59 protein-coding genes, 5 tRNA genes and 3 pseudogenes (2 of these 67 cut by a window edge) are annotated in these 56,483 nt (G+C 39.5%); 31 read left to right on the forward strand and 36 right to left on the reverse strand.

From position 1 onward, the window contains the following. Both ACP69Y_RS08065 and ACP69Y_RS08070 read left to right on the forward strand, forming a co-directional pair. Positions 1-964, forward strand: the 3' portion of a protein-coding gene (locus ACP69Y_RS08065; RefSeq protein WP_425917718.1) for a DUF4105 domain-containing protein. It extends 923 nt beyond the left edge of the window; the window shows 964 of its 1,887 coding nt (coding positions 924-1,887); its start codon lies off the left edge, out of view; its stop codon occupies positions 962-964. 139 nt (positions 965-1,103) lie between these two features. Next, on the forward strand, positions 1,104-2,483 hold the full coding sequence (locus ACP69Y_RS08070) for a diguanylate cyclase (RefSeq protein ID WP_425917720.1): 1,380 nt from the start codon (positions 1,104-1,106) through the stop codon (positions 2,481-2,483). A gap of 158 nt (positions 2,484-2,641) precedes the next feature. On the opposite strand, the gene ACP69Y_RS08075 is transcribed toward ACP69Y_RS08070, so the two are convergent. The 6 genes from ACP69Y_RS08075 to ACP69Y_RS08100 all read right to left on the reverse strand — a co-directional run bounded on the left by ACP69Y_RS08075 (position 2,642) and on the right by ACP69Y_RS08100 (position 6,911). Next, a complete protein-coding gene (locus ACP69Y_RS08075; protein WP_425917722.1) occupies positions 2,642-3,001 on the reverse strand; it encodes a cupin domain-containing protein in 360 nt (119 codons plus the stop codon). Between the two features lie 97 nt (positions 3,002-3,098). Beyond that, a complete protein-coding gene (gene folE / locus ACP69Y_RS08080) occupies positions 3,099-3,647 on the reverse strand; it encodes a GTP cyclohydrolase I FolE (protein ID WP_171255180.1) in 549 nt (182 codons plus the stop codon). 94 nt (positions 3,648-3,741) lie between these two features. Then, entirely contained in the window at positions 3,742-4,428 is a 687-nt protein-coding gene (locus tag ACP69Y_RS08085; protein WP_425917724.1) for a Smr/MutS family protein, read from the reverse strand. Between the two features lie 15 nt (positions 4,429-4,443). Then, complete coding sequence (trpC, locus tag ACP69Y_RS08090) at positions 4,444-5,250, reverse strand: indole-3-glycerol phosphate synthase TrpC (RefSeq protein ID WP_425917726.1); 807 nt, start codon at positions 5,248-5,250, stop codon at positions 4,444-4,446. 21 nt (positions 5,251-5,271) lie between these two features. Then, positions 5,272-6,318 carry an anthranilate phosphoribosyltransferase gene (gene trpD / locus ACP69Y_RS08095; protein ID WP_425917728.1) on the reverse strand — a complete coding sequence of 349 codons (1,047 nt, stop codon included), beginning with the start codon at positions 6,316-6,318 and terminating at the stop codon, positions 5,272-5,274. Between the two features lie 8 nt (positions 6,319-6,326). Then, the gene (locus ACP69Y_RS08100; RefSeq protein ID WP_425917730.1) at positions 6,327-6,911 is read right to left on the reverse strand and encodes an aminodeoxychorismate/anthranilate synthase component II; all 585 of its coding nucleotides are present in this window, start codon (positions 6,909-6,911) and stop codon (positions 6,327-6,329) included. 968 nt (positions 6,912-7,879) lie between these two features. Here ACP69Y_RS08100 and glnA point away from each other — a divergent pair. The 5 genes from glnA (at position 7,880) to ACP69Y_RS08125 (ending at position 11,580) form a co-directional block, all read left to right on the forward strand. Next, positions 7,880-9,295: a type I glutamate--ammonia ligase gene (gene glnA, locus ACP69Y_RS08105; RefSeq protein ID WP_171459106.1), complete on the forward strand. Its 1,416-nt coding sequence runs from the start codon at positions 7,880-7,882 to the stop codon at positions 9,293-9,295. A gap of 91 nt (positions 9,296-9,386) precedes the next feature. Beyond that, positions 9,387-9,662, forward strand: a complete 276-nt coding sequence (locus tag ACP69Y_RS08110; RefSeq protein ID WP_425917732.1) for a hypothetical protein — start codon at positions 9,387-9,389, stop codon at positions 9,660-9,662. A gap of 113 nt (positions 9,663-9,775) precedes the next feature. Next, on the forward strand, positions 9,776-10,276 hold the full coding sequence (locus ACP69Y_RS08115; protein ID WP_425917734.1) for a chorismate--pyruvate lyase family protein: 501 nt from the start codon (positions 9,776-9,778) through the stop codon (positions 10,274-10,276). A 32-nt stretch (positions 10,277-10,308) separates the two neighbouring features. Beyond that, a complete protein-coding gene (gene ubiA, locus ACP69Y_RS08120) occupies positions 10,309-11,187 on the forward strand; it encodes a 4-hydroxybenzoate octaprenyltransferase (protein WP_425917736.1) in 879 nt (292 codons plus the stop codon). A gap of 150 nt (positions 11,188-11,337) precedes the next feature. After that, entirely contained in the window at positions 11,338-11,580 is a 243-nt protein-coding gene (locus tag ACP69Y_RS08125; protein ID WP_425917738.1) for a hypothetical protein, read from the forward strand. 54 nt (positions 11,581-11,634) lie between these two features. Here the strand turns inward: ACP69Y_RS08125 and ACP69Y_RS08130 are convergent, their stop codons facing one another. From ACP69Y_RS08130 to ACP69Y_RS08160, 7 genes are all read right to left on the reverse strand, one after another. Next, positions 11,635-12,081, reverse strand: a complete 447-nt coding sequence (locus ACP69Y_RS08130) for a DUF2726 domain-containing protein (protein WP_425917739.1) — start codon at positions 12,079-12,081, stop codon at positions 11,635-11,637. A gap of 54 nt (positions 12,082-12,135) precedes the next feature. Next, a tRNA-Asn gene (locus ACP69Y_RS08135) sits at positions 12,136-12,211 on the reverse strand. A 103-nt stretch (positions 12,212-12,314) separates the two neighbouring features. Beyond that, a complete protein-coding gene (locus tag ACP69Y_RS08140) occupies positions 12,315-12,605 on the reverse strand; it encodes a hypothetical protein (RefSeq protein ID WP_425917741.1) in 291 nt (96 codons plus the stop codon). 211 nt (positions 12,606-12,816) lie between these two features. After that, a tRNA-Asn gene (locus ACP69Y_RS08145) sits at positions 12,817-12,892 on the reverse strand. A 5-nt stretch (positions 12,893-12,897) separates the two neighbouring features. Next, positions 12,898-12,973, reverse strand: a tRNA-Asn gene (locus ACP69Y_RS08150). Between the two features lie 157 nt (positions 12,974-13,130). Next, positions 13,131-13,757, reverse strand: a complete 627-nt coding sequence (locus tag ACP69Y_RS08155; RefSeq protein ID WP_425917743.1) for a superoxide dismutase — start codon at positions 13,755-13,757, stop codon at positions 13,131-13,133. A 462-nt stretch (positions 13,758-14,219) separates the two neighbouring features. Then, positions 14,220-14,978 (reverse strand): Nif3-like dinuclear metal center hexameric protein, encoded by a 759-nt coding sequence (locus tag ACP69Y_RS08160; RefSeq protein ID WP_425917745.1) that lies wholly within the window; start codon positions 14,976-14,978, stop codon positions 14,220-14,222. Positions 14,979-15,149: 171 nt separating this feature from the next. Between ACP69Y_RS08160 and ACP69Y_RS08165 the strand changes: the two genes are divergently transcribed. Then, positions 15,150-16,331, forward strand: coding sequence for a trypsin-like peptidase domain-containing protein (locus ACP69Y_RS08165; protein ID WP_425917747.1), 1,182 nt, complete (start codon positions 15,150-15,152; stop codon positions 16,329-16,331). 596 nt (positions 16,332-16,927) lie between these two features. Here ACP69Y_RS08165 and ACP69Y_RS08170 read toward each other — a convergent pair. Next, positions 16,928-17,003, reverse strand: a tRNA-Asn gene (locus ACP69Y_RS08170). A gap of 238 nt (positions 17,004-17,241) precedes the next feature. Here ACP69Y_RS08170 and ACP69Y_RS08175 point away from each other — a divergent pair. Beyond that, entirely contained in the window at positions 17,242-17,700 is a 459-nt protein-coding gene (locus ACP69Y_RS08175; RefSeq protein ID WP_425917749.1) for a hypothetical protein, read from the forward strand. 74 nt (positions 17,701-17,774) lie between these two features. Here the strand turns inward: ACP69Y_RS08175 and ACP69Y_RS08180 are convergent, their stop codons facing one another. Further along, positions 17,775-18,206, reverse strand: a complete 432-nt coding sequence (locus tag ACP69Y_RS08180) for a PaaI family thioesterase (protein WP_425917751.1) — start codon at positions 18,204-18,206, stop codon at positions 17,775-17,777. Positions 18,207-18,516: 310 nt separating this feature from the next. Between ACP69Y_RS08180 and ACP69Y_RS08185 the strand changes: the two are divergent. Both ACP69Y_RS08185 and ACP69Y_RS08190 read left to right on the forward strand, forming a co-directional pair. Then, a pseudogene (locus ACP69Y_RS08185) lies at positions 18,517-18,939 on the forward strand (GFA family protein). 128 nt (positions 18,940-19,067) lie between these two features. Further along, positions 19,068-19,907: a DMT family transporter gene (locus ACP69Y_RS08190; RefSeq protein WP_425917753.1), complete on the forward strand. Its 840-nt coding sequence runs from the start codon at positions 19,068-19,070 to the stop codon at positions 19,905-19,907. Positions 19,908-20,099: 192 nt separating this feature from the next. On the opposite strand, the gene ACP69Y_RS08195 is transcribed toward ACP69Y_RS08190, so the two are convergent. After that, on the reverse strand, positions 20,100-21,326 hold the full coding sequence (locus ACP69Y_RS08195) for a pyridoxal phosphate-dependent aminotransferase (RefSeq protein ID WP_425917755.1): 1,227 nt from the start codon (positions 21,324-21,326) through the stop codon (positions 20,100-20,102). A 337-nt stretch (positions 21,327-21,663) separates the two neighbouring features. Continuing rightward, on the reverse strand, positions 21,664-22,488 hold the full coding sequence (gene map / locus ACP69Y_RS08200) for a type I methionyl aminopeptidase (protein ID WP_425917757.1): 825 nt from the start codon (positions 22,486-22,488) through the stop codon (positions 21,664-21,666). 207 nt (positions 22,489-22,695) lie between these two features. Here map and rpsB point away from each other — a divergent pair, with 207 nt between their 5' ends. From rpsB to ACP69Y_RS08215, 3 genes and pseudogenes are all read left to right on the forward strand, one after another. Further along, on the forward strand, positions 22,696-23,445 hold the full coding sequence (rpsB, locus tag ACP69Y_RS08205; protein ID WP_131213551.1) for a 30S ribosomal protein S2: 750 nt from the start codon (positions 22,696-22,698) through the stop codon (positions 23,443-23,445). Positions 23,446-23,585: 140 nt separating this feature from the next. Further along, entirely contained in the window at positions 23,586-24,461 is an 876-nt protein-coding gene (gene tsf / locus ACP69Y_RS08210; protein WP_131213548.1) for a translation elongation factor Ts, read from the forward strand. A gap of 103 nt (positions 24,462-24,564) precedes the next feature. Continuing rightward, positions 24,565-25,098: pseudogene (locus ACP69Y_RS08215) on the forward strand (DUF3465 domain-containing protein). A gap of 33 nt (positions 25,099-25,131) precedes the next feature. Here the strand turns inward: ACP69Y_RS08215 and ACP69Y_RS08220 are convergent. The 8 genes from ACP69Y_RS08220 to ACP69Y_RS08255 form a co-directional block, all read right to left on the reverse strand. After that, positions 25,132-25,587: a DUF962 domain-containing protein gene (locus ACP69Y_RS08220; RefSeq protein WP_425917759.1), complete on the reverse strand. Its 456-nt coding sequence runs from the start codon at positions 25,585-25,587 to the stop codon at positions 25,132-25,134. Between the two features lie 157 nt (positions 25,588-25,744). After that, a complete protein-coding gene (locus ACP69Y_RS08225) occupies positions 25,745-27,553 on the reverse strand; it encodes an amidohydrolase (RefSeq protein ID WP_425917761.1) in 1,809 nt (602 codons plus the stop codon). Positions 27,554-27,690: 137 nt separating this feature from the next. After that, positions 27,691-28,299 carry a septal ring lytic transglycosylase RlpA family protein gene (locus tag ACP69Y_RS08230; protein ID WP_425917763.1) on the reverse strand — a complete coding sequence of 203 codons (609 nt, stop codon included), beginning with the start codon at positions 28,297-28,299 and terminating at the stop codon, positions 27,691-27,693. 286 nt (positions 28,300-28,585) lie between these two features. Continuing rightward, positions 28,586-29,587, reverse strand: a complete 1,002-nt coding sequence (gene mltB / locus ACP69Y_RS08235; protein ID WP_425917765.1) for a lytic murein transglycosylase B — start codon at positions 29,585-29,587, stop codon at positions 28,586-28,588. Between the two features lie 711 nt (positions 29,588-30,298). Then, entirely contained in the window at positions 30,299-30,949 is a 651-nt protein-coding gene (locus tag ACP69Y_RS08240) for a hypothetical protein (RefSeq protein ID WP_425917767.1), read from the reverse strand. A gap of 26 nt (positions 30,950-30,975) precedes the next feature. Further along, the gene (gene queF, locus ACP69Y_RS08245) at positions 30,976-31,791 is read right to left on the reverse strand and encodes an NADPH-dependent 7-cyano-7-deazaguanine reductase QueF (protein ID WP_425917769.1); all 816 of its coding nucleotides are present in this window, start codon (positions 31,789-31,791) and stop codon (positions 30,976-30,978) included. Next, positions 31,791-32,564 carry an ABC transporter permease gene (locus ACP69Y_RS08250; protein ID WP_425917771.1) on the reverse strand — a complete coding sequence of 258 codons (774 nt, stop codon included), beginning with the start codon at positions 32,562-32,564 and terminating at the stop codon, positions 31,791-31,793. Before ACP69Y_RS08250 ends, queF begins: the two co-directional genes overlap by 1 nt. Continuing rightward, on the reverse strand, positions 32,561-33,496 hold the full coding sequence (locus ACP69Y_RS08255; RefSeq protein ID WP_425917773.1) for an ABC transporter ATP-binding protein: 936 nt from the start codon (positions 33,494-33,496) through the stop codon (positions 32,561-32,563). The genes ACP69Y_RS08250 and ACP69Y_RS08255 overlap by 4 nt, the downstream gene beginning before the upstream one ends. A 178-nt stretch (positions 33,497-33,674) precedes the next feature. Between ACP69Y_RS08255 and ACP69Y_RS08260 the strand changes: the two genes are divergently transcribed. Next, a tRNA-Arg gene (locus ACP69Y_RS08260) sits at positions 33,675-33,750 on the forward strand. 81 nt (positions 33,751-33,831) lie between these two features. On the opposite strand, the gene ACP69Y_RS08265 is transcribed toward ACP69Y_RS08260, so the two are convergent. Genes ACP69Y_RS08265 through ACP69Y_RS08290 form a run of 6 tightly spaced genes read right to left on the reverse strand, consistent with a single transcriptional unit; the run spans position 33,832 to position 36,182 of the window. Beyond that, positions 33,832-34,098 (reverse strand): hypothetical protein, encoded by a 267-nt coding sequence (locus tag ACP69Y_RS08265; RefSeq protein WP_425917775.1) that lies wholly within the window; start codon positions 34,096-34,098, stop codon positions 33,832-33,834. Continuing rightward, positions 34,098-34,478: a hypothetical protein gene (locus tag ACP69Y_RS08270; protein WP_425917777.1), complete on the reverse strand. Its 381-nt coding sequence runs from the start codon at positions 34,476-34,478 to the stop codon at positions 34,098-34,100. The genes ACP69Y_RS08265 and ACP69Y_RS08270 overlap by 1 nt, the downstream gene beginning before the upstream one ends. Then, entirely contained in the window at positions 34,475-34,681 is a 207-nt protein-coding gene (locus ACP69Y_RS08275; protein ID WP_425917779.1) for a hypothetical protein, read from the reverse strand. Before ACP69Y_RS08275 ends, ACP69Y_RS08270 begins: the two co-directional genes overlap by 4 nt. Continuing rightward, the gene (locus ACP69Y_RS08280) at positions 34,681-35,514 is read right to left on the reverse strand and encodes a DNA adenine methylase (RefSeq protein WP_425917781.1); all 834 of its coding nucleotides are present in this window, start codon (positions 35,512-35,514) and stop codon (positions 34,681-34,683) included. Before ACP69Y_RS08280 ends, ACP69Y_RS08275 begins: the two co-directional genes overlap by 1 nt. Next, positions 35,511-35,798 (reverse strand): hypothetical protein, encoded by a 288-nt coding sequence (locus tag ACP69Y_RS08285; protein ID WP_425917783.1) that lies wholly within the window; start codon positions 35,796-35,798, stop codon positions 35,511-35,513. Before ACP69Y_RS08285 ends, ACP69Y_RS08280 begins: the two co-directional genes overlap by 4 nt. 45 nt (positions 35,799-35,843) lie before the next feature. Next, on the reverse strand, positions 35,844-36,182 hold the full coding sequence (locus ACP69Y_RS08290; RefSeq protein WP_425917785.1) for a hypothetical protein: 339 nt from the start codon (positions 36,180-36,182) through the stop codon (positions 35,844-35,846). Between the two features lie 26 nt (positions 36,183-36,208). On the opposite strand from ACP69Y_RS08290, the gene ACP69Y_RS08295 reads away from it, so the two are divergent. From ACP69Y_RS08295 to ACP69Y_RS08350, 12 genes and pseudogenes are all read left to right on the forward strand, one after another. Then, the gene (locus ACP69Y_RS08295; protein ID WP_425917786.1) at positions 36,209-37,885 is read left to right on the forward strand and encodes a hypothetical protein; all 1,677 of its coding nucleotides are present in this window, start codon (positions 36,209-36,211) and stop codon (positions 37,883-37,885) included. A 126-nt stretch (positions 37,886-38,011) separates the two neighbouring features. Further along, positions 38,012-38,209 (forward strand): annotated as a pseudogene (locus ACP69Y_RS08300) (helix-turn-helix transcriptional regulator); the annotation flags it as partial. 298 nt (positions 38,210-38,507) lie between these two features. Further along, positions 38,508-38,876: a hypothetical protein gene (locus tag ACP69Y_RS08305; protein WP_425917788.1), complete on the forward strand. Its 369-nt coding sequence runs from the start codon at positions 38,508-38,510 to the stop codon at positions 38,874-38,876. Positions 38,877-38,934: 58 nt separating this feature from the next. Next, the gene (locus tag ACP69Y_RS08310) at positions 38,935-41,472 is read left to right on the forward strand and encodes a hypothetical protein (RefSeq protein ID WP_425917790.1); all 2,538 of its coding nucleotides are present in this window, start codon (positions 38,935-38,937) and stop codon (positions 41,470-41,472) included. Beyond that, positions 41,469-41,765, forward strand: coding sequence for a hypothetical protein (locus ACP69Y_RS08315; RefSeq protein WP_425917792.1), 297 nt, complete (start codon positions 41,469-41,471; stop codon positions 41,763-41,765). Before ACP69Y_RS08310 ends, ACP69Y_RS08315 begins: the two co-directional genes overlap by 4 nt. A gap of 64 nt (positions 41,766-41,829) precedes the next feature. Then, positions 41,830-42,168 carry a hypothetical protein gene (locus ACP69Y_RS08320; RefSeq protein WP_425917794.1) on the forward strand — a complete coding sequence of 113 codons (339 nt, stop codon included), beginning with the start codon at positions 41,830-41,832 and terminating at the stop codon, positions 42,166-42,168. Positions 42,169-42,171: 3 nt separating this feature from the next. Continuing rightward, positions 42,172-43,818 (forward strand): phage terminase large subunit, encoded by a 1,647-nt coding sequence (gene terL / locus ACP69Y_RS08325; RefSeq protein WP_425917796.1) that lies wholly within the window; start codon positions 42,172-42,174, stop codon positions 43,816-43,818. A 10-nt stretch (positions 43,819-43,828) separates the two neighbouring features. Next, positions 43,829-45,775, forward strand: a complete 1,947-nt coding sequence (locus ACP69Y_RS08330; protein WP_425917798.1) for a sialate O-acetylesterase — start codon at positions 43,829-43,831, stop codon at positions 45,773-45,775. 1 nt (position 45,776) lies between these two features. Next, a complete protein-coding gene (locus tag ACP69Y_RS08335) occupies positions 45,777-46,385 on the forward strand; it encodes a hypothetical protein (protein ID WP_425917800.1) in 609 nt (202 codons plus the stop codon). A 72-nt stretch (positions 46,386-46,457) separates the two neighbouring features. Further along, on the forward strand, positions 46,458-46,733 hold the full coding sequence (locus ACP69Y_RS08340) for a hypothetical protein (RefSeq protein ID WP_425917802.1): 276 nt from the start codon (positions 46,458-46,460) through the stop codon (positions 46,731-46,733). After that, a complete protein-coding gene (locus tag ACP69Y_RS08345) occupies positions 46,726-47,235 on the forward strand; it encodes a lysozyme (RefSeq protein ID WP_425917804.1) in 510 nt (169 codons plus the stop codon). Before ACP69Y_RS08340 ends, ACP69Y_RS08345 begins: the two co-directional genes overlap by 8 nt. Next, a complete protein-coding gene (locus ACP69Y_RS08350) occupies positions 47,235-47,612 on the forward strand; it encodes a hypothetical protein (protein WP_425917806.1) in 378 nt (125 codons plus the stop codon). The genes ACP69Y_RS08345 and ACP69Y_RS08350 overlap by 1 nt, the downstream gene beginning before the upstream one ends. 237 nt (positions 47,613-47,849) lie before the next feature. On the opposite strand, the gene ACP69Y_RS08355 is transcribed toward ACP69Y_RS08350, so the two are convergent. Both ACP69Y_RS08355 and ACP69Y_RS08360 read right to left on the reverse strand, forming a co-directional pair. Then, positions 47,850-48,836: a site-specific integrase gene (locus tag ACP69Y_RS08355; RefSeq protein WP_425917808.1), complete on the reverse strand. Its 987-nt coding sequence runs from the start codon at positions 48,834-48,836 to the stop codon at positions 47,850-47,852. 226 nt (positions 48,837-49,062) lie between these two features. Continuing rightward, positions 49,063-49,611 (reverse strand): serine O-acetyltransferase, encoded by a 549-nt coding sequence (locus ACP69Y_RS08360; protein ID WP_425917810.1) that lies wholly within the window; start codon positions 49,609-49,611, stop codon positions 49,063-49,065. Between the two features lie 549 nt (positions 49,612-50,160). Here ACP69Y_RS08360 and ACP69Y_RS08365 point away from each other — a divergent pair. Then, the gene (locus tag ACP69Y_RS08365) at positions 50,161-50,379 is read left to right on the forward strand and encodes a hypothetical protein (protein WP_425917812.1); all 219 of its coding nucleotides are present in this window, start codon (positions 50,161-50,163) and stop codon (positions 50,377-50,379) included. A gap of 174 nt (positions 50,380-50,553) precedes the next feature. On the opposite strand, the gene ACP69Y_RS08370 is transcribed toward ACP69Y_RS08365, so the two are convergent. The 3 genes from ACP69Y_RS08370 to ACP69Y_RS08380 all read right to left on the reverse strand — a co-directional run bounded on the left by ACP69Y_RS08370 (position 50,554) and on the right by ACP69Y_RS08380 (position 52,535). After that, complete coding sequence (locus ACP69Y_RS08370; protein ID WP_425917814.1) at positions 50,554-50,904, reverse strand: hypothetical protein; 351 nt, start codon at positions 50,902-50,904, stop codon at positions 50,554-50,556. 211 nt (positions 50,905-51,115) lie between these two features. Next, positions 51,116-51,748 carry a hypothetical protein gene (locus ACP69Y_RS08375; RefSeq protein ID WP_425917816.1) on the reverse strand — a complete coding sequence of 211 codons (633 nt, stop codon included), beginning with the start codon at positions 51,746-51,748 and terminating at the stop codon, positions 51,116-51,118. 88 nt (positions 51,749-51,836) lie between these two features. Next, positions 51,837-52,535 carry a putative quorum-sensing-regulated virulence factor gene (locus ACP69Y_RS08380; protein ID WP_425917818.1) on the reverse strand — a complete coding sequence of 233 codons (699 nt, stop codon included), beginning with the start codon at positions 52,533-52,535 and terminating at the stop codon, positions 51,837-51,839. Positions 52,536-53,279: 744 nt separating this feature from the next. On the opposite strand from ACP69Y_RS08380, the gene ACP69Y_RS08385 reads away from it, so the two are divergent. The 3 genes from ACP69Y_RS08385 to rnk form a co-directional block, all read left to right on the forward strand. Next, entirely contained in the window at positions 53,280-54,536 is a 1,257-nt protein-coding gene (locus ACP69Y_RS08385) for an alpha/beta fold hydrolase (RefSeq protein ID WP_425917820.1), read from the forward strand. A 154-nt stretch (positions 54,537-54,690) separates the two neighbouring features. Beyond that, positions 54,691-55,944 (forward strand): serine hydroxymethyltransferase, encoded by a 1,254-nt coding sequence (gene glyA, locus ACP69Y_RS08390; RefSeq protein WP_425917822.1) that lies wholly within the window; start codon positions 54,691-54,693, stop codon positions 55,942-55,944. Between the two features lie 167 nt (positions 55,945-56,111). Beyond that, on the forward strand, positions 56,112-56,483 hold the 5' portion of the coding sequence (gene rnk / locus ACP69Y_RS08395) for a nucleoside diphosphate kinase regulator (RefSeq protein ID WP_425917824.1). The gene runs 33 nt beyond the window's last position; the window shows 372 of its 405 coding nt (coding positions 1-372); it begins with the start codon at positions 56,112-56,114; its stop codon lies off the right edge, out of view.

Genomic DNA, 56,483 nt, shown 5'->3' on the forward strand with positions numbered 1-56,483 from the left:
ATTATTGGCTCAGACTAGACAGCATGGTAAAACGCTGGCAAAAATGGCGCATCAGCTGGCATATGCAAATACAGATATAATGCCTTTAATGCTACAAAAATTTCCGGTGCAGGATCAGGCTAAAATTCTGGAAATGGCCTATGATCATTTGTATCTGGATTTTCTCAGAAAAAAAATTATTGAGTCTTTTGCCCAGCCTCGTTTCCGTCAATTATTGAGTTTAAGAAGTCAGCTCGATACAGAAAAGCAGCGTAAACCGCCCGAGCGTCCAAAAACGGATCCGACCCAGAGCCATAATGCACGTCTTTTTTCAGTAAATGTGGGTGAGGTGCAGGGTGAAAAATTTATCGAGCTTGGACATCGTCAGGCTTATCATGATTTGATTGATCCACAAGCTGGCCTACGTACCGGTACCCAGCTTTTATTTCTCAATGGGGTAATACAGTACCGTGAAGATGAACTGAAATTGGAGCAACTTGATCTGATGACGGTCAATTCCTATAACCCGATGAATCCATTTAATATACCGTTGTCTTGGGGCTTTAATCTCGGCTGGAAACAGGAAGCTTTGAATACGGATGGTCAATTTAGTGAACGTGAACAGCACGGCGTCGCCAATTTAAAAGTCCAGATGGGCTATAGTTATGCCGATCAAGCACGGGAGCATTTGTGTTATGCACAGTTGCAAAATCATATTCAAGCAGGTAAGGCATTGGATGATGGCTGGCGCGTTGGGATGGGACCAACCATCGGCTGTCAGAATCTTTGGTCAGATAAAGTTAATTCTTTAATTCAAGTGGAATTCCCGTATTGGCAAGACTCACAGCAATGGCAATTGCGGCTAAATACGCATCTACAATATGTATTGAATCCTCAAAATGCAATTCGCTTAGATTGGCAATACCAGCAACAAGACCATAAAGACTGGATGAAAACCACTCTAGGATATGTACGGTTTTTTTAAGGCTCCCTAGGAATAAATTTAATTTTTCTCATTTTTTATAAAAAACACCGAATAGTTCATAAGGTTGTTTTTTTAATAATTTGTTATATTAATAACGTAATTATCTCCCTTATATTTTAAAGCTGCTGGAATAAATTGTATGAATACTGAAAGTATTGCCATGCTTGCTGCGCAATGGAAGTCGGTTTGTCAGGAATTTTCAACAATTGATTTGAATGACACTTTTCAGTTTATTCAAGCGCATTCCCAAACACTGGTTTATGAATTTTATAAAAATATCATGCAGGAAAAGGAAGCCTCATATTTTTTATCGGATGATATTGTTCAGAACCGCTTAAAAACTACGCTTAACCAGTGGTTAATGGATTGTTTTCAGGTGCCGTTCCAGCAGAACTTCGAACAGATTGTGCAAAAGCAATTAATGGTAGGTAAAGTCCATGCACGTATCGGCATTCCATCCTGGCTAATTATGCGGGGTGTCGGTGAGATTGAAAAGAAAGTCTTTTTACTTCAGGCCGAACAGGAGCAAAAAAATAGTTTGCGTATGGCCTCTTATATCGTACAGATATTAGGCTTTGCTTCAGAAATTATGTGCCGCTCCTATGAAGTCAATTTGGAAAAGAATAATGATATAAAACATACTTATCGTTTGTTTTCCGCCATGCAGGATGTGGCTGCGCAAAAGGACAGGCAGCGCAGCTCATTATTAAACTGGGAAAATGAGCTGATGTTTAAGGTATTTTCGCACGAGCCGAAATTTACTCATCAGTTACTGTCAAAATCTGAATTTGGCTTATGGTTTATCCATAAAGCCGCTTATGCATTTACTGGGTCTGAGCAGGTCGCGGCCATTGTTGAGCGTATTTACCAGATTGATCCGCTGATTCAGCAAGTTTTAAATGCTGCCGAAAAAGATAAAGCCATCCAGTTGATTCAGGATATTCGTGAAAAAAATAGAGAGATTCAGCATCTGGTCGATCAACTTTTTCAGGTGGCAGACTATATCGACTCGGGCAGTGATTCCCTCACCCAACTGCTCAACCGACGTTATTTGAGTACCATTGTTACGCGTGAAATTGATTTTTCACGTAAAAATGATGCGCCGTTGTCTTTGCTCGCCATAGATGCAGATCACTTTAAACGGATTAATGACAAATACGGACATGCAGCGGGTGATTTGGCTTTACAGTTTATTGGTGAAGTATTGCTTGATTCCATTAAGGGGAGTGATTATGCATTCCGTGTTGGCGGGGAAGAGTTTTTATTATTGCTGGTCGATAGCGATTTAGTTCGGGCGCAAGAAATTGCAGAACAGATCCGTAGCCGGATTCAGGAAACCCCGATTGGCAGCCGACCAGGGAGCAGCTTTAATTTTACCGTCAGTATCGGCTGCTCACTTTATGATGGCCATCCTGATTATCAGCGTTTTCTGGATGCTGCAGATACTGCACTGTACGCAGCCAAGAATAGTGGCCGAAACCGTGTCTATTTGGCTCAAAACAAAGTTACAGGTGGCTAATACACCAGCGCCTGTGCAGAGCTAACAAAGCGCTAGATATTGGACTGATTAATCCAGTCTTGGATTTTTTTGTTTTTGTGCTAGATATGTAGGGATGAGCTTTGGGTTTTATCCCATATAAAAGCACGAAGAAAAAAGAAAACCTGTATATACAGGTTTTAGGCTTCAACCACGACAAAATATTTTTTAACCGCTTCAACAACTTCAAATTTACCAGTAAAGCCCGGTGGGATAATGCCAGCTTCACCTGCTTTAACTTCGACAAAACTTTGTGTTTTGACATCATGTAAACGTACCAGACCTTCAATCACCTGAAAGAATTCCTGTTTGTTGGCAGCAAATTGAATATTCCATGCTCCCACTTCACAGGTCCAGATGCCACAGTTCATATTGGGATGCTCATATAAACTTTGAGTTATACGTTTAGGGTTGCCTGCAACCAGACGATCAGGACGAGGATAATCAATCGTTGCCTCACTTTGAGTCAAACCGTGACCTGCTAAGCAAATAGATGACATGACTTATCCTTAAAGTTAAAAGTTGCGTAAACGAAAAATATTAAAGCATCAATAAAAAAGCCCCGAACAAGCGGGGACTTTTTGAAGGCTGAAAAGCTTAGAGACTTTCAGGTAAAGCAGTCAAGAATTCACGACGTTCATCTTTATTGGTTTTAAAATCACCGACAAAAGAAACCGTACGGGTGGTTGATTCCTGTTTGCCTACACCACGCATCATCATGCACATATGTGCAGAATCAATCATAACAGCAACACCACGTGCTTTAGTGACTTCAGCTACAGCTTCAGCAATTTGTTGAGTCAGGTTTTCCTGAATTTGCAAACGACGCGCAAACATTTCAGTAATGCGGGCAAATTTAGATAAACCTAAAACGTTACCTTCAGGTAAATAAGCAATATGCACGCGACCATAAAAAGGCAATAAATGATGTTCACATAAAGAATAGAATTCAATGTTTTTCACTAAAACCATTTCACGGTTGTCAGAAGGGAAGACCGCACTATTGGTCACTTCTTCCAAAGTTTTGCTATATCCAGACGTTAAATACGAAAAAGCTTTAGCAGCACGCATTGGCGTATCTTTAAGACCAGGACGATTAAGATCTTCACCAACGGCGGTTAAAATGTTGGCGTAGGATTGCTGCATAGACATAAGACGTGTTCACTTACACTGATATCGAACAAGGACGGCATTGTAGCAGAAAACCGCTATAATGCCCTGTTTTGGGGAAAAATTCCGATTACTGTTTAAATTTAGGGTTTTTTTCGCTGCGTTTTAGCAAGACTAAAACGGCACCCGTGCCACCTTGCTTTTCAGGCGCACTGACAAACGCTAAAACATCACGGTGTTGACGAAGCCAGCCATTCACATAGGTTTTTAAAATGGCTTCAGGGCCTTTACCATGCACAATTTTAATGACATTTTGATTTTCATCTTTTGCCATTTGAATGATCTGTAATACTGCAGCTCGCGCATCTTCAACCGTACAACCATGTAGATCCACTGCCTCAAACCAGCGCAAATTGCCGGCTTTTAAATCTTCAAAAACTTTGTGCTGTAAAGTTGCAATGCGATAACTTAATGTGGCTTGGCTGGCAACAGGATTCAGCATGGCTTGAGTATCAGAAAGCTCTGCATTGTCTATTTGCATTGGGCCAGTGGCTGAAGCACGTTTGGCTAATGTTTGGGCATCCATCTTTTTCTTTTTGTTCTTTTCAACCGGCGCAATATTGCTGGTGTCCATTTTTTTGACACCCTGCATCGACTTTTGGAACAAATCGAAATCATCTTCCGGTTCTTGCTGGGCCTGAGCTTTAGGCTCAGGTTGTTTGGCAATAGCAGTTGAATGCGGATTGGTCATTTGCTTTTTAAAAGATTTCAGCAAGTTGTACTGATCTTTCGAAAGCGAAGAATCATGTTTACTCATAATCTTAATTATTCATCAAACAGGTTCAGGCTGACCAAATAATGCGGTGAATGCATGATCTGGACGAGGCTGTTTCATAAAACTTTCACCCACAAGGAAGGCATGAATATCATGTTCTTGCATCATGTGGACATCATTTGGTGTAGCAATACCACTTTCAGTCACCAGTAAACGTGAAGGCTCAAGCAATTTTTTCAAACGCAGAGATGTATTTAAATCGACATCAAAGGTTTTTAAATTACGGTTATTCACGCCTAGCAAGCAACGTTCTGAAAGTCTCAGTGCACGTTCAAGCTCTTGTTCATCATGCACTTCAACCAGTACATCCAGATTATGTTCAAATGCGGTTTTAGACATTTCTTCCAGTTGCTGGTCGGACAGACACGCCACAATGAGAAGAATACAGTCCGCATGCAGGGCACGTGCTTCAATCACACCATAAGGATCAATCAGAAAATCCTTACGCAAAGCAGGCAGGGCACAATGTGAACGAGCAATCGCAATATTTTCGTCAGCACCTTGGAAGAAGTCCACATCAGTCAATACCGATAAACAGGCTGCGCCCGCTTGCTCATATTGCTGTGCAATTTCAGCAGGATTAAAATTTTCACGAATCACGCCTTTAGACGGTGATGCTTTCTTAATTTCAGCAATCACGCCTGGACGTTTAGATAATAAAGACTGAGCAAAACCACGTACAGGTGTCGCTGCCTGCGCCAGTTCTTCAACATCTTTTAAGCTATGTTGTTTTAAACGTGCAGCAAACTCTACCTGCTTGCGGTCAACAATTTTACCTAAAATCGTATTTGCGATATCTAACATGACAATATTTCCTTTATAGCCTTAAGCTTCGTATTCTTTGAGGGTTTTGGTGAATTCAGACAAAACGCTCATTTTTTCTAAAGCTTGTCCGCCATAAATAATATCATGGGCTAAAGCAACACCCTGTTTATAGTCATTGGTTAGACCAGAAACGTAGATCCCTGCACCTGCATTGAGTGCAATCATATTTGCCGCTTTTTCACCTTTAGCCGATTTTTTCTTGCCCAAAGCATCTTTAATTAAAGCCAGGCTTTCAGCTGAATCTTCCACAATTAAACCGGTTAAAGTCTGTGATTCAATATCGACATCTTCAGGATTAATCATCCATTCCGTGATTTCACCATCTTTGAGTTCAGCGACATAAGTTGAAGATGCAAGGCTGATTTCATCCAAACCATCTTTAGAATGAACCACCATTACATGTTCAGCACCCAATTGTTTCATGACTTCGGCAATCGGGCGGCATAGTTCGTTCGAGAATACACCCAGTACAAAACGTTGTACTCCAGCCGGATTGGTCAGTGGGCCAAGCAAGTTGAAAATACTGCGAATACCCAGTTCTTGACGTGGACCCACCGCATATTTCATGGCTTTGTGATGATTCGGTGCAAATAAGAAACCGACGCCCATTTCACGGATACAGCGTTCAGTTTGCTGCATATTCAGGTTCAGGTTAATACCTGCTTTTTCAAGCAAGTCAGATGAACCGGATTTAGAAGACACACCACGGTTACCATGCTTGGCAATGGTTGCACCGGCAGCAGCAATCACAAAACTGGATGCGGTAGAGACATTAAACAGGTTTTGACCGTCACCGCCAGTACCCACGATATCGACTAAATGTGGAATATCGCTAACATCAATTTTGATCGCAAATTCACGCATCACACGTGCAGCAGCGGTAATTTCATCAATACTTTCGCCTTTCAAGCGTAAGCCCATCATCAGCGCACCGATTTGAGCATCAGTTGCTTCACCGGACATGATGCTGCGCATCACATCTTCCATTTGCGACTGGGTCAGGTGAATCTGTTTGGTAATATTATTTAAAGCTTGTTGAATGTTCATTGTGTTCACTATGCATAAATTTCTAAGAAGTTTTGGAAGATTTGATGACCATGCTGGCTTAAAATTGATTCAGGGTGAAACTGCACGCCTTCGATGGCTAATGTCTTATGTTTAACACCCATGATTTCTTCCATGCGGCCATCGGCTTCATTGGTCCAGCAAGTCACTTCCAAACAATCTGGTACGGTCGCCTGATCAATCACCAGTGAATGATAGCGTGTCGCAGAAAATGGGGAAGGCAGGTTGCTAAAGATGCCTTGGTTGCTGTGATACATATCGGACAAGCGACCGTGCATGACGTTCTTTGCGCGAATAATATCCCCACCAAAAGCCTGGCCAATGGCTTGATGTCCCAAACACACACCAAGCAATGGGATTTTGCCGGCAAAGTGCTGAATGGCTGGAATTGAAATTCCGGCTTCACTTGGTGAACAAGGACCAGGACCAATCACCAGATACTGGGGTTGCCATCGCTCGATATCTTCCAATGTCACGGCATCATTACGGACTACTTTTACGTCTTGATTTAACTCGCCAAAATATTGAACGATGTTATAGGTAAAGGAGTCATAGTTGTCGATCATTAAAAGCATGAGCTAACCTATTGAAATTTACGCACTTATATGTGCTCGAATAGTCCAGGAACACTCACATTGTGTCCAGTTTCAGAGCGTAACCTTATGTCAATAAAGTTTATTGAAACGGATAAAAAACGGAGTACGAATAATCATAGCAAAAAATAAGCATTTTCTGCTGAACTATTTCTATGATAATGATTTTAGAGGAATCGCATGATGAGAATAAGCTGATTTATTTGCATTTTGTCTTAAGTGAAATTCATCATTAATTATTTCAACCATTAAAAGCAACTTTAAATAATATGGAAACTGTATTCAGATTTAAACGTAATAAAATGAATGAAAATCTAAAATTCAATTGAACTAACAGGCTAATTATAAGTAATTCTGATTTGTATTAAGATTTGATTAGTTGAAGCTGTGCTTAATAAAGAAACATGAATGGAAGGAAAGGCTATCTAGCTTTGATCACCAAAATGGCGCACTACTTATCTTCGTTCAATTGTTGAAAAAATCGGCGGGTTGAACAGTGCAAAATATAAAATCTTGAAAAAATAATAAGATAACATTCTTCTAATTTTAAATTTATAGACTGGAATAAAATTAAATGGTTGACATATTAAGTAATCAAATCATTAACATGGATGAAAATTGATTTTTAAGTATTTATTTTAATCTAATGCTGAAAAAATTAAACAAAATAGATGAAAACAAGGCTCATTGATGACTTTTAAAAATAAATCTGCACCATTTTGATACACTAAAAGCGGCTTTTTAAACAAATATAATCTAGAGTGTTTGAATATGGTGCATTTGCATTTGCACACAGTATAATAGCTTCAAACTAAAGTATCTAAATCTTCTATTCTGATAAAGAATTCAATATTTTATCTTTGTTTTTTAAAGTTGGTATGGGAATTGCTTAATAACTGCCAACTACTAACACGCACTTAGCAGGTGCAACAAAAAATCATCGGAGCAAAATGAGCATGGCGAACAAGGTCCTTCAACTCATCCAAGAAAGTGGCGCAAAATGGGTCGATTTTCGCTTTACTGATACTAAGGGTAAAGAGCAACACGTAACTTACCCAGCAGATACGATTGACGAAGATACATTTGAAGACGGTAAAATGTTTGATGGTTCTTCAATTGCAGGTTGGAAAGGCATTGAAGCGTCGGACATGATTTTACGTCCAGATGCTGAAACATGCTTCCTTGACCCATTCTTTGCTGAAGCAACAGTTGTTGTCACTTGTGACGTGATTGAGCCTTCAACTGGTCAAGGTTACGACCGTGACCCACGTTCAATTGCTCGCCGTGCAGAAGAATATTTAAAATCTACAGGTATTGGTGATACTGCATTCTTTGGTCCAGAGCCAGAATTCTTTGTTTTTGACGAAGTGAAATGGGAAATCGATATGTCTGGCGCGCGCCATACATTAATCGCTGAAGAAGCTGCATGGTCAACCAACAAAGACTATGAGGGTGGTAACTCTGGTCACCGTCCACGTGTTAAAGGGGGTTACTTCCCAGTTCCTCCTGTGGATTCTTCACATGATATGCGTGCAGAAATGTGTGCAAAAATCGAAGACATCATGGGTCCTGGTCGTGTAGAAGTACATCACCACGAAGTTGCATCTTGCCAGTTAGAAATTGGTGTGAGCTTCAACACCATGGTTCGTAAAGCGGACGAAGTTCAACAGTTCAAATATGCAGTTTGGAACGTTGCGCATCAATATGCTAAAACTGCAACCTTTATGCCTAAACCAATGGTTGGCGATAACGGTTCTGGTATGCACGTTCACATGTCAATCTCTAAAGATGGCAAGAACTTGTTTGCTGGTGACGAATACGCAGGCTTGTCAGAAATGGCGCTTTACTTCATTGGCGGTGTGATCAAACACGCACGTTCATTGAATGCGATTACTAACCCTTCTACTAACTCGTACAAGCGTTTAGTGCCACATTATGAAGCTCCGATTATGCTTGCTTACTCAGCACGTAACCGTTCTGCTTCTATCCGTATTCCTTACGTTTCTAGCCCGAAAGGCAAGCGTATTGAAGCACGTTTCCCAGATCCAATGATGAACCCGTACTTAGGTTTTGCAGCATTGTTGATGGCTGGTCTTGATGGTATCCAAAACAAGATTCACCCAGGTGAAGCTGCTGACAAAAACTTGTATGATCTTCCTCCTGAAGAAGAAGCGAAAATCCCTACAGTGGCGCATAGCTTAGATATGGCGCTTGAAGCACTTCAGGCGGATCATGACTACCTATTAAAAGGTGGCGTGTTCACTAAAGATATGCTTGATGCGTATATCGAAGTTAAAACTGAAGAAGTACGTCGCTTGAATACGACGACTCACCCAGTTGAATTCGACATGTATTACAGCTTGTAATTCTTTTTAGAATTTAAAGCTTTAAAAACCCGCGCATGTCGCGGGTTTTTTTGTATCATCTGTTTATATCAATGAATATTAGATGACCTAGATGGCACAGCGCAAAAAACACACCAGCTTTTATCCTTGGATTGATCCAAAAGATCATGAGCAAGGTTTTAAAATGAATTTTTCTGCCGTGACCTACCTAGAAGTAGGACGTACCGTGGAAGGTTATAAGCAGGCAGAATTTGTGGCTTTAAAAAATCCAGAGCTGGCGCTGGATTATGCCTATCCGCAAAGTTTTTATTTGAGTGCTGAAGGGATGATTTTAATCAAGACTCCGCAGGGCAAATTTGAAGTGATTGCCAAAACAGATAATTGTTAATCGCATTTGATTGGATATGATGAGGAAAGAGTGGTGGTTGAGTGAACTCGGCTATTGCTAACATGATGTATATATGAGATTAAGATCAATTAACTTAAACGAGCAGTGGGTTTATGCAGAAAAAGCGAGCATATAAAATACAGGATATGCAGATTCCTGCTGAATTACGCACGTGGTTGTATGCATCAGGTTCTTTGACTCAGCAACTTACTGATTTAGCCGCTGGAATTTTTAAGGTAGAACCGATTCAAGAGCATTTTCAGCGCTTGAGTTTTAGTGATGCAAAATGGATGCATATGTCACATCATCATACCTCATGGGTGCGTGAAAGCTATTTATATGGCTGTGAAGACCAGCCTTGGGTCAAAGCGAAAAGTATTTTTCCAATTTTAAGTCTGCAGTCCCGTGCACGTATCTTTCAGCATATTGGTAAAAAACCAATTGGCTGGTTCTTGTTTCAACGCACCAATCCAGATTGTGAGCGCCGTGTGATTTTGCTTGAAGATGGCTGGACGCGGCAAAGTTGCTATACTTGGCATGGTTGTAAATTTATTGTTCAAGAGACTTTTTTGCCTGCGTTTGAACAGTTTATTCAGCAAAATACTTCACAGTAAAACATTTAACAGAGCATTGGTTAAGGACAGTCATGGATACTGCACAACAAATTGCATGGCGTGAGCGTTTAGCAGCGTATTACTATTTATGTCGTTTTGATAAGCCGATTGGTACAGAGTTGGTGTTTTGGCCGACCATGTGGGCATTGTGGATTGCAAACCAAGGCAGGCCAGATTTAAAAGTACTGCTCCTGATGATCTTGGGTATTGTTTTTATGCGTGCAGCAGGCTGTGCCATTAATGATTTCGCTGACCGTAAAGTAGATGGTGCTGTTGCCAGAACCAAGGATCGACCTTTAGCGACAGGCGTGATTAAGCCAATAGAAGCCATTTGGGTATTTTTAATTCTTGTTGCGGCAAGTGCGGCGCTATTGTTCTTTTTGCCAATCGAAACCTTTTACTGGTCATTTGGTGCATTGTTATTAGCGTTTATCTATCCATTTATGAAACGCTATACCAACTTGCCGCAAGTGTTTTTAGGTGCGGCATTTTCGTGGTCTATTCCGATGGCATATACTGCAGTCGGACAGACACCTGATCTGACCTGTTGGCTTTTATACTTTGGTAATTTGGCCTGGACGGTGGCTTATGATACGCAATATGCCATTACTGACCGTGAATATGATTTAAAAATAGGCGTAAAATCAACTGCGATTTTATTTGGAAAATACGACATTGAAATCATCTCGCTATTACAGGCAGCAAGTGTACTGCTGATTAGTGGAGCATTGTACCGAGAGAATTTACTTATTCCTTTTGGATTAACTGCATTGCTGGTGGTGGTGGCTGACTTTATCTATCAGTGGGCAAAAACTAAAGACAGAAATCCGCAACTCTGCTTTTGGGCATTCCGTCATAACCGTTGGGTAGGACTGATTATTTTTGCCGGAATTTTTATTGCATTGCTGTAATCTTAAAGCGATAAGGTCTAAATAAATTAAAAGCATCGATTGACGGTGCTTTTTTTTATGACCTGATGAATAGGATTAAAAATGGTTGTACTTCAGTACTTCAAGTATATTGGACTATATTTTTATTGATGAATCCTGTAGGTGTTGATGATGTCACAGTCCAGCTCGAAGCCAAATACGAAGAAGATGATTATTTGGATGACATTGGGGTTATGCATTCCTATTTTTCTGGTGACTATGGCTTATCTTGCAGTCAGTAGTGATGAGAAAAATCAAGAAAAATATAAACAGCAGCAAGCGCAAATACTGGAACGGATTAAAGCACGTGAAGCAGCTGAACAATCTGCTTCAGAAGCGGTTACTGAATCAGCTGAACAGCAAGAAAATAAATGATCTGGATCGGTGAAATCTAGCCACCGATAAGGTGGCTTTCATTGACAGATTGAACTAATTTAAAATGTCTCTTCTTAAGCGATCGGCACTCGGAATATCGGTATAGCGATAAACCTGATAGCCTGCTTCATTTAGCATGGCATCTCGTTCAGCATCTTCCTGTTCTTTGCCTATATGGCTGGGATCATCCAGCTCGATAATGGCAACCACCTCAAGCTTTTGATTCAGTAAAACGAAGTCGGTTACTTTACGATTGAACTTGTTGCGGATCTTTAAGTTATTGTTGGTGATTAAAGCACTAAAAGCGACTTGAGCCAGAAGATGATGCTGAGGGAAAGTTTCTTTGAGACGAATAAACATCTTGCTTTCGAAATGCGTGATTACACGTTTGGGAAAGAATTTTTGTCGTGGTCTGAACAATTGCTGAAAAACAATAGTCAGCAAAGCAAGACTGGCAATACAACCAATAAGGAAAAAAGTGAATTGACTTGAATCGAACACAGTAAAATCTTGATATAAGAAAAAACCCACTCATTAGAGTGGGTTTTTAGAATTTGGCTCTCCAACCTGGGCTCGAACCAGGGACCTGCGGATTAACAGTCCGTCGCTCTACCGACTGAGCTATTGGAGAATCTGATACGCATTCTATGTATCTAAGCTTAAAGGGTCAAGGGCTTAGGGTTAAAAAAAACCTGAAAATAAATTGAATGTTTTAAAAATAAACTTATTGCTTGTTATTTAATCGATTTTATTAAGTTTATATAATTTTCTTTGCTTTGTAAGGGTTGTGCTTTACGGCACTCCTTGATCAATTCCATCAGCTCGGCCTGAGTCAGTTCAGGTTTGAGTTGTTGTTGAATATGTTTTAAAACATCCGGGTTCTTTTGGGGTAAATTACGGGTGCAATGAAATAAGCGTTCATACATGAGCGCGGAAGCCTGCTTTTTATTTTCAGAATTTTGACTGCATTGAAACACTGCGAACATGACAATAAGTAAAATAATCCAGAAAATTAGAGATTTCATCCAGGTTGTATTCATAAGATTTATTAAAATATTTTTATTAGGATGAACATAACTAAATTTTGATCAGTGAACAATAGATTGGGGAATAATCTATGATTTAAGTAAAGAGTGTGGAATTAAAGAGAACACATTCAACGCATATATTGCATGTGAAATAGACATTTGATTGATAAAAAAAGCCCACTTCATGATGAGTGGGCTTTTTAGAATCTGGCTCTTCCACCTGGGCTCGAACCAGGGACCTGCGGATTAACAGTCCGTCGCTCTACCGACTGAGCTATGGAAGAATAGATGGCTCTCCAACCTGGGCTCGAACCAGGGACCTGCGGATTAACAGTCCGTCGCTCTACCGACTGAGCTATTGGAGAATCTGATGCGCATTTTAGGGATCAAAACCTAAGTCGTCAACACGTAAATATAAAGAAATGAATCATTTGCCTTATAATTATGCAGATATGCCCTAAAAATAAAAAAACCACCTATAGGAGGTGGTTTTTTATGCAAAAATAAAATTTATTTCAAATCTTATTTTTCAACGCCAGCTTCTTGGCCAGCGTATTTAGCATTTGCGTAATCCCAGTTTACCAAGCTTTCCATGAAAGTTTTAATGTAAGCAGGACGTGCATTACGGTAGTCGATGTAGTAAGCATGTTCCCAAACGTCAATTGTCAACACTGCAACTTTACCGTGAGCAAGTGGAGTGTCAGCATTTGAAGTCTTAAGAATAGATAAGTTGCCATTTACTTCGTCAGCAACCAACCAAGCCCAGCCTGAACCGAATTGAGTTGTTGCAGCAGCAGCAAATTCTTCAGCAAATTTTTCGTAAGAACCGAAAGCTTCATCAATTTTAGCAGCTAAAGTACCAGTCGCTTTACCACCACCGTTTTTAGCCATACAGTTCCAGTAGAATGTATGGTTCCAAACTTGAGCAGCATTGTTGAATAGGCCAACTTTAGCAGCATCACCAGCAGATGCTTTAATGATTTCTTCTAAAGTTTTACCCTCAAGTTCAGTACCTTTAATTAGGTTGTTAAGGTTAACAACATAAGTATTATGGTGTTTGTCGTGGTGGTATTCTAAAGTTTCTTTGCTAATGTGTGGAGCAAGATCTTCATAACCGTATGGAAGTGCCGGTAAAGTAATCGTTGTCATGTCTTCAATTCCTTGCATTTTGCTGGGTTTTAACATTAAGTGGCTTTATTGTAATGGATTCTTTGTCTAAATTGCGCATTGCTTATAAATAACAATACAGAATAAAGCCTAAATTTATACGTATAAAGACAATGTCAAACCGTCAAATTAAGATTAGAGTATGTTGACACTTCATCTATGTCTGCGACAAGCATGTTTTTAGCTGATATTAGCCCCGGAGCAGGAGATTTAGTCACTCTAAATGACTGCTTCGTAACGATATAGGGGCAAAAAATATGCTCGTCCGTAGCTGTGCCTTACGCTGCAAACAAAGCAATGCTTGGTTCTTGCTCAGGCTGTGGCTAAAATTATCTCAGATTTCGTTATGAAATTTGAAAATAGGCTCGCTATTATCTTGGTTTCATGCCTTAACTGCTTAATTTTAGCCTACAGCGCAAGCCATTTATGAAATGTTAACAGACCCTAAATCGGATTGTTTAATTCGAAGTAACTATACTCAATATCGAACTGTTCTGAAATAGCTTTTGCCAGACGTTGTACGCCATAACGCTCGGTTGCATGATGTCCACACGCGTAATAATGCACATTCAACTCTTTGGCTTCATAAAAAGTCCGTTCACTGACTTCACCGGAAATATAAGCATCACAATTTTGTTCAGCTGCTTTGCCAATAAAATCTTGTGCGCCACCGGTACAGAAACCGATTTTTTGGATCAATTTTTTATCAGCCGCAAGATGAATGGCATTAAAATCTAAACGCTGAGACACATACAGCTTAAATTCTTCAGCAGACACGGGTTGTTTTAAATAGCCAATATTACCAATCGGATTACGTTCACTTAGATCTAAAGCTTCAATATTTTCTAATGCTAAAATATCTGCAATAGCCGCATTATTACCTAAAGTTGGATGGCTATCTAAAGGTAAGTGATAACCTGCCAGTGAAATATCATGTTGAATTAAACTTTTTATACGTTTACCGCGCATGCCAGTAATCGGGTAGGGTTCGCCTTTCCAGAAATAGCCATGATGGACCAACAGTAAATCCGCACCTTGTGCAATTGCGGCTTCAATTGCATCTTGTGATGCAGTCACCGCACACAAAATTTTATTTACATCCGGTTTACCTTCAATTTGCAGACCATTTGGTGCATAGTCTTTAAATTCGTGTGATTTCAGGGTGTGGTCGCACCACTGAATAATCTCATTGAGCTTTGCCATAAATTTCTCAAAAGCCTAAATATTTAACATCATCAAAACATATTTTGAATTGTAACTAAAGCATGACAAAACTCTTTCATTATTTTTATGTTTCCAGCTGTATTTCATTTTACAATGGCGCATAAATTACTTAGTCATCAACGAATTAAAATATTGTTAGAGGAAATTAACGTGCGTCGCACCTTTACATGGTTACCTTGGGTTTTACTCATTTTGGTCACGCTGGGTTTTCTTGCATGGCAACAATACCAACAGCCTAAAGCACCTGTTGCGGCTGATGGCGTAAAAATGCCGGTAGAAAAAGTAGAGCCTTTGGTCAGTACTACGAGGACAGGCGGCGTTGATTCTTATAACGCTGCGGTTAAAGTTGCTGCTCCAGCAGTAGTGAATATTTTTACCACTCAAAAAGTAAAGCAGGCTGAACATCCTTTGTTAAATGATCCTGCCTTTCGTGAATTTTTTGGTGATCAAATGCCAGATCAATTCGGTCAGGAGCAAAATGAAAATAGCCTAGGTTCTGGTGTTATTGTTCGTTCGGATGGTTATATCTTGACTAATAATCATGTGATCGCACAGGCTGATCAAATTGTGGTCGGATTAAATGATGGGCGTCGCGCTGTAGCAAAAATTATTGGCACAGACCCCGACTCAGATCTTGCCGTGATTAAGATTGAATTAGACAAGCTTTCTGTTTTGCCGTTTAAATTAAGTGGTAATGAAGTGGGAGATGTCGTTCTTGCCATTGGTAATCCGTTTGGTGTGGGACAGACCGTCACTCAAGGGATTATCTCTGCCACCAATCGCTCAGATTTGGGCATTAACACTTATGAAGACTTCATTCAAACCGATGCTGCAATTAATCCAGGTAACTCGGGTGGTGCGCTGATTGATGTTGCTGGTAATTTGATTGGTGTAAATACGGCTATTTTCTCTCAATCAGGTGGTTCATTGGGTATTGGTTTTGCCATTCCTGCGAAGGTCTGTCAGCAAATCCTGAATTCAATTTTGAAAGATGGTCGTGTGGTTCGTGGTTGGTTAGGTATTAGCCTGATGCCCGTGCAACAGGAAAACATTCTTGAACCTAAGCAAACAGGTGTTGTGGTTGCGGATGTGCTTCCTCAGGGACCTGCAGCCAAAGCGGGAATTCAAAAAGGCGACAAGATTATTCAAGTCAATGGAGAACTGATTAATTCTGCTTCTCACTTGATTAATTATGTGGCCTTGCAAGCTCCAAATAGCACCATCAAAGTTGAAGTGGTTCGAGATGACAAACCTTTAACCCTAAATGTGGTGGTGACTGAACGTAAAGCTCAGAATAACAATTCACAATATATTCCTTTACCTCAGCAATAAAACAATCTTTAGATTCATCTATTTTCAGATGGAGGAATAGATAAAAAGCGCATTTCGATGCGCTTTTTCTTTTATTGCTTACTCATTAGATAACTTACGTAAATCAAAAAATATTTAATATTAGATTTTTTAAAATCAGCATTGCCTCATTTAATTGATTCAATTTTTATGCTTTTGCGTAGGTGATATCTCTACTTTTGAAAGGTCAAAATGAGGATCTCAAAATATATTTTGAGTCCGCAAGAAAAACCTTTTGTTTCCCATACACAACATCCTTGTCGTGATGGGAAACATGTGGCATCCATGCCACTCTCATAATTCCAATACCTGCTAAAATTTATTTTTAATTTTGGCTTTATAAACGACTTGTCATAATTGAAAAATGACTTATGAAAGAAGTCTATTATTCAACAATGATTTTTCTATATCTCTAAAAATTTATGGCTATGAATAGTGTAACTTGATATCAGATAGATATTTGCTATTCCATATAAAAAAACAGAAGATTAGGATAATTATTTTTATGATAACTTAAATAGTTCTAGATTATTTAGGCAAAAAAAAACCCGCTTTAATGCTGCGGGCTTTTTCGTATTTGGCTCTCCAACCTGGGCTCGAACCAGGGACCTGCGGATTAACAGTCCGTCGCTCTACCGACTGAGCTATTGGAGAATCTGCATGCGATTATAAGGAGATTTTTTAGGGGGTCAAGCTAAAAGTGTCATGATTCCTTAATTTTTGTGCTGTATGCTTTTTATTTAGACAAATAAATCAAAAATGTTAAAAAAACTTGCACAGCCAAAATCGGCTTGTTAGATTAAATGCATAACAGAGCGTTTGAATGAAAGTTCAAACAGTGTGGATTTAAACCAACTTGCCAGCACTAAAATGGCTAAACAGGAGAAAGCGAATGCGTACGCTGACGATTGCCGAAATCTTTTCAAATTTATCTTTTTATCAAGACAATTATCTTTCAATTATTCAAAATCCAGATCGTTATCAAACTGCTGTTGAAGATGCATATATCCAAGTGTGGCCTGTCGGAACTCAAGCCTTATATCTGGGTGATTTATTGCAGCTTTGGTTTAGCGATAAATGGTTGATTGATTCACCTTGCCAATTGCTTCTAGATAGTTATTCCAATGGTCGTAAGCAACCTTTGCAACGTGATCATGATCTATATTTATATCAATTGAATGGCAGCGCCTTAACTGGACGAAATAACTCTAAAGTCTGGTCAGTATCGGAACAGAAGAAGCTCTCTGTATCGCTCGATAGCGTATTTAAATATTTATGTATTTATAAAGGCACTTCACGTCCAGAAGTCGATTTTCCAGCGCTAACGAAATCATTTAAATCAGCGATCTAACCCTAATTCAACTATAGAGCTTAAGTCGTTAACTTAAGCTCTGTTTTGTTATCTTTTAAAGACGAGATTAAGCCTTAACGGATAATCATACAAGTTGCAGTAGCATGGGCATAGAGTTTACCTTCTTCATCGATAATCTTACCCTCAGATATACCCAAGTTCTTACTCATATTAATGACCGTACCCATGGCATGAAGCTCTTTATTTTTAGGGATAGGACGGCACATTTTTATATTTAAGTCGATAGTGCCGTACCCTACGCCTGCTTCCAGCATACTGTGTACTGCACAACCTGTAACGGAATCCAGAACTGTGGCTGAAAAACCACCGTGTACGCCCCCTAACGGATTTAAATGACGATGATCTGCTTTTACTTTGAAATGAATTGTTCCTTCTGAAACGTCATAAGGTTGCATTGGAATAGTTTCACTAATACTTGCAGCTGGAATTTTTCCTGCGCACATAGCTTGTAGAAATTGTAGTCCTGTCATTTCTTTTGGATTCATTGTCGTTATTTCCTTATTGATTGATTAGTTCCAAAAAGGAACCTAGATTTCAATTAAGCAAAATTTAACCATGTCGTCAATGCTCAGCTTTGAGTTAATTCGTGCAAAATGCATGGCTGTAAAAATCATTTTCCATTAGATTTGAAGCATATGTTCATATATCTAAAATAGTGAATAAGACAACTTGATAAGATAATTGTTTTAAAATTCTTTAATAAAACTTATACAGAGATGAATTTGTCATTTATATATAGAAGAAACAATATTTTAGATATTTTTGATCAGTATTAACGTAATCAAGGAAATAACAATGAATGTATCCTGTTTATGCGGTAAAACTAAGTTCCGAGCAGAATTAAAAAATCATGATGTACACGCCTGCCACTGTTCCATGTGCCGTCAGTAGTCAAGTGGTGTACTGATGAGTGTGGATGTAGAGCCAGACAGTTTAAAGTTTGAAGATCAAGAATATTTAACGCTATTTCAATCTTCTGAATGGGGAGAGCGTGGTTTTTGTAGTCGCTGCGGCACCTTGCTTTTCTGGCGTACGCAGGATGGCAGTTATTGCAACATTAATGTCTTTGCCATGCAGGAACAGCCGAAAGATTTAAAACTGACTACAGAAATTTATATTGATAATAAGCCCGATTTTTACCAGTTTAAATATTCTACAGAGCAGCTCACTGAGGCTGATGTGATTGCATTGTTTTCTAAAGATGAAGCAGAGGAATAATTGATTTAGGCATAAGCATTGAATTTATACATAGATATTTCTTATAAATTGAATCAGTAAATCTATATAGATTTAAACAGCTATATTAGATATATCTGAAGCAGGCTGTTGAAGAGGGATGCTCAACTATGCTGGTTAAGATCACGATTGCCATGCTGGCTTTTGCAGCCAATTCGGTTTTATGTCGTTTGGCGTTGGCAGGTCATCAAATTGACCCAATCAGTTTTAGCCTGATACGTGTATTTAGTGGTGCAGCCGTTTTATTGATGCTCTACATATTTTCTGTACAAAAAGCCAAAATCGAATGGAATATTAAGAACGGTTTTTGGCTTGCGCTCTATATGGTGGCTTTTTCACTGGCCTATGTGCATATAGATGCAGGTGTAGGAGCATTGCTTTTATTCGGTACAGTACAGTTGAGTATGGTCGGCTATGGTTTGTGTCATGGTGAAAAAATCAATATTCAGCGTGGCGCAGGATTGGGCATCGCGATTCTCGGTATTTTCATTCTCTTGTTGCCGGGCGCAGCAGCCCCTAACTTAGTTTATGCGGCTATTATGGTGCTTTCGGGAATAGGCTGGGCAATGTACAGTATTGCGGGTAAGAACATGCGAAACCCGTTAGCTAGTACGTTGGCAAATTTTCTGATGGCGATTCCTTTCGGATTGCTGGCTTATGCTGCGTTTTATACACAAAGCTTTGCTCAGCCTCAAGGGGTGCTTTTAGCAGTATTGTCAGGCGGTTTAGCATCTAGCGGTGCTTATGTGCTTTGGTATGCCATTGTGAAGCGTATTGACCGTGTGACAGCGAGCAGTGTGCAGCTATCTGTGCCATGTTTAGCCATTTTAGGCGGTGCGTTGTTTATAGGTGAGGAACTTAGCTGGCGGATTATCATTTCCGCGGTGATTGTTTTGGCTGGAATTGCATTGGTGATTTGGGCTTCGGCAGAGAAGAAAGCTTTAAAATAATCTGAGTGATGAGAAGATCGCTGTTCCTTTTTATGCTCTTCCAAAAAATCATTGATCAAGCTTTAAAAATTCATTCATTTGAAGGCTTTTTCTATACTTTAAATACAGAAGTGTATTGGGTCTGTATGAAATTTAATCCATAAAAAACCCGCTTCAAGAGCGGGTTTTTTAATCTTACTTTAAAAAAGCAGATTATTTTTCAGCAGCAATTGAAGCAATCGCAGCGTCTACGCCTTCGATTGAGTCAGCCGCTTTCTTGATACGCGCTAACGCATCTACAAGTACTTCGTCAGCCGTTGCATAAGAAATACGCATGTAACCGCCTAGACCGAATGCATCACCCGGCACAACGGCAACACCAGTTTCTTCCAATAACCATGCAGAGAATTCTGTACAAGATTTTAAACCTTTGGCACGAATCAATGGTTTGATATTTGCGTATGCATAGAATGCACCATCAGCAGGTAAGCAAGTAATACCGTTGATATCGTTCAAGCCTTTCACAACCAAGTCATGACGGCGTTTGAATGCTTCAATCATTGGCTCAAGTACGTCTTGAGGACCATTCAATGCAGCTTCAGCAGCAACTTGCGAAATAGAAGTCGGGTTTGAAGTTGATTGAGACTGAATTTTTTTCATTGCGCCAATCAATTTAGCAGGACCCGCTGCATAGCCAATACGCCAGCCAGTCATTGCATAAGCTTTAGACACACCATTAAGTACGATTACGCGGTCATAAAGGTCTGGAGCAACAGTGGCGATGTTGTAGAACTCGTTATCCCAGCGGATTGGTTCGTACATGTCATCTGAAGCAACAAATACTTCTGGATATTTGCGAAGAACGTCAGCCAAAGCTTCTAACTCAGCTTTGGTATAGATCATGCCAGTCGGGTTAGATGGGCTGTTAAGCACCACTAAACGCGTTTTGTCAGTGATCGCAGCTTCTAATTGAGCAGGTGTGATTTTGAAACGTTGTTCTTCACCACATTTAACAACAACTGGAACACCTTCAGCAATGATCACCATATCTGGATAGCTTACCCAGTAAGGCGCAGGGATGATGACTTCATCACCTTTGTTTAACAAGGCAAGTGCCAAGTTAAAGAATGATTGTTTGCCACCGCAAGAAACCAGGATCTGGTTTGCTGCATAATCAAGATTATTGTCGCGTTTAAATTTCGCGATAATCGCTTTTTTAAGACCTGGAGTACCGTCAACAGCGGTATATTTGGTAAAACCGTTGTTAATCGCAGTAATTGCTGCATCTTTGATGTGTTGTGGGGTGTCAAAATCTGGTTCACCTGCGCCCAAACCAATTACGTTTTTACCAGCAGCCTTAAGTTCAGCAGCTTTATTGGTAACAGCAAGTGTAGGGGACGGTTTGATGGCATTCACACGATCAGAGAGACGTACGTCCACGGCAGTATTCCTTCTTATAGGGATTAAAAAATAAAAAAGCACACTATCTTAGCCTAAAAAACCGGAGAAAGGGGTACAAGAAATATACGATATGAAAAAAATACTTTTTTGAATTGATTGTGTTGGTTGTTTCAGCCTTGATTAATCCGATTTTATATTTTTATAAGAATAGAAAATAACTCAATAAATTAACGTTTAAGAAGAGTTTTGAAATTGATGATGCGGTGGGCTGAAGCATAAAAAAGCTTAAATATAAAAATGGCTACATTGAAGTAGCCATATTTAAGATGTAATTTAAATATAGTAATTATATGAAAAGTAGTTATATGAAAAATAATTACATGAAACGAGATAAGTCTTCTTCAGGGCGCGCAGTCAGTACTTCAACACCTGTTTTGGTGACTAAAAGAGTGTGTTCATATTGTGCAGATAACTTATGATCTTTCGTTACTACGGTCCATTTGTCACCTAATAATTTGGTTTGCCAAACCCCAGCGTTCACCATGGGTTCGATGGTAAAGGTCATGCCTTCCTCCAGAACCATACCGGTATTTGGTTGACCGTAATGAAGCACTTGAGGTTCGTCATGGAACACCGTGCCAATACCATGACCACAATATTCACGTACTACACTAAAACGTTCAGATTCAACGTACTTTTGAATGGCGTTACCGATGTCACCAATGGTTGAACCGGGTTTAACCGTTTCCATACCACGGTACATGGCTTCTTGAGCAACTTTACACAGGCGGTCAGCCAAAATGGAGGTTTCACCACCGACGATGTACATCATGTTGGTATCACCGTGGTAGCCGTCTTTAATGACAGTCACGTCGATATTTAAAATATCACCTTTCTTTAGCACTTTAGCATCAGATGGAATGCCGTGGCACACCACATGGTTCACAGATGTACAGATCACATGCTGGAATGCAGGACGACCGGGTGCTGCACCGTAACCTAAACATGCTGGAATGGCATCTTGTTTATTGACAATATAGTCATGGCAAATCGTATCAAGCTCAAGGGTCGTCACACCCGGAACAATATGCGGTTTGATCATATCCAAGACTTCTGCTGCTAGTCGCCCCGCCACACGCATTTTTTCAATTTCGTCAGTGGTTTTAATGAGTCGACGTGGAGCTTCGTAAGTACTGTTCATGATCTCTAAAAACTTTTGGAAATTTGTATGTGACTATGGTATAAATAGCCGCCCATTTTATCAAATGCTTTTTCGTGAATAAATTTCACGGGCTTTGTTGGATGGGGCAACAAAATCCGCACATATATCGACACATTTCTCTGGGTGCCTTTCGAGGTGGAGAATGCGGATATATGGAGGCCTAACCCAAACTTTAAGGTAAAGAAAATGGCAGATTACAACGTAAGCATGCGCGACCTTCTTCAAGCTGGCGCGCACTTTGGTCACCAAACTCGTTTCTGGAATCCAAAGATGCGTGAATACATCTTTGGTGCGCGTAACAAAATTCACATCATCAACCTTGAACATACTGTTCCTGCGTTAAATGATGCTTTGAACTTTGTTAACAATCTTGCTAGCAAAAAGAACAAAGTATTGTTCGTTGGTACTAAACGCGCTGCATCTAACATCATCCGTGAACAAGCGCAACGCGCTGGTCAACCATATGTTGATCACCGTTGGTTAGGTGGTATGTTGACGAACTGGAAAACTCTTCGTCAATCAATCAACCGTTTAAAAGACCTTCAAACTCAATCTCAAGACGGTACTTTCCTTAAGCTTACTAAACGTGAAGCTTTAGAGCGTACTCGTGAGATGGAAAAACTTGAACGTGCTTTAGGCGGCGTTAAAAACATGGGTGGTTTACCTGACGCATTATTCGTAATTGACGTTGACCACGAATCAATCGCGATTAAAGAAGCTAAAAACCTTGGTATTCCTGTAATCGGTATCGTTGATACAAACTCTAACCCAGATAACGTAGATTACGTTATTCCTGGTAACGACGATGCGATCCGTGCAGTTACTTTGTATGCTTCTGCTATGGCTGATGCGATTCTTGCTGGTAAAGAATATGCTCAATCACAAGCAAATGCTCAAGCAAAAGGCGAAGAAGCTAAAGAAGCTCCTGAGGCTTAATGCGTTTGACGCAAGCTTGTCATTTTTGCGACATGTGATGGTGGCAATGTAAGCGTCATGTATGCAGACGGCCCATGGGAGACCTATGGGCCGTTTCTGTTAAAAAAGAATTCATTTTCTACCGAATCTAGGAGATTGACATGACTGCAGTTACAGCAAGCATGGTTAAAGAATTGCGCGACCGTACTGGTTTGGCAATGATGGAATGTAAAAAAGCATTAACAGAATCGAATGGTGATGTTGAATTAGCGATTGATAACCTTCGCAAATCTGGTCAGGCAAAAGCAGCTAAAAAAGCGGGTAACATTGCTGCTGATGGCGCGATCACGATTGCTCAAGAAGGCAATAAAGCGCTTCTTTTAGAAGTAAACTGCCAAACTGACTTCGTTGCTAAAGACGAAAACTTTGCTGGTTTCTCTGCTAAAGTTGCTGCTGCTGCGCTTGCTGCTGGCGAGACTGATGCTGCTAAAATTGCTGAATTGAAACTTGAAGATGGCCAAACTGTTGAAGAAGCGCGTATTGCTCTTGTTCAAAAAATCGGTGAAAACATCCAAGTACGTCGTGCGAAAATTGTTGAAGGCGAAAACCTTGCAGTTTACAAACACGGTTTAAAAATCGGTGTTGTTGTGTCTTACACAGGTGATGCTGCGACTGGTAAAGGTATTGCAATGCACGTTGCTGCGTTCAATCCGGTTGCTGTAAATGCTGAAGGCGTATCTGCTGATCTTATCGCTAAAGAAAAAGAAATTGCTGAAGCGAAAGCAGTAGAATCTGGTAAACCAGCGAATATCGTTGAAAAAATGGTGACTGGTTCAGTTGAGAAATACTTAAACGAAGTTGTACTTGAGCGTCAAATGTACGTAATCGACAACGACAAGAAAGTTGCTGACGTTCTTAAATCAACTGCTACTACAGTTGCTCAATTCGTTCGCTTTGAAGTAGGTGAAGGTATTGAGAAGAAAGCAGAAATGAGCTTCGCTGAAGAAGTTGCTGCTGCTCAAGCTGCTGCAAAATAATTTTTGCCTTTAAGTAAAGATGTTTTGTGAAAAAAGCCCCATTTGGGGCTTTTTTTATGAAGATGGTTTTTGTGAAGATCATTAAACTTTGAGGAACAACATGATGGCAAATAAAACCAATCTGGGGATTGGCGCAGTTGTTATTGTCTTAATAGCCGCATATTTTGGAATTGATTTACAAGAGCAGCAGAACTCTTTTAATCAATCGCTCAGCAATTCAAAACCACCCACTGAAATTTTCTCGAAAACCGAATCTCAGAAAGCCCCTTTAGAATCGAAATCATTCAATTTGCTCACTCAAAATGATGATGAAAAAATTCAACAGGCATTTCGAGAACAAAAAAGTGATATTTAAGTCCAGTCCAGTGGGCAAGTGAAAGCTATTTTGCGGGATGACAATGACGGTTCACGTCATCAAAAATTCATTCTGGAGTTGGGCAATAGGCAAACGGTTTTAGTTGCGCATAATATTGACTTAAGCTCACGCCTAGATGACTTGGAAAAGGGTGAAATTGTCCAGTTTTATGGTGAATATGAATACAGTCAGCAAGGTGGGGTAATTCACTGGACTCATCATGATCCCCAGAAAACTCATGCCGATGGTTGGTTAAAGTATAAAGGAAGAACCTATCAATAAAGGTTCTTCGAAAGGCTAAAATGATAAGGGTGTTTAAATCGCTATCAGCTGCGATTTTTGGCGTTTTCTCCATTTAGGTATCAATTTACCTAAATAGGCATCCATACACCATACTGGGCCAATGAGGAGGAATTGGAGGTCTTTAAAGAAAGAAGGCTTTTTACCTTCAATTTTATGCCCGTAAAACTGTCCAATCCAGGCCAAAACAAAAACTGCGATATAAAAACCGGTACCCACAGGTAAGATAAAAATAAGCCACGCCATGACAAAAAGCAGAGCTGCCATTGCAACAGTAAGTACCAGATCAAGGCGCGCATAAAAAATAAAAGTTAATACTAATATCAGGGCGGTAAGTAACGCACTGAAATGAGCAAGAATTCCAATGATTGAAAAAAGGATTGCAGGCACACAGACCCAATGAATGGCTTTGTTGGTTTTGTCTTGATGGCTGTCACTATATTCATCTAGCCATTCGGTTATTGTTTTCATTCTCCACTCCAGCGGGATTTAAGTTTCACAGACTTATTTTTATTCAAATTAAATATAAACCAGAACGAGGGAAGGGTCAAAGTGGTCGGTAGCTTAGTCTCGTTCGCTTTAAATAAACAGAATATGCGGTTAAATCTGAAACCGTATACCAGATGTGTCATGGGGATTTAAGCTCTATATTTTGTAATCGGGGATTTTGATAAATCTGCTGACCTTCCTTGTAAGTTGCGAGTATTTTTATATCTTTAATTTTATTGCTCGGAACAGCCAGAGGGTTGTCGCTCAGGATTACAAAGTCAGCCAGTTTTCCTTTCGTTAGAGTTCCTTTGCTATTTTCTTCAAAATATTGATAAGCCGCCCAGTCGGTGAGCGACTTTAAGGCAATATAAGGGCTGACGCGTTGTTCAGCACCCAGTATTTTGCCGCTGCGTGTAACGCGGTTTACAGTGGTATCCAGCGTCATCATGCTATGAGGTGGAATAACTGGCGCATCATGATGTTCGGTAAACAAAATGCCTTTGCGTAAAGCAGAACCTGTTGGCGAAATACGATTTGCCTGTTCTATGCCCAGTGTTTCTTCTCTGTGCCAGTCGCCCCAATAATAAGTATGTAATGAAAAGAAAGATGGAATGAGCTCGAGAGATTTAGCTTTGTCTAACTGATCTTCACGCATAGTTTGTGCATGGATAATGACATTGCGTCGGTCTAATTTTGGATAGTGCTTGGTTGCAGTATCAATATCATTTAAATATTGGTCAATTGCAGCATCACCATTGGCATGGGCCAGTATTTGCCATTTGTGTTCAAAGGCTAAATTAATGGCATCCTGTAAGATTTTATTGTCAGGAAAGGCTGGGTAGCCTGAATAATTTTTAGCTTTCCCTTCTGGTGGAATTAAATAGGGTTGAGTCAGCCAAGCCGTTTTGCCTTGAGGTGAGCCATCCAAACTTATTTTAACGCCACCTATGCGAAAATGATGATCATAGTCGCGACTCGTCCCATGCTTAAGCATGTATTCTTTTTCATTAATGATGTCGGGGTAGGACACCAGATCAATCGGTAGTTTTTCTTGTTTGGCTAAATTTCGCCATAATTCACTGGTTCCTGCATCCGCACGACCTTCCTGAACGGTTGTGTAACCATTTTGGACATACGTCTGAATAGCCGTGAGCGCCATTTTTTCCATAACATCGGGTGGGACATTTTTAAAAGCTTGCATCATGGCACTAAAAACAACACTTTCTTCAAGCACACCATTTGGCTCCATGGAATTGTTCATCCGACGAATTACGCCACCGGATGGATTGGGTGTTTTTGCATTGATATTGAGTATTTCTAAAGCTTTATGATTGACCGATGCTAGATGTCCAGATTGATGCAAGATTAAGACTGGTTGATCTTTAGAGATCTGATCCAGGTCTGTTGTTATAGGATGGCGTTTTTCTTTGAGTTGAGCATCATCATAACCGTTGCCCATAATCCAGCCTGATGACTGAATAAATTCGGGGTTTTGCTGCTGCCAGCTTTTCATGGCAACAATGAGCGAGTTGATATCGGTCACCGCTCCTTCTGGGGGAGAATAAAGATTCGCAACCGTTTGTTGTAAGCCTACACTGTTGACATGGCTATGTGCATCGATGATACCGGGGATGACCGTGCGCTGTTCTAAGTTGAGCTGCTGTGCTTGAGGGGCAATTTTGCGTGCCTGTTCAAGTTTTCCACTAAACTGGATATGACCTGCTTGAATCAGTAATGCTTCGACATAGGTCGGTTGCATTCCCTCCATGGTCAAAATGGGACCGCCATAAACCAAGAGAGTATTAGACGCTTTTTCTTGAACAGGTTTATGTTGTGCTGTAGGTAAGCTTGAACATGCAACAAGCAAAGTGAGGGGGAGTGAAGAAATGATGCATTTGGCTATCAAGTGAGGTGTATGGCGCTTTTGGGTTTTCAGTAATATGTTCATCCTCGACCCTTATCATTATTAATATGCTGCATTTATTAAACACTAAGAGGAGGTTTAAAACAAAGTTTTTTCAGGCATAAAAAAAAGCCACATTACGTGGCCCTTTAAGTCAAATATATTAGGAGCTGAGCATCATCTTATGAGTTTGGACCATCAACACGTTCAATATTTACTTTCGCAGTACCTGCATTAGTAATACCTAACTGTTTCGCAGCGCCATAAGACAAGTCTAGAACTCGGTTGCCATGGAATGGACCGCGATCATTTACTTTTACGACAACACTCTTGCCATTGGTTTTATTGGTTACGCGAATATAGCAGTTCAATGGCAGGCTACGGTGAGCTGCAGTCAGACCATTCATATCGAATGTTTCACCACTTGCTGTTTTACGACCATGAAACTGGCGACCGTACCAAGATGCTGCACCTGTTTGACTAAATTTACGAACTGTATTCGATGCAACAGTGTTTAGCTTTTCAATCACTGAAGGCTCGTCTTCAGGAATTTCAATTTTTGCTGCAATTGTTTGACGACGGATCTTATCGCCAGAACGCTCAGTGATTGAAAGACTATTTAAATTTGAGAAGTGTGAATTGAAATTTTGAGCGTCTTTATTTAGCACACGTGTGGCTAAGCGAGAGTTGTCATTATCTGTATTAAATGATGACTGAACCAATTCTGCTTGAGACTGACTCAGGGCAAAAGTGGTAGTTAAAGCTAAAATATATTTAACCGATGAATGCATTATTAAACCCCTAAAGACCATTGACTTAATTTCATTTAAAAACTTGAAATATTTGCAAATCGGTCTGTTAATTCTCTTTTGCAACTACATTTGACGAGATGGATAATATTCATGCCATGCTAAAGCTGTCTACTCTTTAATTGAAAATATTACAAAAAGGACAGAAATATAACGTTTTTAGGTTAAAAAATAATCAATATTGTAACATTTTGTTGGGAATGCCTGTTTTGTGCGCTATTTTGTAAAATAAAATCTTGACTTTGGTAATTTTTGGTAAAAGCCAGTCTTAACGACTGGCGATTTCGGTGCCTAATTGCCACACTGCCGTGGCATACATGCGACTCTTGTTATAGGTCGTAATTACTTGAAAATTAGGATAAGTTATATAATAAATTGGTGCATAACTATCTTGAAGCTGAATAATATTCACCATATCCAGGTCATCTATTTTTACTATAGGATTTATTGGTGTAACGCCTTGATTCTTTAAAACTCCATAAGGGGTAGGTTGTTCTAAATCTTTAGCGATAATCGATTCTAAATTATTTCCTGTATAGCGTGCCGCAAAGCCGATAGGTTGATTGCGTTGCCAGCCATGTTGAGCCAAATAATTGGCAATGGAACCAATTGCATCTACCGCAGAATTTCTAAGATCAATATGTCCGTCAGCATCATAGTCAACCCCTAGCTTGGGAATGTTACTTGGCATAAATTGAGGGTAGCCGATTGCACCTGCATAAGAACCTGTTACTGAATTAGTTGGAACACCGTCTTTATATGACCATGCAATCAGTGCAGAGAGTTCATCCTGAAAATATTGTGCACGGCGCTCATAACCAAAACCTAAAGTTGCCAAGGCATCACGGGTGACGAAATTGCCCTTATTGGCACCGAAACCGGTTTCCACTCCTAAAACGCCTAAAATCACTGATTGAGGCACACCAAATTGTTGTTCAGCACGGTTTAAAGTATCGGCATATTGATTTTTAAAACGAATCCCGCGCTGAATGGTGCTTTCAGCCATAAAATTGGTTTTATATTGGTACCAAGGCTTACTTTCACCAGGGCGATTCATGATATTGATAATATTGGGAAGGTTTTTTGAGCCATTCATGGCCCAATCAACTTGCTCTGCACTTAAGCCGTAGGTCTGCATGGTTTTTTGTTTAAAGCTGTTATAAGAAGGGTGATTATAAAAATCATTGGCTTGGCAGAAACTGGTGATACAAAGTGCACCGATAAGTAAAGGAAGACGTTTAATTTTGTTATAAAAGTTGATATTTAACATATTACTCAAAGTTCCAAAAACATAATCAGTGTGTGTAAATTGACATCACAACGCTAAAAGTAGGCATTACAAATATAATGACTGAAAATCCATTTCATGAAAGGTAACGGAATTTTCTTGGTCGTTAAGATAGCATTGACTAGAGCTATATCAACAAGTACATATACAAAAAAAGACAAAGATCGTGAGTCTAAACGTAATTTCACATATATGAGACCAGTTCTGTTGCCTGTAGTTTGCTTTTGTAGATAGAAGGACAAAATAAAAAGCAGCCGATTACTTTAGCCAATCGAGCAGGATATTTTGCATCCGTTGCAATGATAAGGTCTATCTAAGTTAAGGGTAAGAAATTTAACCGCGATTGTACTTTCTTAAGCAGTGTTTGATTGGAAAAGCATCAGAATATATGGTCCGATTAGATTGGTACTTGTTGCGAACAAATGATCCGATATTTATCTATGACGCAAAATCATATTCTCTCATTGCTTTATATCGAAATGATTTGCATAAAAATGTAGGGGGGAAGAGGATTGTCTTTTTTCTGCAATTAACGTAAGACATAATGAATCTGTAATGCTTGACCAAAATAAATATCCATAAAAGTGGTAGTGATTTACTTATTTTACTCAATGTGTGATAGCAAAATTTTGCCATAAAAAAACCTAGCCATAGCTAGGTTTTAGATCATTTTAAAATGCTTAAGGATAAAATTTAAACATGAAATAAGGTGTCGTGGTATTCTGCAAGTGCTCGAAGCTCGGCTTTATTGAGATTTGGAATGATTTTATCCACTGCAATATGGACTGCTTTAGTCACTGCAGCAGAACCAAGATCTGCAGCCTTACGCTTGATCATGCCTAAGTCGAGGGTCTTATTAAAGTCGCTCATAAAATGACGCACGGTGGCTTCAGCAAATTGTTTATACGATTCAGTGAGCGCCGCTTTATTGACTTCATTACCTGCTTTAATTTCCGCATAACTATGCTTAAGATTGGTTACCAAACTTGCATCTAAATGTTCGCCTACGCGGAAATTGCCTTCCGCATCTTTAAATAAGCTTTTTTCAGAAAATTCAATCGATTGCTTAACCACATCATTTGAAGATTTACTCATCAACTGTTTCAATAAAACAGCAACAGTTGATTTGATATAGCCCGCAAGTTTTTCAGCCGTATCGCGCTTATCACTGGCTGGAAAACGACGCACAAGCTCGGTCAAAATAGCATCAATGATTTCTTCATTAATCAGTAAAGCTGTTTTGTCGCGTAAAGGATAAAGCGGTTCGCTGGAATTTTTCTTTTCCTGAGCGGTTTGAATACTGCTTAATAATTCTGCAGAAGGAATAAACCCAAAAAATGGCATGTTAAAAAACCTCAATGTTCTTCATTTTATTGTCGCGCCAAACGAATGGGGCGAGGCATCCATGTTGCATCCGAGACACGGCAAGGATTAATGTCTAATCCACCACGACGTGTATAAGTTGCATAGACCATCAGTTTTTCTGGAGCAAGGTTTTGCCAGATGTCGGCAAACATCTGTTCCACACATTGTTCATGGAAACCATTATGCTGACGGTAAGAAATAATATAAGCTAAAATACTGCGATAACAAGGTTTTTTACCCCGATATCGAATAAAAACCGTGCCCCAATCGGGCTGTCCTGTGACTGGACAGTTACTGCGCAGTAAATGTGAATACAGTTGTACTTCAACCTGTTCGCTATTTTCTGGGTCTAATCTTAATAAACTTGCATCTGGATGGTTCTCTAAGCGCTCAGGGCTTAAATCATCAATACATAGACCTTCCGGTTTGGAAATATCCAGATCATCGGCCTGGAATAAAGTCAGGCTGGTCGGCGCACCTGCCGCTGCGGATAAATCTTTTTCAACGGTCTCAATAAAACTATCTTTTGAATCGAATTTGGTAAAGTTCATACTATTAAAGTACAGCTTTAATGATTTTGATTCAATCAGGTTCGGTGAAGATGCCGGCAAGGTAATACGGCCAATAGCCACCTGAGGAATGCCCGCTGCATTTAACCAGGAAATTTCAAAAACATGCCACCAGTCTTGACCTTGTTGAATGCCTTCAACATGGGCATATTTTTCACGCGCTTGCGCACGTGCAATTGGAAACAGAATATCGGGTTGATATTCTGTTGGATAATTGGTGTCTTTACCTAATAAAGAAAGTTCTACACTCATTATTCACGCATTCCTGAACCACGAGAAAGTAAATAGTAAGCTACGCCGTAAAGTGCCACACAACACAAGGTGATGATGCTTAATGAAACAGAAACATTGACATCACTATGACCTAAAATGCCGAAACGGAAAGCATTGACCATATATACGATCGGGTTAATTAAAGAGAGATTTTGCCAAAATGGGCTTAAAGCACTAATGGCATAGAATACACCACCTAAATAGGTGAGTGGAGTCAGTACAAAGGTTGGAATAATTGAAATATCGTCAAAAGATTTCGCATAAACCGCATTAATCAGACCACCGAGTGAAAATAATAATGAGGTAATCAAAACGGTATATATAGTCACAAACCAGTTGGTGATATATAAGTCGGTAAAGAACATGCTCATGGCGGTCACGATAATACCGACCAGGACGCCACGACACACACCACCAATCACATAACCCCAAAGAATCATATGCAGTGGCACAGGACTCATGATCAGTTCTTCAATACTCTTTTGAAATTTGGCACTAAAAAAACTGGAAGATACGTTGGCATAGCTATTGGTAATTACTGCCATCATAATCAGGCCGGGCACAATAAACTGCATATAGCTAAAGCCGCCCATTTGACCAATGCGTGATCCGACCAAATTACCAAAAATCACGAAGTACAAACTCATGGTGATGGCAGGTGGTAACAGGGTTTGTGGCCAAATGCGCATAAAACGACGCACTTCTTTATGCACAAGGGTATACAGCGCAACACTGAGTTGATTAACGTTCATTGCGCAGCTCCATCAAGATTTTTTTCGACCATTTTCACAAACAGTTCTTCTAAGCGATTTGATTTATTACGCATACTGCGGACTTGAATGCCTTGGGCTTCCATAAGCTGGAACAATTCATTCACGGTATGTGCCTTGTCCATGGTAACTTCTAAAGTGACAGGATCGATTAAATTAAAACGCACACCAATAATTTCAATATGAATTGGTTGAATCGGTTCAACTAAGTCGAAAATAAAGGATTCTTCACTTAGCTGATTTAAGAAAGATTTCATGCTGGTGTCTTCTTTAATCACACCGCGGTCAATAATGGCAATGCGACGACAGAGCATTTCAGCTTCTTCTAAATAATGTGTGGTTAGAATAATAGAAGTGCCTTGTTCATTCATTTCAGTGAGGAAGTCCCACATTGAACGGCGTAATTCAATGTCTACACCTGCAGTCGGTTCATCCAGAATCAATAGTTTTGGTTGATGCATCATGGCACGGGCAATCATCAAACGGCGTTTCATCCCACCAGATAGCATACGGGCTTGAATGGCACTTTTATCCCAAAGACCGAGTTTTTCTAAATATTGTTCAGCACGTTGTTCGGCAATTTTTTTTGGAATGCCGTAATAACCGGCTTGAGTGACTAAAATATCAAAGGTTTTTTCAAACTGACCAAAGTTAAATTCTTGCGGTACAACGCCTAAGCATTGTTTAGCTTCAGATGGATGCGTGTCCAGATTATGGCCAAAAATTTCAACAGTACCTGATGTTTTTTTAGTGAGTGAACTAATGATACTGATAGTGGTTGATTTACCTGCGCCATTGGGTCCGAGGAGTGCATAAAACTCACCTTCAGGTACAGTTAAATTGATACCTTTCAGTGCTTGAAAACCATTTCGGTAAGTTTTAGATACGTCTCTCAAGGTCAATGCATCAGTCATGAAGTTCTCACATGGTGAATAGTATGAGTATTGTGAGTGATCTTGGCTAATAAACCAAGTAAATAAGGAGGAATTCTATGTTGCAATTATGGAACATTGTTTAAAGTCTGAGCACTAAAAATGAAGTCTTCTATATAGTTGCTTTACCTTATGGTTTTTTTTGTTATGATGTGCACGCGCGCTCATAGCTCAACTGGATAGAGTACAGGTCTCCGAAGCCTGTGGCGTGGGTTCGAGTCCCGCTGAGCGCACCACTACTACTTATAAAATCAATAACTTATCATACATTTGGCGTAATTTTGGCGTAATCCATATTTTAACCAAGAAAAACCCCGCTATATTTTGCGGGGTCTGCCTACTGCTTTTTTCAAATCTTCCGGCCTTTCACTTAGCCAATCAGATAATTTTTTTAAGTTCCATCTTCGGCCTTTTACAGTTTCAGTAATGTACTTTGGTTTCGGAAATCCTTTTAAGCAAATAATAGATGCTTTGAAATATCCTTTCTCATAACTTAAAAATTCTGCCGCCTGATCATCTGTCAACCAAATGTCTGAAGGTGGCAGGGCAACAATAAAGTTACCCATGTTTGCCATTGCTGTCATCACAATCCCTCCAATTTCTTATCTGCTTCAAGGCAGCTTTCAACATCAGCGATGGCTTGTTTAAATCGTTCTAGTTTTTCACCAACCAACTCATGATTGCCGTGCATATCCAAATACATTCTTGCTCCCTCAAAACCAAGCTTATCGCCATCGTAGTCATCACGCCAACTTTCAGGCATGCGCCATACAATGACCAACTCATGACTTTCAACAAGGCGTTTTAAGTGATTCAGACCGATATGTTTTTTCCCAACAAGTCGACTGCCATTCGAATATTTAATACCAATGAAATCAAATGATGCTGCACCTTCAGGAGCATGATCAAGAATCTGCTTTGCTCGAACGATCCCAAACTTTTTCACAAATTCAGTAGCATTCATGAAACCTCTCCCAAACTCTGCAAAATAGTAAAAGGCAACTTCACATCAACGCCTTTCACTTCATTCCGCACTACATAATCATTAAAAACTTCATACGCCAAATCTACTTCTTTACTATTCAACTCAATGCCAGTACCGCCAATTTTTCGAGCTGCTAAAGATTCAATGAGGTCTTTGGCTTGTTCTAGTTTTTGATTAACCATTAAGCCACACCTCCAAATAAGTCATGTTGTTGAGCAGCTGGATTTATCCATAAGCATTCAATCCGTGTATCAGTGCCGCGACCAGATGAAATTCGAGCTTTGGTATCAACACGTTTCCAATCTTTTAATACATCGGCATAAAGTTCGCTTGGGTAACCAGAAAGCATCACCATTCCCTCTAGCTCGAGTAATGTATTCAGTAATTCAAGATGAGCTTTATCATCCATTTCATGTCTATAAATCCGTCCGGCCTTAGCACCTGAATAACGTGTTTCATGAACATAAGGTGGATCTACATAATGCAAAGTGGTGGATGCATCATGATCTTTTAAAACTTGAATAGCAGGGCGGTTTTCAATTAAAACACCACTAAGGCGCTGCCCAATAAAGCCTAGATGTTCAGGATAATTTACCCATAGTGATTGAGCGGTTCCGTATTGCCGTTTTGTATCTATGCGAAAACCGGTAATACCTTTTGTAGCACCTGCAGAACCAAAACCCATTTGTGCACGAATGATTGTTCGTCTCGCTTGTTCTACTTCCGTTGTGGCCACACTCCAAGCATTTTCAAATTCTTCACGGCTATATGGTGTTAAGACAAGCTGTTCAATTAACTGATCCCGTTGTTCTGGATCTCGTAATACCTTAAATAGATTTACGATTTCACCATCAAGATCGTTATATACCTCAGCATAAGCACGTGGCTTTTGAAGAAGAATTCCAGCTGCTCCACCAAATGTTTCGGTATAGCAGATATGATTTGGCATTTGAGCAATAACCCAATGAGCTAAACGGAATTTTCCACCGTGGTACCGGATTAATGGATGATTCATCCCTTTTGCTCCTGTGATTCAATCATCTCGTCAATGACTTCCTCAACAAAATCTAGCCCCATCAACTGACCAAAAATTTTATCGTTGTAACCTTCTTCATGCAGAACATTGTTAAGACGGTCGTAATGATTTTCCATGGTTGTTTTTAACTTCGATACAAACCCTTCCTGCGCCAAAACAAAACCTTCTTGCTTAATTGCTTCCAGTACTGCGTCAGCTTGATCTTCTGTAAATTCTGAAAAATTTTCATGCAGTGCCTTAACGATAATTTCTTTAGCTTTCATATCTTTCACCAGTGGCCGCACCGGTTAGGGTGCGACCTTATCTAATTAGTCTTGTAATTCCGATTCACGAAGTTGAGCTTCTTTATCGATACGTTCACGATCTGCGTCAGATAGTTCATCAAATGCTGGGTCTGCATATTCAGCGTTAATATCATCTTGAGACTTGGCGTTTTGAATTCGCTTGATCACAGCATCGACATATGAGACTTCTTCAACACCTGCAAACATGTCTTGCTGATTTTCTAAGAACTTTTTGCGTGCTGCATAATCGGCAAGGACTTCACCCATGTCGTCATTGGTTAGCTTCAACTTGTAATCACGAACGGTTGCAGCAATTTCTTTTAATGCTTCAACGCTAGGCGCACTGGCGATTTGATTTTTCAATCCATTTTTAGCCATTTGGCTTTTGATTGGATCGGCAACTGAAGGCTGTTTTTGTTGCTGTACGGGATCGGCTCGGTGGCGGTAATCGCAATAATCCAGATGAACAAATTCGTGTTGGATTACTTCATATTAAAGAGGCTAACTCTTATATTGCTAAGAAAATGGGTCGTGAGCCGGTAGCGCATGAACAATATTTAGGGCACTTACTTGGGCCAGCTGGGGCGGTGTATGTTTTAAAGGCAGATCCCAATGCACGGCTGATCGATGTCGTACGTAAATACGATTCTAAGCATGCTGATGCGATTGTGAATAATAATCGCATGGCTGGCATGACCGTTGGACAAGCCATATCCAAGTGGGAACAAAAATGGAATAAGGTGAGTGCACGTTATGGCGGTAATGGCTCCGAACGAGTAAGCACCGCCTATGATGCTAAAGGCAGTGAATATGAGTTATTGACCGATGTGGCAGATTTGTCAGACCTAATAGCATCCAATGAAATTAATGGCACGCTTAATTCAATGTATCCACAGGAGCTACAGCCAAGAGATAGATCAAGTGCAGCATCTCAATTACAGATTGACAGCATAGCCAATAATTTACGTTCTGAATTACTTGGAAATAGTCATCGTGTATCAGATGGTGCGCCAATCATCGGTATGGATAATGTTATTGAATCAGGCAATGGCCGCACATTAGCAATCAGTAAGGCATATGAGGCAGGAAAGGCAGATGATTACCGTGCTTTTGTAGAGCAATATGCACAGGAACATGGGATTGATATTTCAGGGATGAAGCGCCCCATCCTGACTAGAAAGCGATTGACAGATACAGATCGTGTGGAATTCACACGTGCAGCTAATCAGCCTGATGTTGCAGGTTATAGCGCAACCGAGAAGGCACGTAATGATGTGCTGCCTGATACAGGCTTACTTAAATTCAATCAAGATGGAAACATTAATTATGATCAGTCAAATGATTTTGTTAAGCAGTTCATTCAAAGCATTCCTGAGGCTGAGCGCGTAAACCTTATTACAGCAGACCGCCAATTAAGCCAAGATGGTAAACGCCGCATTGAATCTGCTGTCACACATAAGGCTTATGGTGATTCAAAGCTTGTTGCGCGTTTGGCTGAAAATATCGACGATGACAGCAAGAATGTCCTGAGTGCCTTGCTTCGTGCAGCCCCACAACTGGCACAGCTTGGTGATTTGGTTAAACAAGGCGGGCGGCATAATAATACGATTGCGAAAGATTTAGCGCAGGCAGCTCAAAAATTCAGTGATTTAAAAGCGAAGGGGCAAGCTGTGCCCGATTATTTGAATCAAGGTCAGCTCATCGATGACGGATTGAGTAGTGGTGCGAAAGGCTTTTTAAGCGTATTTGATAGCAATAAGCGTAGTGCTAAAGCCATTTCAGACAATATTCAAGATGAGATCAATCGAATCGAGGAGATGGGAGATCCGCGTCAAGGTTCTTTATTCGGCGATACACCCGATCAAATTGCAGCAATGGAAATTATTAGGAATAATCCAAATATGGAATTTGCAACACTTATTGAGGATGTGGCTGGAAATGAAATTGAAGTATCAACAACATCATCGGGAATTTTAGAGCAACTGCAAAGAGATGCTGAAATGGCAGAGATGGACATTGCTGCCTCACAAGCTGCTATTAGTTGCTTCTTGCAGTATGGGACGTAAATTATTCTAAAATATTAAAAATAAGATCGATAGCGGAATTCCGCTATCGATACTCAGATAAAACTATTGCTACATAGCCTTAATTGGTATTTAATATATTTAAATATGTATAAATATGGCTGTAAAATGCGTGAAATAACACCTATTCGAATTCAGTTTAATACTGTGTGCAAAATGTTAGACATGACACGTGGGTCATTGCGACATCTAGTTCAAAAGGACCTTACATTCCCTCGCCCAATGAAAATGGGAGATTCTAAGCAATCACCTATTTTTTTTGATTATCAAGAAATTATTGATTGGCACAATCAGCAAAAAGAGGCTCAGTTAATTAAAAAACAAAAGGCAAAACGTGAGCTTATGGATAACCTTAATGCTTTTGCCGATAAACATGGTTTCGATATAAAAGCCATAGAAAAAAAGAATAGGGATAAGGCAGCTCAAATATTTCATTTTGTTGTTAATTGTCCCTGTTCTGATTTCACTGTAGATGATATTGAAGAAATCCTGAATAGGGATGAGTAACACACTAAGTAGAAAGAATACCTATACAGGAATTCCTGTATTATTTTTTAAGTTTTTTACTCGATAAAAATCGGGTATTTTGAATCAGGGTGTCAAAATGCTATTAGATGAAATACAAGAAGCAAAAGAAAAATATTTAAGTTTTGTAAAACCAAAATATATCGAGCTATATGGTGAATTAGAGCCAGATATACTGTTTATTGGTAAATCTTTGCTTGAGCATGGTTTTGGTGAAATTAAATCAGGAATTAATGCTCAGGTTGTATTTGTTGATGATTATGATCATATAGCTTGGCACAAAAAGAGCCAGATAGATAATCTAATAAGAAACGGCAAAGATGGTTCAGAAGATATTGGCCTTGCTTATTATGAAAATGATGAAGATCGTGGCGATCCGAGAAAATACATATTTAGCGATGTTCTTTGTGATTTTGAGATTAAAGCCTATATAGAGCAAAGTATATAACACAACAAACCTATTCTTAATGAATGCTCAGATGATGAAAATTATTTGAGCATTTTTTATGAAAGACCAATGCAAATCAGCCGTAGCCAAAGCACTCGGCAAAGACTCATTAAACCAACAAGAAGCAGCTAAGATTGAGCAGCGCGTAACAAAAGCAATGACTAATCTGGCTCGTCAAGATGTTGATAAATGGCGCAATATGAGTAAGGTTGATCGCCTAACCGCAGCAAGTGAGCAGGTGGCAAAAGATATTCAAGGTGACTTAGCAAGAAAAAAACAAATCTTAGCAAAAGATATTATTGCTCAAAATAACAATATGGAGATTTTAAGAAATTCCGAACTGCCCGCCAATCAATCATTAGATCGTCTTATTGCAGCCAATGGTGATATGTCTGGGATTACTTCACTCAACAGCGAGTACAAGGCCATCAAGGTTGAGGGTCAACGCCATATGTGGAATTTCTACACAAAAATAAAAGGCGGCTTAGGGATGTGGACAGATAAAAAACTAATGAAAGACGTTGTTCGTGAGCGCTTTGGGGAAGCCACAAACAACCATATTGCTAAACAAATATCTGATGAGCTTGGGACGATGTATGAGGGCTATCGAACTCGATTTAACTCTGCGGGTGGAAATATTGGTAATTTAGGTGATGATTTTGGTCTTACCACCATATGGCATGGCGACAAATTAAAGGATGCTGGAGTTCAGCAGTGGTTGGATGATGCGCTTAACAATATTGATCGATCGAAGTATGTAGATACTGATGGCAGCCCATTAACTAACGATCAGATAAAAAATCTCATCAGCCACTCATACGATTCAATCACAACTGATGGATTGAATACTTTAAATATTGGCGAGGTACGTCAGGGTAGTGGTAAAGCTACAAATCGCATGAGTCAATCACGCGTATTGCATTGGAAAAATGCAGATGCATGGCTTGAGATGCAGCAAAAATATGGCGCATTGCCATTTGTTGATTTAATCGATTCACATATTGACACGATGGCAAAAAATATTGCGCTAGTTGAAAAGTTTGGAAGTAATCCAAATCGTGCTTTTGATATTTTGTCACAGGAAGCCAAGCGCATCGATGGAGAAAATGGAATAAAAACCAATATTTTAACAGATGGTATTAGGCGCGCTAATACCATGTATGACGTATTCGCACACAGGAACATGAATAATGGGAGTGAGGTGTGGAGTGCGCTTGGTGTAGCTTACAGAGCTTGGAATATATCAACTATGCTTGGTTCGGCATTATTTGCAAACCTATCAGATATCGCACCAATGATAAAGCTAGCAAGAATGCATAATTTATCTGTTACTAAACTTATTGGGAATCTAGCAAGTGAACTAAACCCACTCAATCAAACTGATAAAGAAATATCATTCAGTCTTGGAATTGCTGTAGATGAAATTACATCATCACTTGGGCGGTTTGCTTCAGAAGACTTAACCAGTGTATATGATCGTGCCAGTCAACTTGCGCGCGTTTCTAATACAGCTGCATCCACTGTAATGCGAGCCTCACTGTTAAATGCTTGGACACGCGCCACAAAGAGTGCGTGGTCAAAGCTACTTATGAATAAATATGCAAACTTATCAAAAGAGAAGAAATGGGGGCAATTGGATGCAGAAGATCAATCCTTTTTAAAGAGTGTCGGCTTGGATGAGCGCACATGGGAGGTAATGAGCTTATCTGAGCCAGTGAAAGATGGAGCTGGGCATAGCCTATTAGCAACTCAATCAATTTTAAATATTCCAGATGATCAGTTAAAGCACTTGGGTGATCCATCTGAAGTTAAAAATCAGGCAGTAAAAAAATATTACTCTCATGTATTAGATGAACAGGGCTTTGCTGTAATTGAAGCCGGACTTCGTGAGCGAACAAAACTCCATGGAAAAACCCATGGCGGGAGTCTTGCTGGATTTGTATCTAGGGGTATAACGCAATTCAAATCATTTCCAGTCACATTCCTTATGCGTCATGGTACGCGGGCACTGCGCGATGGAGTGGCATCTACAACACCATTTACATATATGATTCCCCTTGCTATGGGAATGAGCGCAATGGGTGCCTTGTCATTGCAGCTCGGTGAGATTGCAAATGGTAATAATCCTTTAGCCATGTGGGATGAGGATGATCCAGATGTAGCTTTAAGTTTTATGACAAAATCTATGATGAAAGGTGGTGGTATGACTTTACTAGGAGATATTGTTGTTGCTGGTGCCGATAGCTCTGGTCGAGATTCTAGGAATTTCTTATTAGGCCCGTTGGGCGGTGACATGGTTAAACTTGCATCATTGACCAGTGGTACAGCCAATCAAATTTTAAATGGCAAGGACGTAACAAGCAAAACTAACCAAATGTACATGCTGGCAAAATCAAAAATACCTGGTCAAAATTTATGGTACACAAAAACTGCCATGAATCGCTTAATGTTTGATGATATTCAAAATATGATTGCACCAGACTACCAACAAAAGTATAAAAGAAAGATGCAAAAACAAGGACGTAGCCAATGGTGGGAAAGTGGTGAGGGCCTTGACGGTTTAAATCCAATTGATTTTGAAGGGGTGGTAGAGTGAAAATAATTTGTATTGGGTTGATTTTATTGTTTACTGGATGTGCAACCTTAAATAATGGAGCAATGAATAAAATTCAAATAATTTCATCAAGTAGTGAATTGATCAATGGTTGCAAAAAATTAGGTCCAATTCATGTTGATATTCAATCTTTGAGTTTCAACAAGGTGGCAAGTGATGAATTAATAAAACAAGCATCCAGTTATGGTGCCGATACCATTGCTATTATTAATCGTCAAAATTTAGCTTTAGGACACGTGATTGTTGATGCTACAGCTCTAAAGTGCTACGGCTAACAACTTCACCCAACAAACCTCCACCCGATCCCCCGTATAAGTGATTTATACGGGGGATTTTTATATGTCAGACGAAAAGAAAGACGGTTTATTGAAACCTGAAACGATTCAAAAACTTGAATTGTGCATGGAAATGGCGGCAACAGATGCAGTTGGTTTAATCACTGAAGGTTACGGTCAGGATATTTTTTCCAAAGAAGGGCGAGGCGATAAGGTTTGGTTTTATAAGGGGGCAAAAGAAGCCTTAACCAATGTCGAAAAACTTAAAAACCTTCTGCAAGATCATTACGCATTTAAGGGTGATCCTGATTCACGCAAGAAGTCACCAGAAGCAGCTGCAGCAGAAATACTTAAAAGTGTAGCCGAGAAATTAGACGAACGTAAAAAACAACGTCCGAGCTAATCAATGATTAAGGTCGGCTTTGCTGCGTTCTATCTGGTGTATGCGGAAACGCTAAACTGGACAGTTCCCGATTTCCATTTAGATGTCTGTGATTTCCTAGAAGATTACGGCACGCTTGGATTATTGATGATGCCGCGTGGTCATGGCAAATCAACGATTCTGGACATCTATAACGCATGGAAGTTATACAACAATCCTGATCATTTAATTTTACACCAGGGCGCAACAGATCCTGATGCATATAAAGTCAGTCGTGGTACTGAACAGGTACTTGAACGCCATCCATTATGTGTACTTTTTGGTATTAAAAAAGCACGTGGTGAGACACAGAAATGGTGGGTGACTGGTTCTGTAGATGTTCGTCACGGTTCTATTCATGCACGAGGCATTCTTTCCAACGTAACCGGTTCACGTGCCAATGAGATCCAAAACGATGACGTGGAAGTACCAAGCAATATTGGTACACCTGAAGCACGTGAAAAACTACGTTATAGACTTTCCGAACAAACACACATTCTTATACCTGGTGGACAAAAGCTATTTGTTGGCACACCACATACCCATGATTCCCTCTATACGCACATTCAGAAACTAGGTGCTAAATGTTTGGTGCTCAAAATGTTTGAAAATGAAAAGCGGTTTGAAAAAGTATGCGATGCAATTGTTGATTTTGATCCTTGTTATATTTTTAGCGGTATTGGTACTACATCAAGATTGCTTAAAGAAGGCATTGATTATCAGTGGATGCAACAAGGAAGCATCTATAGGATTGTATTCAAAGAAACTCATTACTTAATTGATATTTATAGCGAGGCATTGTGGCCTGAACGATTTACTGCAGAAGTAATGGAAGAGCGTCGCAAAGAATGCCGCACGATCAACGAATGGGATTCACAGTATCAATTGCATGCCAAGCCTACAGGCAATGTACGTCTTGATCCCGACAAGATGATTCCTTACGACTGTGAACCAGTTTTAAGACGTGCCAATGGTAAATACCTCATGATGATTGGTGAGCGTCAAGTTGTTGGTATGACAGCACGATGGGACCCATCATCGGGTAAATTAAAATCGGACATTTCATCGGTAGCTTTAGTGCTGCATGATGACTTTGGTGTGAAGTACTGGCACAGATCTATTGCCTTAACAGGGGAAGTGATTACGGTTGATGAGCAAGGAAATGTATGTGGTGGACAGGTTTGGCAATTATGTGACCTGATTGAAGAATTCCACATTCCTAAAATAACCATTGAAACCAATGGTATTGGTAATTTCGCACCAGCATCTTTAAAAGCAGCACTTAAAAAGCGTCGCATACGTTGTGGTGTTGCCGAGATTCACTCTACAGGTCAGAAAAACAAACGTATTTTGGATGCTTTGGAAGGGCCTTTAGTATCAGGCTTATTGTGGGTGCATGTGTCTGTAGTGGATACAAATGAGGGAGAAAACACATCACTGCAATACAAAAAAATGCGTATGTTTAATCCGGCTGCTACTGATCAAGAAGATGATGAACTAGATTCATTGGCAGGTGCTGTCACTGATTCACCGGAACGCATCGGTAAAATACACAGACAAAATGAAGCGAATGAATCGCCTAATTGGAGGACAAACGGTGGCGTGCATGAAGCCGCCTTAGACTTCGATTAGGGGATTAATCATGGCAGTATCAGAACAAACGCCATATAAAGAATATATAGCCAATGGGATCAGCAAAATATTTCCTCTGGAATTCACTTGCGCTACTCAAGATTATTTAATTGTCACAGTAAATGATATTGAACCAGCAATTGGAGAATGGTCCTTTATAGATGGTGAAGTTATTTTTAATTATCCACCACTAGTTGATTCAATAATTAAAATTTGGCGCAATTCTCCGTTGGCCAGAAGTACTACTTTTAAAACTTATGATAACTCGCTTAATCCCAATTCTCTGAATTTTGATTTAGATAAGATTTGGCTGGTTATGCAGGAATTAAATGTTAAGAATATTGTCGCAGATAGCAAACTGCAGTCACTCTTAGATTCTTTAATTGCAGGGAATGTGAATGGGTTGCCAGCAGAAATACTTGCCCGGATTGTTGGTGATGAAAGCACAAAATCTCTAGTAAATCTTGAAGCACTTAGAGCCTATCAAGCTGAAAACAATTTAAATATGCGAATTGATAATGAATCTTTAATCGCAAGTCAGAATATTTTAGCTGAAAAACAGAGAGCTGAAGCTATAGAGCAAAGCCTTCAGGTTCAAGTTAATTCGGTAGGTGTGGGCAATAAGGCTTATAAGACATACGCCTTGATGGACGCAGATAAAGCAAACATTCCTGCGAAATCAAAAGTCACAGTGACTAATGATAGTGATTCAACAAATAATGGTGATTGGCAATATGATGGAACAACTTTTACAAAATCAATTTATGATTCATTAACTCAAAGTAAAAACTATACAGACACTAAAATCAAAACGTTTTCGATCTATAAAAAAATTGATGCTTATGTTGAAACAGTTTTAGATGTAAATGGCTTTACACGAATAAAAATGCAAACGAAATCAGGGCAAACATATTTCTATGATTCTCGTATTGCGGAGAATGATCAAAGCATTGCTGACTTGAATGCAACAGTAAAAGGCGTTGAGATCTATAAAAAAATAAAAGGCCAAGTAGTTACCATCCTTGATGCAGAAGGCTTTACGCGAATTAAGGAGCAGAATGTTACAACAGGGCAATTTATTTCGTATGTTGGGGCAAAGCAGAAGTCACTGGTTGCAGGAACAGGCATTTCAATACTAGAAACGCCTGAGACGATTACTATCGAAGCCGGCGCTGCGGCTTATTCAACTCCTTATGAATACGTGTTATGCCTTATAGCTGGACAGTCGAATGCTAGTTATTACGGTGGTGATGATGCTCTCGCCCCAAATCTTCCGAACGGGGTTTGCTATGTTTGGGATAATACTTATAACACTGTCCGAGAAATTAACGATGGCAGTGCTGCCTCTAAAACATGTAAACAAACATATGGTCCCGCAATAGCACTTGAGTTTTATAAAAAAACAGGGATGGGCCTAATTATTGTAAACAGCGCAGTTGGCTCTACTGCTCAGACCGCTGAAGCAGATAACGGGGCAGGAAACTGGTCGCCAACAGGTACATTAAGGCAAACAGCAATTGATCGCTTTAATGCTTGCCGGGCCTATTTAGACTCAATCTCAACATGTTTTCAAAATGGTTTTATTGTCTGGACACAAGGTGAACGTGACGGTCAAGAAATCCAGCTCGGAACGATTACGAAGACGCAGTATAAAACTGGACTGTCTGAAATGATTGATTTTTTTAAAACAAATCTAGGCTTAAAAATTCCATTTATTTTAACCGCGACCGCTTACTACACCAGCACTGGAGATAACGTGGGTTCTAAATCAGTTCGATCAGCCCAATATGAGATTGCACATGATAAAGCTGGGTCTTTTATGGGATTCACAGGAGCAGTAAAATTTCCAAGCCGAAACTTGCTTGCTGATGGGGTGCATTACAACCAAGCGGGCAAAAACATATTAGGTACAGCGGTAGGCAAAATAGCACACATTCTAAGCGCAGGAGTTAATTAATATGCTAATCACACAACAAGCCGGAACTGTGGCGATAGAATCAACACTACCTACCTGGGAAAGTATTTTTAAGTCTCAAGTAGACCCGAACAAAAAAACCATATCTGATGACTTCAAGATAAATCTTGGAGGTTTGAATGGTCGTGTGACGAGTGGTAAGACTTGGTCAACTCTTGGTGCTGCAGGAGCATACTTAACCGTTTATAACGGATATGTTGCTCAGAATACTGCCGGAAATTCTCGCGCGCTTCTGCCACATGCCAAGTCGGGAAAAGTTTGTCAACTAGTAGATTGGAATGAAGGTTATGTAGGTTTGCTCATTCGTGCTGCTGATGCAACTAATTACCATCAGATTGTGCTTAATTCTACAGGTTTGCTTTACACCAAAGTTGTCGCAGGGGTGAGCACCACATTGGCTAGTAAAGGTATCATCATGACCGCAGGTAAAACATATGCCATTGGTGTGGAATGGACAGAAACAAATATCAAAATCTATATTGATGATGTTCTTGCCGCAGATGTGAACGATACCGATTTAGCCGCAAGCATAAATATTGGTGTAGTGGTATCTGGAGTAACAAATAAGATTTTTGAAATAGCTGCTCGATAACACAACAAACCACTACCAACCCCGGTCTTTAATGAGATCGGGGTTTTTTATTACCAAAATTTAGGGGGCAGCATGTCAGATCATGCGCAAGCAATTATAGAAACAACAGGGGTAGTCACATCTTCTGCAGTTAAGACCAGTGTTGTAGGGGGAAGTGCATCAATTCTTGGGAAATTAACAGGATTAGATCCGGTCACGATTATTGGTTTAGCAATTGGTTTAGCCGGCTTATTGGTCAGTGTATTTAGTTTTCTGATTAATTGGCATTACAAACGCCTTGAGAACAAACGTGCCGATGAGATTCATCAATTAAAAAAGAAGCAACTGCAAGGGGGATGTGATGTCTAATAAATCCAAATTCATAGTAACAATGCTTGCTGCTATCAGTGTGGGCGGCATTGCATATACACAATCTAGAGAAGGCACAGTCCTTGTCCCGTACAAAGATAGTGTAGGTGTGGCCACAATTGGCACCGGTACCACAGTTTATCCAAACGGCCAAAAGGTCAAAATGACTGACCCAAGAATTACGCAGAAGCAAGCCACTGAATATCTGAAATTCCACATCGACAAAGATGCCAAGATTTTCAATAAATCACTTTTAGGTGTTCCGCTTTCTCAAACTGAATATGACCTGTATATGGACTTTACTTATCAGTTCGGTACTGGTGCTTGGTCATCATCTTCAATGCTTCGCAATTTAAAGCAAGGCAAATACAAACAGGCATGTGACTCATTACTGAAATGGAAATATGCAGCGAAACGTGATTGCTCGGTTAGATCCAATAACTGTTATGGGGTTTGGGTGCGTCAGGTTGAACGTCACAGCAAATGCATGGGGGCTAACTAATGCCATTTCTATTAATCATTTGGAGCAACAAGCGTTGGACTTTGATCATTGTGCTACTTATTTGTCTGTTTTTTCAAACCTGGCATGTGAATAGTTTAGCCGGCGATTTACGCAATGCAGAAATTGCATGCAATGGGCGTGTAGAGGAAGCAATTAAACCTTATAAAGATGCTGAAAAAAAATCTCAAGAAAAAGCCAATGAAGTGAGTGAACAATATGAAGAAACCAGAGAAGCCGAACGAGTCAGGACAGAATATATTACACGTGACGTGCAAAAGATCGTGGAGCGTCCTATTTATATCAACAATTGCTTTGATACTGATGGGGTGTCAGCAGTCAATAAAGCCGCAGTCATTAGTCATACCAGCGAACCTTAAACAACCTTGTCCTGATCTGTTGAAATTAGAATCAGGGCAGGGGAAAGAAATCTTAAGAGTAATGGTGGATGATCGGCGGAAATATATTGAATGCAGTCAAAGTAAACTGGCTTTAATTAAAGCTATAGAAAAGCCTTCTAAGTGAAGGCTTTATTCTTCCCAACTATCAATAATATTTGCCCAATCTTGAAGCATTTGTCTGTGGTAGATTCTAGTCCTGAGTTCTAGTCTCTACCATCAATCCAACCTATTCGCAATCTCGCTTGCAGTAGCATTGTAATAAATCATAAGACTTCTTAAATCCTTATGACCAATCATCCTCGCTAAATCTAATACTTCCAATTTTTGAGCAAGCCTTGTGCACGCCTCATGTCTTGAGTCGTGAAAATGCAAATCTTCAATTTCACACTTATCTCGCAACTTTCTCCAAAGTGTATCAAAGCTCGAATCTTTTACCGTAAATACCTGATGACTACCAGTACCTCTCATAAGCTCAAGTAATTCAACAGCACGCTTAGATAGTGGCACATGTCGTTTAGTGCCATTCTTGGTTTCATTCAAGGTTGCATATCTATTTTTTAAGTAAACCCGATCCCAAGTTAAGCCACGGATTTCGCCGGCACGCATTGCGGTCTCAATTGCTAGCAAGAAAGCAATCATGATTTGCTGTGTGAAGTTAGCAGGTGCCTGCTCGTTGAAGTCAGCAGCCAAACAAAGCCTGTAAATTTCATCCTCTGATATGCGTCTGTCTCGATGTGCAGGCGGTGGTGGCATCTTTAGATCACTCATAGGTGAATCATAAACCCATTTCCATTCTGTGCGAGCAACAGTAAACAGGGCAGACAGAATATTACCTTCACGTCGAACTGAAGCAGGCTTGACTGTTTTAAGCCTGGTATCTCGCCACACCACAAAATCATCAGTGGTAATTTTAGCGATGTGCTTTTTGGCAATTTTAGGAAAGTTTCGCTGAAATGCCCGAAATCTTTTAATTTCCGCATCACAACCTTTGTGCTTTGGGCACACTTCTTCTATGTATCTATCAATTGCACAATTTAATGTATAATCAGGAAGCTTTCCGCGTGATAACTCTCTTAATTCAGTTTCACGTTTTGATGCCCATGCGCGAGCCTGAGTCTTAGTATCGAATGTCGCACTTTCCCGAGTACCATTCACACTAATCTCAACTCGCCAAGCATCACCCCTTTGTCTAAAGGTGGCCATATATTTCTCTCTAAAATGTCGTGGCGTAAATTTGGCGTAATCAATTTAGAATGAATAATAAGGAATAATGAGGTAACATGAAACCAGCCATCTCAAAATGACTTGTTAAGCTGATAATAATAAAGAAAAAATTAGATAAAATGAGAAAAGACTAGAAAACACGAAATTAGCGAAAGTGCCCGCTGAGCGCACCAAATATTGAAAAAGAGGGCAAAAGCCCTCTTTTTTATTGCGCTGAATTTATAGGCCAACGTCTATTTACTGATTTGCCTGCGTTATTGTAATTAATCACTTTCGCATAGTTGCCGACTGCAGTTGCATTTTCTGGAATATCTTTCGTCACTACACTGCCTGCGCCAATGGTGGCATTGTTTCCAATATGCACATTGTCGATTATACAGACATTGGGTCCAATATAAACATTATCCCCAATGATGGCTGCTTGACTGCCGCCATTTGCCCCAATGGTCATGTATTGCGAAAGATTGACGTTGTTACCAATAATAGTCGTGGGATTGACCACCAATGGACCTCCATGACCGATATAGAGTCCATAACCGATTTTTGTTGTACAATGGATATCGATTCCGTATTTCTTCTTTTTATAATAAAAAATTGGATAAGCAAATTTCGCAATAACCGATTTTGAGCCAGCTAAACGAAGCCAAAAACTGAAATTAAAGCCACGATTAAAAAAATAGTTTTTAATAAATGAACTGAATTTTGTGCTGCCACAATATCGATATAAATCACTTAAAATTAATTGAACTAACATTGCGTCAGACTCGTCAAAAATACAGTGCCATTTTACTCGATTCAGCTGAACAATGATCTATAAGCTGGTGTATGCAATCATCTACCGAAATCGAAAATTATCAATTGTATTTTTTATATACAATTATTTTGGAATGTTAACTGGACTTGCCATAAAAATTATATACGCCTATAGTAAAACTACAGTAGGTCGTAGATGACGCTACAAAGCGGTTGGACGGATCAATGACAGCTCGTTGAGTTTGTAACCTTAGGGTTAAACAAGAAATCAGCACTAGCCTTCCAACATAAAAGCCCGCCGAAATGCGGGCTTTCTTATTTTTATAGCAAAAATATTTTTATGATTTTAATTTTAAGCATATGAGACGTGTAGTGAAAAATAGATGATGTTTTTGCGTTACTTTTAACTTTTTGTCTGCATAATTTAAAATAAATATCACATTTGTTTATAAAAAATTACATTGCCAAAAAATCTAACATCTCTAACGAATGTTGATAGCAGAACATATGTTATAAAAAATCCATTAAATAAAATAAGTTGAGAAACCTAATGACGCAAATGATTGAGGTGAAGGTAAAAGACCAGTTTAGTAAGATACATGAAGTGCGGGCATTGCTTCGGGATCTTCCTGAAAATGCTGAGGCCAATAAACTGTCGATATTTCAAAGAATTGAACATATTATTATAGAGGGTGAAATTATACGGCCCAGTATTGAGTTGCTTTTTGAAAGTCGTAATTCTGATAGTATTTATCGGATTATCGAGTGACACAAATATGGTTAATGATTGGGTCAATTCAAATCAAAGCATGAGATCTAAATAACTCACCGACAGGGTAGGTTTTTAAATTAGCCTAAGTTCATATGCTTTATATCCATCCAAAGGCTATTGATCATTAAAGGAATAAAAAAAAGCCCACCGAAGTGGGCCAAGGGCTAAAACTTATAACAAATGAATATCTACATCATATTTTTTAAATTCTTGAATAATACTTTGAATGACTTTAATTCCAATTTCATCATTAAAGCTCAAGCGTTCATCTTTACCTTGTTCGCTGTCATAACATTCAACCTGCTGGATCAACCAGCGATTCTCAATTTCTGTTTGCTCAATAATAATTCGAATGGGTTGGAGCTTTTCACTCACTTGGCGGGGAAGGACACTGGTCATTGCAAGTTGAATATTGCTCAATTCCGCTTGGGTAGTTAAAAACGTAAATATCCAATTCCCCACTTTTTTTAAATACATGGGATTGTCAGCTGAATCAAATTCCAAATAACGTAGAGACGACATAATGAACTCCCCTAAAATACTTACTATATGGAGTTTTTAGAAAACATTCGCCATTAAGCAAAGGTCGTATTTAGAGGTTTTTGGGGACTTGTATTTTACGCAATTTGACTGTTCTTATCTATATCTCATTGTTTCATCGAAAGAAAAATTTAATGCAGTTGTCTAGTTAAGACCTGAAATGAATTATGAAACAGAAAAATCCTCTTAAATTTTATGCAGCATTCAGCTTTTGTAGAGAGTAGTTGATTTGCTGTAAGTTTTGCTTCAATTCTGCTGGAGCAATACGGCTTTCTTGTAGTTCTGTAATCCATTGCATCTGACACAGTTTTAAACTGCGTAAATCTTGGGTGTGTAAGATACGATTAATCAGTTGTTTTGCCATTAAGCCGCAGTTTTGTTGGAGTAGATGAGCCATTAATTGTTTTACTTCTTCAAAATCTAGGGCATCGATAATAACTTCTATGATTTCATTCTGCGTTTCTATTACCTGAGAATTGTCATTACTAGATGAAATAGAGGAGGTGCTAGAAGTGGTAATAGGTTCAGCAAACTTCTCTGCAAGTGTTGAGGTTTGAGTGGTGAGATGGGTTTCAATTTCACTAACAAGTGTAGCTGAAGGAGATGGCGTTTGAGTTTGCTCTGGGATAGAACAAGCGATTAATCCCATGTCAAGCAATTGTTCGAGCAATTCTGCAGGTGCAATCCGATTTTTAAATTGCTCGCTAAGGAGATTAAAATCTTCTGTGCCGATCAGCAATAAAAGTCTGCGTTGGCGAGCATTCAAATCCATTGAGCGCTGTTTTAAACTTTCAATGCCTAACTCAGTTTTGTGATATTGAGACATGCCTTAATTTACTCTCCAAAATAAATTAAGGCAGATTATATGCAGCAATAATGACAATAATATGTAAAAAATATTACAAATCAAAAGATTATAAGGTGACGATTTTTGCATTTTCGATCGCCTTACGTAGGTAAGGATCTAGGTCTTCTTGACGAAGCAGCCACTGCATATAATCTGCAGGTAAATCCACGATAGCCGTACCACGGTGTTTACCAAAATTAATGCTACGTGGAATACGGGCATCTTCAGATGCTTCATAAAGTTCTTCAATGCTTTGAATTTTTAGATGATGGATTTGATGCATTAAAATATTTGCGGTCAGAATAATATCCATATCGGCACGATGCGCTTTTTTAATCATCTCGCGGGCTTTTGCGCTGCCTTTGGTAATCATATAAATGAGCGCAGAAATATTATGTGCCTCCGCATCTGGCCAAACTAAGCGTGCAAGGGCAAGGGTACAAATGGCTTTAATGCTTTTGGAATCTACGCCACATTTTTCAAGTGCGCGAATATCGTAATCAATGTTGTGACCAATAATATAGGTGGTATCGCTTGGAAGCGTGAAAGTCTTATAGTGAGGTTGATCGATTAATTCCGCCTCCAAAATATGATGTACTGCCATTGCTGCATAAGAAATGGGTTCATCTACGCTATACAGTTGATCAAAAATTTGAGTCTTATCGAGGCTGAGTTTACCTTCATTGATTTGAACAGGTGCATAGGCAATCTCAATCGGCTGTCCATTTAGTGTATGGGTTTCTGTATCGAGAATAATTGCTTGCATGACCTGATCCATAACTGTAGCGAAAGTTTGAATAAATTTAACACTTTCAAATACGCTGATACAAACTGAAAACAGTGACTTTTAGCTGTTATTTATTATTTCTTTCTAGAGATGATGTTTAAATAGTCTTGTTTTAATTCATTACCCGAAATTAGACCTTTATATAGATATAAAGGCAGCCAATCTTCATGATCCATCAATTTAATAGCTTGAGTATCATCACGGTATTTAAATACGCACATGACATAGAGTCGCGATCTAAAACAATAAAACGTTGTTGCTTGATGGCGATGTCATGATTGATAAAAGTTTGTTTGAGTAATCTTAAAAATACACTTTGATTTCGGCTTAATTTATTGAGTTGAGAGGTTCAAATGCTCTCATTTTAATCATGGTTTTAAATAAAGCTTGAGAAAAATTTGTTCGTAATGAATTGGGAGAAATAGCGATACTAACTGTTTAATAAATTTTATTTTTTAATAGTTGTTCAACTTAAATAAATAGAATTTAAGAAAAATAAGATGAATAAGTTTGTATTTTACCAAACCTAAATTGTTGTATATTTGTAAGTAAGGTGGATGGAAGATAATAAAAATCAATTACTTATATTGTGTGAAAAATTATTCAATTTTATTGTGTTTATTTGGTCTGAAATTACATTGTTTAAAATTAAGAATAAAGGTAATAATTCTTATCTTCATGATACTTAAATCATCACAACAAAAAATGTATAAGGAAATGCACATGAAAAAAACATTGTTAACAGTGTTAATGAGTAGTTCGGTCATATTTTTAACTGCATGTGGAAGTGGAGATGGTGATTCAGTCTTCAATGGTCCGAATAATGGAATTCCGGTCAATAATATTCAGAACCCTGTAGTGCGAGTAGAGGCTTATACTGATCCTAATACCGAAGATGCATACCCAGATCTGAATGCTGATAGGCAGTTGCTCACTTATAAGATGCTAGGTGTTGACGGCCAAGAAGTGCAAGCAACCTCATTAATCTTTATACCTACAACCACTCCACCGATAAATGGATGGAAAACTGTGGTTTGGGCGCATGGGACGACTGGCGTTGCTGATAAGTGTGCTCCAAGCAAGCAGGGTTTAGGTAGTACAACTATTTTGATTCAAAAGTTATTGGATGAAGGCTATGTTGTGGTTGCTCCAGATTATGAAGGTTTAGGTGCCCCTGGTAATCACCCTTTCCTGAATTTAAAAAGCGAAGCGTATTCAATTACTGATGCTGTCGTAGCTGCACGTAAATATTTAACTAGTCAGGGAGGGAAGGTATCAACAGAATGGTTGACTGTTGGACACTCACAAGGCGGGCACGCCGCATTAGGTGCTGCACAATATGCTTCACGCGCTAATTTGAATTATAAAGGCACGATTGCGGTTGCTCCCGCTTCAAACTTGGCTGATATTCTCAAAGATGGGGAAGACTTAGTAGTGGGTCAACCTGCTAATATACAAATTCCAGTATATGCAAAGTTAGATATGTTTACCTCTTTAATTGTGGCCGGTATGCAAGGGCATCAAATTTTTGTAAATTATAATCAGGTTTTTAAACCACAATCAGCAGCGATTGCACCAATTGCAGAGACTGAATGTGCTACAGATGTCGCAGATATGTTGGGTAATGCAATGGGACAATATGTATCAACACCTGGTAATTTATTGGCTAATTATGGTCGTACTCAAGATAACTTTATGACAGTCCCTGTGATTAACAATTTCTTAACCAAGGATTCACAACCGGGCAGTGTCAAACTGAATCAGCGGGTCATTATTTATCAAGGCTCAAATGACACCACAGTACCTGAAAAAGCAACTTTATTATTAAAGGCAATGCTTGAATCTAAAGGGACGACATTTGAATATATTGATGATAAATTCATTACTAATGTTGCTGATCGCTGGAATCACAGCACAGTCGTAACTGAAAATGTCGATAATATTGTGACGGATGTAAAATCTTTAATGCCAATTCAATAACTTGATTTGATCTTAATAGCTCATGTTTTATATTTACATGAGCTATTTTTATTTAAAACTGAACAAAGTTCATTCTCGATATTTATAAACTTCATGCTACAATACGCGCCAATCTTAGCACGGCTTAAAAGCCCTAATTTATAGGACCTCGCTAATGTTTGCCAATATCTCGATTTCTGAATTCGACCCAGAATTAGCTAAAGCAATTGATGCTGAAGGTGAGCGCCAAGAAGCGCACATCGAGCTAATCGCTTCTGAAAACTATTGCTCTCCAGCAGTTATGGAAGCTCAAGGCTCAAAACTCACTAACAAATATGCAGAAGGCTACCCTGGTAAACGCTATTATGGCGGTTGCGAATATGTAGACATCATCGAACAATTGGCAATTGACCGTGCTAAAGAACTCTTTGGTGCTGACTATGCTAACGTTCAGCCACATGCTGGTTCACAGGCAAACTCTGCTGTTTACTTAGCGCTTCTTAACCCAGGTGATACAGTTTTGGGTATGAGCTTGGCTCACGGTGGTCACTTGACTCACGGTGCAAAAGTTAGCTTCTCTGGTAAAACATATAACGCGATTCAATACGGCTTAAATGTTGAAACTGGCGAGATCGATTACGAAGAAGTTGAACGTTTAGCTGTAGAACACAAGCCACGCATGATCGTAGCTGGTTTCTCTGCATATAGCCAAATTGTTGATTGGCAACGTTTCCGTGAAATTGCGGACAAAGTTGGCGCTTACCTGTTTGTAGATATGGCTCACGTTGCAGGTCTTGTTGCTGCGGGTGTTTACCCAAGCCCAGTGCAAATTGCTGACGTAACAACAACGACTACACATAAAACACTTCGTGGTCCACGTTCAGGTTTAATCCTTGCGAAAGCAAACGAAGAGATTGAGAAAAAATTACAATCAGCTGTATTCCCAGGCAACCAAGGTGGTCCCTTGGTTCACGCTATTGCGGCTAAAGCAATCTGCTTTAAAGAAGCAATGACACCTGAATACAAAGAATATCAAAAACAAGTTGTGGTAAATGCTAAAGCAATGGCTGAAGTATTAATCGCACGTGGTTATGATGTAGTATCTGGTGGTACTGAAAATCACTTATTCTTACTGTCATTGATCAAACAAGACGTGACTGGTAAAGAAGCGGACGCTTGGTTAGGTGCTGCTCACATTACTGTGAACAAAAATGCTGTACCAAATGACCCGCGTTCTCCGTTCGTGACTTCTGGTATCCGTATTGGTACTCCAGCTGTAACAACACGTGGTTTCGGTGAAGCTGAAGTACGTGACCTAGCAGGCTGGATTGCTGATATCTTAGATGCTAAAGGCGATGAAGCTGTAATTAACGCTGTTAAAGCGAAAGTTGAAACTGTATGTGCTAAATTCCCTGTTTACGCAAAATAAGTTAAAGACTTGAGAAAGCCCCCCTCAAGGGGGCTTTTTTTATATATGATTAAAGGTCATATTCTTCAAATATCATATTTCTGCTATAACAGAATAATACTCCATAAAAGATATAACTCATTTTGCTATTGCTGTAATGACATCTTTCGTTCAAAGGAAACAGGTAAATGGCTAGACCGACAATTATTATTTCACAACAGGATCTTCAGCGTTTAGAAACCATGCTTGAGCATCAATCTAAACTGAGTCCAACGATGCAGCATCTTGAAGATGAGATTGCCCGTGCTAATGTGGTAGCTCCCCAAGAGGTTCCTCAAAATGTAGTGACCATGAATGCGCGTGTGCGGATTACCATTGCACCTGCGAGTGAATCTACGGATATTACCTTGGTTTATCCACATGATTTCCGTGGTGAAAAAGGTCAAGTCAATGTACTTGCACCGGTAGGCGCAGCAATTTTGGGACTGGCAGAAGGACAAGAAATTGAATGGCCACAGCCAGATGGTCATTTAATGAAAGTGAAGATTGAAAAAGTATTG

Source organism: Acinetobacter sp. TSRC1-2 (assembly GCF_049895885.1).
Lineage (GTDB): Bacteria > Pseudomonadota > Gammaproteobacteria > Pseudomonadales > Moraxellaceae > Acinetobacter.

Excerpts from the sequence above, each read along its gene's own strand:
- ACP69Y_RS08345 (WP_425917804.1), top strand. The coding sequence starts at position 46,726 with ATGTCTAATAAATCCAAATTCATAGTAACAATGCTTGCTGCTATCAGT.
- folE (WP_171255180.1), bottom strand. The coding sequence starts at position 3,647 with ATGCAGCAATCCTACGCCAACATTTTAACCGCCGTTGGTGAAGATCTT.
- ACP69Y_RS08310 (WP_425917790.1), top strand. The coding sequence starts at position 38,935 with ATGAAAGACCAATGCAAATCAGCCGTAGCCAAAGCACTCGGCAAAGAC.
- terL (WP_425917796.1), top strand. The coding sequence starts at position 42,172 with ATGATTAAGGTCGGCTTTGCTGCGTTCTATCTGGTGTATGCGGAAACG.
- ACP69Y_RS08275 (WP_425917779.1), bottom strand. The coding sequence starts at position 34,681 with ATGGTTAATCAAAAACTAGAACAAGCCAAAGACCTCATTGAATCTTTA.
- ACP69Y_RS08180 (WP_425917751.1), bottom strand. The coding sequence starts at position 18,206 with ATGAATCCAAAAGAAATGACAGGACTACAATTTCTACAAGCTATGTGC.
- ACP69Y_RS08100 (WP_425917730.1), bottom strand. The coding sequence starts at position 6,911 with ATGCTTTTAATGATCGACAACTATGACTCCTTTACCTATAACATCGTT.
- ACP69Y_RS08330 (WP_425917798.1), top strand. The coding sequence starts at position 43,829 with ATGGCAGTATCAGAACAAACGCCATATAAAGAATATATAGCCAATGGG.
- ACP69Y_RS08380 (WP_425917818.1), bottom strand. The coding sequence starts at position 52,535 with ATGCAAGCAATTATTCTCGATACAGAAACCCATACACTAAATGGACAG.
- ACP69Y_RS08365 (WP_425917812.1), top strand. The coding sequence starts at position 50,161 with ATGACGCAAATGATTGAGGTGAAGGTAAAAGACCAGTTTAGTAAGATA.
- tsf (WP_131213548.1), top strand. The coding sequence starts at position 23,586 with ATGACTGCAGTTACAGCAAGCATGGTTAAAGAATTGCGCGACCGTACT.
- ACP69Y_RS08070 (WP_425917720.1), top strand. The coding sequence starts at position 1,104 with ATGAATACTGAAAGTATTGCCATGCTTGCTGCGCAATGGAAGTCGGTT.
- ACP69Y_RS08375 (WP_425917816.1), bottom strand. The coding sequence starts at position 51,748 with ATGTCTCAATATCACAAAACTGAGTTAGGCATTGAAAGTTTAAAACAG.
- ACP69Y_RS08355 (WP_425917808.1), bottom strand. The coding sequence starts at position 48,836 with ATGGCCACCTTTAGACAAAGGGGTGATGCTTGGCGAGTTGAGATTAGT.
- mltB (WP_425917765.1), bottom strand. The coding sequence starts at position 29,587 with ATGTTAAATATCAACTTTTATAACAAAATTAAACGTCTTCCTTTACTT.
- ACP69Y_RS08230 (WP_425917763.1), bottom strand. The coding sequence starts at position 28,299 with ATGCATTCATCGGTTAAATATATTTTAGCTTTAACTACCACTTTTGCC.
- ACP69Y_RS08265 (WP_425917775.1), bottom strand. The coding sequence starts at position 34,098 with ATGACAGCAATGGCAAACATGGGTAACTTTATTGTTGCCCTGCCACCT.
- trpC (WP_425917726.1), bottom strand. The coding sequence starts at position 5,250 with ATGTTAGATATCGCAAATACGATTTTAGGTAAAATTGTTGACCGCAAG.
- ACP69Y_RS08270 (WP_425917777.1), bottom strand. The coding sequence starts at position 34,478 with ATGAATGCTACTGAATTTGTGAAAAAGTTTGGGATCGTTCGAGCAAAG.
- ACP69Y_RS08335 (WP_425917800.1), top strand. The coding sequence starts at position 45,777 with ATGCTAATCACACAACAAGCCGGAACTGTGGCGATAGAATCAACACTA.
- ACP69Y_RS08370 (WP_425917814.1), bottom strand. The coding sequence starts at position 50,904 with ATGTCGTCTCTACGTTATTTGGAATTTGATTCAGCTGACAATCCCATG.
- ACP69Y_RS08115 (WP_425917734.1), top strand. The coding sequence starts at position 9,776 with ATGCAGAAAAAGCGAGCATATAAAATACAGGATATGCAGATTCCTGCT.
- ACP69Y_RS08140 (WP_425917741.1), bottom strand. The coding sequence starts at position 12,605 with ATGAAATCTCTAATTTTCTGGATTATTTTACTTATTGTCATGTTCGCA.
- ubiA (WP_425917736.1), top strand. The coding sequence starts at position 10,309 with ATGGATACTGCACAACAAATTGCATGGCGTGAGCGTTTAGCAGCGTAT.
- ACP69Y_RS08280 (WP_425917781.1), bottom strand. The coding sequence starts at position 35,514 with ATGAATCATCCATTAATCCGGTACCACGGTGGAAAATTCCGTTTAGCT.
- ACP69Y_RS08075 (WP_425917722.1), bottom strand. The coding sequence starts at position 3,001 with ATGTCATCTATTTGCTTAGCAGGTCACGGTTTGACTCAAAGTGAGGCA.
- ACP69Y_RS08320 (WP_425917794.1), top strand. The coding sequence starts at position 41,830 with ATGTCAGACGAAAAGAAAGACGGTTTATTGAAACCTGAAACGATTCAA.
- ACP69Y_RS08110 (WP_425917732.1), top strand. The coding sequence starts at position 9,387 with ATGGCACAGCGCAAAAAACACACCAGCTTTTATCCTTGGATTGATCCA.
- glyA (WP_425917822.1), top strand. The coding sequence starts at position 54,691 with ATGTTTGCCAATATCTCGATTTCTGAATTCGACCCAGAATTAGCTAAA.
- ACP69Y_RS08350 (WP_425917806.1), top strand. The coding sequence starts at position 47,235 with ATGCCATTTCTATTAATCATTTGGAGCAACAAGCGTTGGACTTTGATC.
- map (WP_425917757.1), bottom strand. The coding sequence starts at position 22,488 with ATGAACAGTACTTACGAAGCTCCACGTCGACTCATTAAAACCACTGAC.
- rpsB (WP_131213551.1), top strand. The coding sequence starts at position 22,696 with ATGGCAGATTACAACGTAAGCATGCGCGACCTTCTTCAAGCTGGCGCG.
- ACP69Y_RS08190 (WP_425917753.1), top strand. The coding sequence starts at position 19,068 with ATGCTGGTTAAGATCACGATTGCCATGCTGGCTTTTGCAGCCAATTCG.
- ACP69Y_RS08085 (WP_425917724.1), bottom strand. The coding sequence starts at position 4,428 with ATGAGTAAACATGATTCTTCGCTTTCGAAAGATCAGTACAACTTGCTG.
- trpD (WP_425917728.1), bottom strand. The coding sequence starts at position 6,318 with ATGAACATTCAACAAGCTTTAAATAATATTACCAAACAGATTCACCTG.
- ACP69Y_RS08340 (WP_425917802.1), top strand. The coding sequence starts at position 46,458 with ATGTCAGATCATGCGCAAGCAATTATAGAAACAACAGGGGTAGTCACA.
- ACP69Y_RS08125 (WP_425917738.1), top strand. The coding sequence starts at position 11,338 with ATGTCACAGTCCAGCTCGAAGCCAAATACGAAGAAGATGATTATTTGG.
- ACP69Y_RS08160 (WP_425917745.1), bottom strand. The coding sequence starts at position 14,978 with ATGGCAAAGCTCAATGAGATTATTCAGTGGTGCGACCACACCCTGAAA.
- ACP69Y_RS08225 (WP_425917761.1), bottom strand. The coding sequence starts at position 27,553 with ATGAACATATTACTGAAAACCCAAAAGCGCCATACACCTCACTTGATA.
- ACP69Y_RS08175 (WP_425917749.1), top strand. The coding sequence starts at position 17,242 with ATGCGTACGCTGACGATTGCCGAAATCTTTTCAAATTTATCTTTTTAT.
- ACP69Y_RS08255 (WP_425917773.1), bottom strand. The coding sequence starts at position 33,496 with ATGACTGATGCATTGACCTTGAGAGACGTATCTAAAACTTACCGAAAT.
- queF (WP_425917769.1), bottom strand. The coding sequence starts at position 31,791 with ATGAGTGTAGAACTTTCTTTATTAGGTAAAGACACCAATTATCCAACA.
- ACP69Y_RS08360 (WP_425917810.1), bottom strand. The coding sequence starts at position 49,611 with ATGTTAGTTCAATTAATTTTAAGTGATTTATATCGATATTGTGGCAGC.
- ACP69Y_RS08285 (WP_425917783.1), bottom strand. The coding sequence starts at position 35,798 with ATGAAAGCTAAAGAAATTATCGTTAAGGCACTGCATGAAAATTTTTCA.
- ACP69Y_RS08250 (WP_425917771.1), bottom strand. The coding sequence starts at position 32,564 with ATGAACGTTAATCAACTCAGTGTTGCGCTGTATACCCTTGTGCATAAA.
- ACP69Y_RS08240 (WP_425917767.1), bottom strand. The coding sequence starts at position 30,949 with ATGCCATTTTTTGGGTTTATTCCTTCTGCAGAATTATTAAGCAGTATT.
- ACP69Y_RS08155 (WP_425917743.1), bottom strand. The coding sequence starts at position 13,757 with ATGACAACGATTACTTTACCGGCACTTCCATACGGTTATGAAGATCTT.
- ACP69Y_RS08385 (WP_425917820.1), top strand. The coding sequence starts at position 53,280 with ATGAAAAAAACATTGTTAACAGTGTTAATGAGTAGTTCGGTCATATTT.
- ACP69Y_RS08220 (WP_425917759.1), bottom strand. The coding sequence starts at position 25,587 with ATGAAAACAATAACCGAATGGCTAGATGAATATAGTGACAGCCATCAA.
- ACP69Y_RS08305 (WP_425917788.1), top strand. The coding sequence starts at position 38,508 with ATGCTATTAGATGAAATACAAGAAGCAAAAGAAAAATATTTAAGTTTT.
- glnA (WP_171459106.1), top strand. The coding sequence starts at position 7,880 with ATGAGCATGGCGAACAAGGTCCTTCAACTCATCCAAGAAAGTGGCGCA.